This window comes from Nocardioides salarius, assembly GCF_016907435.1.
In the GTDB taxonomy this organism is placed as follows: Bacteria; Actinomycetota; Actinomycetes; order Propionibacteriales; family Nocardioidaceae; genus Nocardioides; species Nocardioides salarius.
The window spans coordinates 3,215,715-3,271,706 of sequence record NZ_JAFBBZ010000001.1 but is presented as its reverse complement, the minus strand read 5'-3'; the positions used below and the strand labels follow the sequence as shown (position 1 = coordinate 3,271,706).

The 55,992-nt window shown below is 73.4% G+C and carries 55 protein-coding genes (2 of these 55 running past the window's edge); 22 read left to right on the top strand and 33 right to left on the bottom strand.

Annotation, left to right across the window (positions count from 1 at the left end; translation table 11 throughout):
- A protein-coding gene (locus JOE61_RS15745) for a hypothetical protein (protein WP_193667100.1) crosses the window boundary here: on the bottom strand, window positions 1-408 show its 5' portion. The gene continues 183 nt to the left of window position 1, outside the view; the window shows 408 of its 591 coding nt (coding positions 1-408); it begins with the start codon at window positions 406-408; the stop codon falls past the left edge of the window.
- Between the two features lie 56 nt (window positions 409-464).
- A complete protein-coding gene (locus JOE61_RS15740; protein ID WP_204797260.1) occupies window positions 465-1,847 on the bottom strand; it encodes a hypothetical protein in 1,383 nt (460 codons plus the stop codon).
- Between the two features lie 200 nt (window positions 1,848-2,047).
- Between JOE61_RS15740 and JOE61_RS15735 the strand changes: the two genes are divergently transcribed.
- From JOE61_RS15735 to JOE61_RS15725, 3 genes are all read left to right on the top strand, one after another.
- The gene (locus tag JOE61_RS15735; RefSeq protein WP_307823050.1) at window positions 2,048-3,655 is read left to right on the top strand and encodes a DEAD/DEAH box helicase; all 1,608 of its coding nucleotides are present in this window, start codon (window positions 2,048-2,050) and stop codon (window positions 3,653-3,655) included.
- Window positions 3,656-3,737: 82 nt separating this feature from the next.
- On the top strand, window positions 3,738-4,382 hold the full coding sequence (locus JOE61_RS15730) for a dihydrofolate reductase family protein (protein ID WP_193667098.1): 645 nt from the start codon (window positions 3,738-3,740) through the stop codon (window positions 4,380-4,382).
- A gap of 11 nt (window positions 4,383-4,393) precedes the next feature.
- The gene (locus JOE61_RS15725; protein ID WP_193667097.1) at window positions 4,394-4,975 is read left to right on the top strand and encodes a GNAT family N-acetyltransferase; all 582 of its coding nucleotides are present in this window, start codon (window positions 4,394-4,396) and stop codon (window positions 4,973-4,975) included.
- Here JOE61_RS15725 and JOE61_RS15720 read toward each other — a convergent pair.
- Window positions 4,972-5,769: an alpha/beta fold hydrolase gene (locus JOE61_RS15720; RefSeq protein WP_193667096.1), complete on the bottom strand. Its 798-nt coding sequence runs from the start codon at window positions 5,767-5,769 to the stop codon at window positions 4,972-4,974. The genes JOE61_RS15725 and JOE61_RS15720 overlap by 4 nt on opposite strands.
- 125 nt (window positions 5,770-5,894) lie before the next feature.
- Between JOE61_RS15720 and JOE61_RS22590 the strand changes: the two genes are divergently transcribed.
- The 3 genes from JOE61_RS22590 to JOE61_RS15705 are packed head-to-tail and all read left to right on the top strand — an operon-like array spanning window position 5,895 to window position 9,052.
- Entirely contained in the window at window positions 5,895-6,827 is a 933-nt protein-coding gene (locus tag JOE61_RS22590) for a helix-turn-helix domain-containing protein (protein WP_193667095.1), read from the top strand.
- A gap of 49 nt (window positions 6,828-6,876) precedes the next feature.
- Window positions 6,877-8,337, top strand: coding sequence for an NADP-dependent phosphogluconate dehydrogenase (gene gnd, locus JOE61_RS15710; protein WP_193667094.1), 1,461 nt, complete (start codon window positions 6,877-6,879; stop codon window positions 8,335-8,337).
- Between the two features lie 40 nt (window positions 8,338-8,377).
- Entirely contained in the window at window positions 8,378-9,052 is a 675-nt protein-coding gene (locus JOE61_RS15705; protein ID WP_227491141.1) for a Type 1 glutamine amidotransferase-like domain-containing protein, read from the top strand.
- Here JOE61_RS15705 and JOE61_RS15700 read toward each other — a convergent pair.
- Together JOE61_RS15700 and JOE61_RS15695 are read right to left on the bottom strand one after the other, a co-directional pair.
- Complete coding sequence (locus tag JOE61_RS15700; RefSeq protein WP_193667092.1) at window positions 9,049-10,422, bottom strand: pyridoxal phosphate-dependent decarboxylase family protein; 1,374 nt, start codon at window positions 10,420-10,422, stop codon at window positions 9,049-9,051. The genes JOE61_RS15705 and JOE61_RS15700 overlap by 4 nt on opposite strands.
- Window positions 10,423-10,431: 9 nt before the next feature.
- The gene (locus JOE61_RS15695) at window positions 10,432-11,079 is read right to left on the bottom strand and encodes a TetR/AcrR family transcriptional regulator C-terminal domain-containing protein (protein ID WP_193667091.1); all 648 of its coding nucleotides are present in this window, start codon (window positions 11,077-11,079) and stop codon (window positions 10,432-10,434) included.
- A gap of 96 nt (window positions 11,080-11,175) precedes the next feature.
- Here JOE61_RS15695 and JOE61_RS15690 point away from each other — a divergent pair, with 96 nt between their 5' ends.
- On the top strand, window positions 11,176-12,141 hold the full coding sequence (locus JOE61_RS15690) for an NAD(P)-dependent alcohol dehydrogenase (RefSeq protein ID WP_193667090.1): 966 nt from the start codon (window positions 11,176-11,178) through the stop codon (window positions 12,139-12,141).
- Window positions 12,138-12,881: a DUF4386 domain-containing protein gene (locus JOE61_RS15685; protein ID WP_193667089.1), complete on the top strand. Its 744-nt coding sequence runs from the start codon at window positions 12,138-12,140 to the stop codon at window positions 12,879-12,881. Before JOE61_RS15690 ends, JOE61_RS15685 begins: the two co-directional genes overlap by 4 nt.
- A gap of 39 nt (window positions 12,882-12,920) precedes the next feature.
- Here JOE61_RS15685 and JOE61_RS15680 read toward each other — a convergent pair whose 3' ends face one another.
- From JOE61_RS15680 to lpdA, 3 genes are read right to left on the bottom strand one after another with little or no spacing between them, the layout of a single operon-like run.
- On the bottom strand, window positions 12,921-13,319 hold the full coding sequence (locus JOE61_RS15680) for a hypothetical protein (RefSeq protein ID WP_193667088.1): 399 nt from the start codon (window positions 13,317-13,319) through the stop codon (window positions 12,921-12,923).
- An 8-nt stretch (window positions 13,320-13,327) separates the two neighbouring features.
- Window positions 13,328-14,722 (bottom strand): NAD(P)H-quinone dehydrogenase, encoded by a 1,395-nt coding sequence (locus JOE61_RS15675; protein ID WP_193667087.1) that lies wholly within the window; start codon window positions 14,720-14,722, stop codon window positions 13,328-13,330.
- Window positions 14,723-14,750: 28 nt separating this feature from the next.
- Window positions 14,751-16,154 (bottom strand): dihydrolipoyl dehydrogenase, encoded by a 1,404-nt coding sequence (gene lpdA, locus JOE61_RS15670; protein WP_193667086.1) that lies wholly within the window; start codon window positions 16,152-16,154, stop codon window positions 14,751-14,753.
- Between the two features lie 46 nt (window positions 16,155-16,200).
- Here lpdA and JOE61_RS15665 point away from each other — a divergent pair, with 46 nt between their 5' ends.
- The 4 genes from JOE61_RS15665 to JOE61_RS15650 are packed head-to-tail and all read left to right on the top strand — an operon-like array spanning window position 16,201 to window position 18,764.
- Window positions 16,201-16,653 (top strand): gamma-glutamylcyclotransferase, encoded by a 453-nt coding sequence (locus JOE61_RS15665; RefSeq protein ID WP_193667085.1) that lies wholly within the window; start codon window positions 16,201-16,203, stop codon window positions 16,651-16,653.
- 44 nt (window positions 16,654-16,697) lie between these two features.
- Window positions 16,698-17,537, top strand: coding sequence for a purine-nucleoside phosphorylase (locus JOE61_RS15660; protein ID WP_193667084.1), 840 nt, complete (start codon window positions 16,698-16,700; stop codon window positions 17,535-17,537).
- 1 nt (window position 17,538) lies between these two features.
- Window positions 17,539-18,174, top strand: coding sequence for a TetR family transcriptional regulator (locus JOE61_RS15655; RefSeq protein WP_193667083.1), 636 nt, complete (start codon window positions 17,539-17,541; stop codon window positions 18,172-18,174).
- A 26-nt stretch (window positions 18,175-18,200) separates the two neighbouring features.
- A complete protein-coding gene (locus tag JOE61_RS15650; RefSeq protein ID WP_193667082.1) occupies window positions 18,201-18,764 on the top strand; it encodes a TetR/AcrR family transcriptional regulator in 564 nt (187 codons plus the stop codon).
- Here the strand turns inward: JOE61_RS15650 and JOE61_RS15645 are convergent.
- Genes JOE61_RS15645 through JOE61_RS15620 form a run of 6 tightly spaced genes read right to left on the bottom strand, consistent with a single transcriptional unit; the run spans window position 18,751 to window position 25,554 of the window.
- Window positions 18,751-20,142, bottom strand: coding sequence for an HtaA domain-containing protein (locus JOE61_RS15645; RefSeq protein ID WP_193667081.1), 1,392 nt, complete (start codon window positions 20,140-20,142; stop codon window positions 18,751-18,753). The genes JOE61_RS15650 and JOE61_RS15645 overlap by 14 nt on opposite strands.
- Window positions 20,142-21,395: a hypothetical protein gene (locus tag JOE61_RS15640; protein WP_193667080.1), complete on the bottom strand. Its 1,254-nt coding sequence runs from the start codon at window positions 21,393-21,395 to the stop codon at window positions 20,142-20,144. Before JOE61_RS15640 ends, JOE61_RS15645 begins: the two co-directional genes overlap by 1 nt.
- Window positions 21,379-22,551 (bottom strand): hypothetical protein, encoded by a 1,173-nt coding sequence (locus JOE61_RS15635; RefSeq protein ID WP_193667079.1) that lies wholly within the window; start codon window positions 22,549-22,551, stop codon window positions 21,379-21,381. The genes JOE61_RS15640 and JOE61_RS15635 overlap by 17 nt, the downstream gene beginning before the upstream one ends.
- Window positions 22,524-23,360 (bottom strand): heme ABC transporter ATP-binding protein, encoded by an 837-nt coding sequence (locus JOE61_RS15630; protein WP_372440082.1) that lies wholly within the window; start codon window positions 23,358-23,360, stop codon window positions 22,524-22,526. Before JOE61_RS15630 ends, JOE61_RS15635 begins: the two co-directional genes overlap by 28 nt.
- Window positions 23,357-24,427 (bottom strand): FecCD family ABC transporter permease, encoded by a 1,071-nt coding sequence (locus JOE61_RS15625; RefSeq protein ID WP_193667078.1) that lies wholly within the window; start codon window positions 24,425-24,427, stop codon window positions 23,357-23,359. Before JOE61_RS15625 ends, JOE61_RS15630 begins: the two co-directional genes overlap by 4 nt.
- Complete coding sequence (locus JOE61_RS15620; protein ID WP_193667077.1) at window positions 24,424-25,554, bottom strand: heme/hemin ABC transporter substrate-binding protein; 1,131 nt, start codon at window positions 25,552-25,554, stop codon at window positions 24,424-24,426. The genes JOE61_RS15625 and JOE61_RS15620 overlap by 4 nt, the downstream gene beginning before the upstream one ends.
- 185 nt (window positions 25,555-25,739) lie before the next feature.
- Here JOE61_RS15620 and JOE61_RS15615 point away from each other — a divergent pair, with 185 nt between their 5' ends.
- The 3 genes from JOE61_RS15615 (at window position 25,740) to JOE61_RS15605 (ending at window position 27,914) form a co-directional block, all read left to right on the top strand.
- Window positions 25,740-26,402 (top strand): biliverdin-producing heme oxygenase, encoded by a 663-nt coding sequence (locus tag JOE61_RS15615; protein ID WP_193667076.1) that lies wholly within the window; start codon window positions 25,740-25,742, stop codon window positions 26,400-26,402.
- Between the two features lie 76 nt (window positions 26,403-26,478).
- Window positions 26,479-26,880, top strand: a complete 402-nt coding sequence (locus tag JOE61_RS15610) for a MerR family transcriptional regulator (RefSeq protein ID WP_193667075.1) — start codon at window positions 26,479-26,481, stop codon at window positions 26,878-26,880.
- A gap of 8 nt (window positions 26,881-26,888) precedes the next feature.
- Window positions 26,889-27,914, top strand: a complete 1,026-nt coding sequence (locus tag JOE61_RS15605; protein ID WP_193667074.1) for an aldo/keto reductase — start codon at window positions 26,889-26,891, stop codon at window positions 27,912-27,914.
- Window positions 27,915-27,944: 30 nt separating this feature from the next.
- On the opposite strand, the gene JOE61_RS15600 is transcribed toward JOE61_RS15605, so the two are convergent.
- Complete coding sequence (locus JOE61_RS15600) at window positions 27,945-28,217, bottom strand: hypothetical protein (RefSeq protein WP_193667073.1); 273 nt, start codon at window positions 28,215-28,217, stop codon at window positions 27,945-27,947.
- 82 nt (window positions 28,218-28,299) lie between these two features.
- On the opposite strand from JOE61_RS15600, the gene JOE61_RS15595 reads away from it, so the two are divergent.
- Window positions 28,300-29,970: a phospho-sugar mutase gene (locus tag JOE61_RS15595; RefSeq protein WP_193667072.1), complete on the top strand. Its 1,671-nt coding sequence runs from the start codon at window positions 28,300-28,302 to the stop codon at window positions 29,968-29,970.
- Between the two features lie 111 nt (window positions 29,971-30,081).
- Here JOE61_RS15595 and JOE61_RS15590 read toward each other — a convergent pair whose 3' ends face one another.
- On the bottom strand, window positions 30,082-30,708 hold the full coding sequence (locus tag JOE61_RS15590) for a hypothetical protein (RefSeq protein WP_193667071.1): 627 nt from the start codon (window positions 30,706-30,708) through the stop codon (window positions 30,082-30,084).
- A gap of 81 nt (window positions 30,709-30,789) precedes the next feature.
- On the opposite strand from JOE61_RS15590, the gene deoC reads away from it, so the two are divergent.
- The 5 genes from deoC to JOE61_RS15565 are packed head-to-tail and all read left to right on the top strand — an operon-like array spanning window position 30,790 to window position 35,262.
- Window positions 30,790-31,785: a deoxyribose-phosphate aldolase gene (deoC, locus tag JOE61_RS15585; RefSeq protein ID WP_193667070.1), complete on the top strand. Its 996-nt coding sequence runs from the start codon at window positions 30,790-30,792 to the stop codon at window positions 31,783-31,785.
- 4 nt (window positions 31,786-31,789) lie between these two features.
- A complete protein-coding gene (locus tag JOE61_RS15580) occupies window positions 31,790-33,226 on the top strand; it encodes an aldehyde dehydrogenase family protein (RefSeq protein ID WP_204797259.1) in 1,437 nt (478 codons plus the stop codon).
- A complete protein-coding gene (locus tag JOE61_RS15575) occupies window positions 33,223-34,095 on the top strand; it encodes an aldehyde dehydrogenase family protein (RefSeq protein ID WP_193667069.1) in 873 nt (290 codons plus the stop codon). The genes JOE61_RS15580 and JOE61_RS15575 overlap by 4 nt, the downstream gene beginning before the upstream one ends.
- Complete coding sequence (locus JOE61_RS15570; RefSeq protein WP_307823049.1) at window positions 34,092-34,706, top strand: ATP-binding protein; 615 nt, start codon at window positions 34,092-34,094, stop codon at window positions 34,704-34,706. The genes JOE61_RS15575 and JOE61_RS15570 overlap by 4 nt, the downstream gene beginning before the upstream one ends.
- Window positions 34,699-35,262, top strand: a complete 564-nt coding sequence (locus JOE61_RS15565) for a cysteine peptidase family C39 domain-containing protein (RefSeq protein WP_193667068.1) — start codon at window positions 34,699-34,701, stop codon at window positions 35,260-35,262. The genes JOE61_RS15570 and JOE61_RS15565 overlap by 8 nt, the downstream gene beginning before the upstream one ends.
- An 11-nt stretch (window positions 35,263-35,273) precedes the next feature.
- On the opposite strand, the gene JOE61_RS15560 is transcribed toward JOE61_RS15565, so the two are convergent.
- From JOE61_RS15560 to JOE61_RS15550, 3 genes are all read right to left on the bottom strand, one after another.
- Window positions 35,274-36,545, bottom strand: a complete 1,272-nt coding sequence (locus JOE61_RS15560) for an HNH endonuclease signature motif containing protein (RefSeq protein ID WP_193667067.1) — start codon at window positions 36,543-36,545, stop codon at window positions 35,274-35,276.
- A gap of 188 nt (window positions 36,546-36,733) precedes the next feature.
- Window positions 36,734-37,195: a DUF3592 domain-containing protein gene (locus JOE61_RS15555; protein ID WP_193667066.1), complete on the bottom strand. Its 462-nt coding sequence runs from the start codon at window positions 37,193-37,195 to the stop codon at window positions 36,734-36,736.
- Entirely contained in the window at window positions 37,192-38,295 is a 1,104-nt protein-coding gene (locus JOE61_RS15550; RefSeq protein WP_193667065.1) for an adenosine deaminase, read from the bottom strand. The genes JOE61_RS15555 and JOE61_RS15550 overlap by 4 nt, the downstream gene beginning before the upstream one ends.
- A 51-nt stretch (window positions 38,296-38,346) precedes the next feature.
- Between JOE61_RS15550 and JOE61_RS15545 the strand changes: the two genes are divergently transcribed.
- On the top strand, window positions 38,347-38,802 hold the full coding sequence (locus tag JOE61_RS15545; protein WP_193667064.1) for a MaoC family dehydratase: 456 nt from the start codon (window positions 38,347-38,349) through the stop codon (window positions 38,800-38,802).
- Here the strand turns inward: JOE61_RS15545 and JOE61_RS15540 are convergent.
- The 14 genes from JOE61_RS15540 to JOE61_RS15475 form a co-directional block, all read right to left on the bottom strand.
- Window positions 38,792-39,649: an ATP-grasp domain-containing protein gene (locus JOE61_RS15540; protein ID WP_193667063.1), complete on the bottom strand. Its 858-nt coding sequence runs from the start codon at window positions 39,647-39,649 to the stop codon at window positions 38,792-38,794. The two genes, JOE61_RS15545 and JOE61_RS15540, sit on opposite strands and share 11 nt — an antisense overlap.
- Before the next feature lie 28 nt (window positions 39,650-39,677).
- Window positions 39,678-41,132 carry a fused MFS/spermidine synthase gene (locus JOE61_RS15535; RefSeq protein WP_204797258.1) on the bottom strand — a complete coding sequence of 485 codons (1,455 nt, stop codon included), beginning with the start codon at window positions 41,130-41,132 and terminating at the stop codon, window positions 39,678-39,680.
- A 24-nt stretch (window positions 41,133-41,156) separates the two neighbouring features.
- The gene (locus JOE61_RS15530) at window positions 41,157-42,452 is read right to left on the bottom strand and encodes a thymidine phosphorylase (protein WP_193667062.1); all 1,296 of its coding nucleotides are present in this window, start codon (window positions 42,450-42,452) and stop codon (window positions 41,157-41,159) included.
- A gap of 14 nt (window positions 42,453-42,466) precedes the next feature.
- Window positions 42,467-43,636 (bottom strand): cytochrome P450, encoded by a 1,170-nt coding sequence (locus JOE61_RS15525; protein WP_193667061.1) that lies wholly within the window; start codon window positions 43,634-43,636, stop codon window positions 42,467-42,469.
- Complete coding sequence (locus JOE61_RS15520) at window positions 43,608-44,006, bottom strand: cytidine deaminase (protein WP_307823048.1); 399 nt, start codon at window positions 44,004-44,006, stop codon at window positions 43,608-43,610. Before JOE61_RS15520 ends, JOE61_RS15525 begins: the two co-directional genes overlap by 29 nt.
- Window positions 44,006-45,265 carry an ABC transporter permease gene (locus JOE61_RS15515; RefSeq protein WP_193667060.1) on the bottom strand — a complete coding sequence of 420 codons (1,260 nt, stop codon included), beginning with the start codon at window positions 45,263-45,265 and terminating at the stop codon, window positions 44,006-44,008. The genes JOE61_RS15520 and JOE61_RS15515 overlap by 1 nt, the downstream gene beginning before the upstream one ends.
- Window positions 45,262-46,383: an ABC transporter permease gene (locus JOE61_RS15510; protein WP_193667059.1), complete on the bottom strand. Its 1,122-nt coding sequence runs from the start codon at window positions 46,381-46,383 to the stop codon at window positions 45,262-45,264. Before JOE61_RS15510 ends, JOE61_RS15515 begins: the two co-directional genes overlap by 4 nt.
- Window positions 46,380-47,912, bottom strand: a complete 1,533-nt coding sequence (locus JOE61_RS15505) for an ABC transporter ATP-binding protein (RefSeq protein ID WP_193667058.1) — start codon at window positions 47,910-47,912, stop codon at window positions 46,380-46,382. The genes JOE61_RS15510 and JOE61_RS15505 overlap by 4 nt, the downstream gene beginning before the upstream one ends.
- A 121-nt stretch (window positions 47,913-48,033) precedes the next feature.
- On the bottom strand, window positions 48,034-49,080 hold the full coding sequence (locus JOE61_RS15500) for a BMP family lipoprotein (protein ID WP_193667057.1): 1,047 nt from the start codon (window positions 49,078-49,080) through the stop codon (window positions 48,034-48,036).
- Window positions 49,081-49,253: 173 nt separating this feature from the next.
- A complete protein-coding gene (locus tag JOE61_RS15495; RefSeq protein ID WP_193667056.1) occupies window positions 49,254-50,483 on the bottom strand; it encodes an amidohydrolase in 1,230 nt (409 codons plus the stop codon).
- 61 nt (window positions 50,484-50,544) lie between these two features.
- Window positions 50,545-51,645 (bottom strand): ScyD/ScyE family protein, encoded by a 1,101-nt coding sequence (locus JOE61_RS15490; RefSeq protein WP_193667055.1) that lies wholly within the window; start codon window positions 51,643-51,645, stop codon window positions 50,545-50,547.
- Window positions 51,646-51,755: 110 nt separating this feature from the next.
- Window positions 51,756-52,745: a methylmalonyl Co-A mutase-associated GTPase MeaB gene (gene meaB / locus JOE61_RS15485; protein WP_193667054.1), complete on the bottom strand. Its 990-nt coding sequence runs from the start codon at window positions 52,743-52,745 to the stop codon at window positions 51,756-51,758.
- A gap of 8 nt (window positions 52,746-52,753) precedes the next feature.
- A complete protein-coding gene (gene scpA, locus JOE61_RS15480; protein WP_193667053.1) occupies window positions 52,754-54,928 on the bottom strand; it encodes a methylmalonyl-CoA mutase in 2,175 nt (724 codons plus the stop codon).
- Window positions 54,925-55,992 carry the 3' portion of a methylmalonyl-CoA mutase family protein gene (locus tag JOE61_RS15475; RefSeq protein ID WP_193667052.1) on the bottom strand. It continues 687 nt past the right edge of the window, so the window shows 1,068 of its 1,755 coding nt (coding positions 688-1,755); its start codon lies off the right edge, out of view; its stop codon occupies window positions 54,925-54,927. Before JOE61_RS15475 ends, scpA begins: the two co-directional genes overlap by 4 nt.

Sequence of the window (55,992 nt, the reverse complement as noted above, 5' to 3'; positions counted from 1 at the left end):
ATCGTACTCATCGTGAGTCTTCGCCGTGTGGAGGCAGAACACGTAGGCGTCTGCGTTGAATCCCTGTTCCTCGGACCAGGCGCCCGTCCCTGCATCCCATCCGTAGGCCGCCGAGACCTGGAACCTCGGAGTGCTCAACCTCCTCTGTGCCCACGACTGGAGGAATCCAGACGACTTCACCTCGATCCTGGTCCCGTCTGGCGCAGTCACGTCCCATGGGGCCCATTCCACCCGTGGGCTCGTCGAGCCCACGGCGCGCGCGACGAGGAACTCGGCCAGGTAGCCCCGGACGTTGTTGGTGCGGAGGTCGCTCATCGCGAACCTCCAGAAGTCAACGACGGATGCGTCAAGGCCATCGAAGGGTTCTGCGCCGGAAAGGTCGCGTGCAGCGGGCGGGTCGAAAGCCATGGCTCATGGAAACAGAGCCGCTGGGCACCCACCAGCTCTCACCCGCCCGTCCGCCCCTACGCCTCGTCCTGTCCGTCCTGCGAAGAGAGCGACGTCGAGACCAGCTGAGGGCTGACGTCGGGCTCCTCGGCCGGTGTCTCACGCATCTTGGGCGGCGAAGCGGTCCACGCCTTGAGGTGCTGGACGACGTCTGTATAGAAGTCGTCGACGAGGTCGATGACGGAGTCGATGAAGGCCCCACGGCCGCGGCCACGCTTGGTGCCCAGCGGGGCGCTGATCTCGACCCGGAAACCACGTAGGTCCCGCTTGGGATCCGCGACCAGGCAGGAGGGGTCCTCACGCACCTTGGCCAAGAGCTCCGTCGCACCGGGCCCTCGCGCGCCCACCGCGAAGGCTTCGATGCGGACCCCCTCCGGGGCGTGCTTGAGCTGCCGGACCAGCCAGTTCACTCGGGTGGCGGGCCTCCCGGTCTTGGGGGCGTCGATGTCCAGGAAGGCGGTGATGCGTCCGGCGCGCAGATCCGCCCGGATCTCCAGGGGTGCCACCGTGTGCGGGATACGGATGGTGCCCGCGAGGCAGCCGTTCTCGACCAGGCTCGCCGTCAGCGCCTGCGCCCGCAGCGAGGGATCGGCCTGCTCCTTGCGGCTGAGCACGTGGAGGACGTCGGTGCCGAGCTGCCTGCCGAGGCGCAGCGCGGTGTACCGGAGGAGCGCGTCGAAGCGTGCGACCACCTCAGGGACCTGCTGGTCGTTGGCGCGCAGCGTGCCGGCTGTCACGGCCTGGCGGACGGGCACCCAGGCGGAACCCATGTCCTCGAGCTCCATGGCCCCCGAACGCGGGTGCTCCAGATACCTGATCAGCTCGCCCAGGATCCACGCCTGCTCCGGGTCGGTGACGCCGCGATGCTCCTTCTGCATCACCGCCGTCGAGAGGATGTAGGTCCAGGACCAGTGGTGGAGCGCGACCTTCTTGAGCTTCCGCTTGTCGACCTTCGTGGGGTGTTGACCTGCCACCGCCGGGATCTCGTTGCTGATCGTGATGAGCGCATCGAAGCCCTGTTCCTTGGCGACGTCGAGGTAGTTCTCGAGCTGCGCGGTGTCGAGCTCGTTCTTGCCGGTCTTGACCTCGACCAGCGCGGTCCAGGAACGCTGGCCGCGGGTGACCCTGATCAGGCCGTCCGGAATCACCTTCTTCCCGTCCCCCACAGCGAACGGGACCTCGATGAACGTCTCGACGTTGCCCGCGATGGCGCCGACCGGACCGAGCAGGGCCCGGCCGAACTCCTTGACGACGCTCATGACCGCCAGCAGGGCCGAGGTCGCTCGTCGCTCCTGCTCCTCAACCCCGGAGATCCCCGAGGTCGGGATCAGACGAGCTTCATGCCAGGACTCCTCAGCCACGCGATTCCCCTTGCGAAAGTAAAGACCGGTGCTCGGCACCCTAGCCCCGCGATGGAGCCATCATCGGAGAACTCGACTTGGCGTGCCGGCCCGGTTCCCGGTCGCGGCCCCGATAGCGTCAGCGGATGGCCAGCTCTCGTCGATCCAGTGGCCGCCGACGTAGCGGCAGCTCGCGCAAGAGCAGCGCACCCCGGCCCTTGCCGGTCGCCGGCCCGGGCGAGCGGGTGTGGGTGCTCGACGTGCCCTACGGGACGCAGGTCGACGGCGCGAGCTGGCACCCCGCGGTCAAGACCCACCTCTACGTCGGGCGCACGCTGCCGGCGCACCTGGCGCCGTACGCGCCCGGGCCGCACACGCTGGGGCGGTTCATCGAGAACACCCTCAACCCCGACGACCCGACGCCCTCCCCCGAGCCGACCGACACGCTCGAGCCGCGCCGGCTCCAGTTCGAGGCGGCCGACGCGATCGCGGAGCGCGCCGCGGCGGGCGGGCGGCAGTTCCTGCTCGCCGACGAGCCCGGTGTCGGCAAGACGATCTCCGCCGTCCTTGGCGCGACGGCGGTCGGTGACCTCCGGGGCGCGCAGCGGGTGCTCGTGGTTGCCGACCGGCCCGCCGCGATCACGATCGGCCACTGGTGCCGCACCATCACCGCGCTCGGCGACGGCGGGCTCGAGTGGGTGGTGATCACCTGGGACCGGCTCGAGAAGGTCAAGGACCACACCTGGGACGTGATCATCGCCGACGAGGCCCACGCGCTGCGGCGTACGACGACCAAGCGGTGGAAGCTCTGGGCGCGGATCTCCAGCCACGCCAAGCCCCACGACAAGGCGCCGTTCGTCATCGCCACCACCGCCACCCCCGGCCACACTCCTCTCGAGCTGCCCTACCTCGCCCCGGCCTACGCGCAGGTGCTCGGCGAGCCCATGAAGGACTGGACCTCGGCCACGCAGCCCGGAGTCGCGTTCGCCACCGCGCTCGAGCGCCACGGCGTCGAGGTCGAGCACGGTCGCTACGGCGCCACCTGGACCACCGACCCAGCCCGCCGCGCCGCCGACCTCAAGCTGGTGCGCGGATGGCTCGACGAGGAGCAGCCCCCGGCGATGCTGCACCGCGCCGCCCCCTGGGGGCCGGTGCCGATCTCGGGCATGCCGGTGACGCTCACACCGGCCGAGCGGGCGGCGTACGAGGCCGAGTGGGGCGAGTTCTGCCGCGAGATGGACATCGCCCGCCGCGGCCGCAACACCGCCAAGGGCCGGGCCGCGCTGCTGCGCTTCCGGCAGAAGGCCGGGCTGATCCGCGTCGACTCCACTGTCGACTGGATCGCCCAGCAGGTGCAGGCCGAGCGGCAGGTGGCCTGCTCGGTCGAGTTCGTCGCGACCGCCGCCGACCCCATCGCCGACCGGCTGCGCGACTCCGGCATCGAGGTCGCCACGATCTACGGCCGCGACCGCTTCGACCCCGAGGCCGAGCGGCTGCGGTTCCAGACCGGGCAGGCCAAGGTCTGCGTCTTCACCACCGTCGCCTCCATCAGCCTGCACGCCGGCGAGAGCCTCGCCGACGGCCGCCAGGCCAGCACCGAGCCCCGCGTCGGCGTCTTCCACCAAGCCCGCTTCTCCGGCATCGCCGGGCGCCAGGTCACCGGCCGCACCCACCGCGACCACCAGGTCTCGCCGTGGCACATCGCCTACGCCGAAGGCACCGTCGAGGAGCAGGTCGGCAAGGTGATGGTCGAGCGCATCGCCGCCGCCTCCGACACCGTCGGCAGCGACACCACCGGCCTCACCGACCTCGCCGAGCTGCTCGGCGCCGACTGGCTGCCGCCCACGACCCTGACCGAGGCCTCCTGACCGACGACGCCTCAGCGATGAGGGCGGCACGTCCGCCCGGTCTGCCATCGTGTCAACCACGCATCTGCGGTGAGGAGCAGCGATGACGCAGCTGGTCAGGGTCCACAACTTCGGGGTGTCGCAGGACGGGTACGCCGCCGGCGAGGGCCAGAGCCTCGAGCGCCCCTTCGGCCACGCCGACCCGCAGACCCTCCTCGGCTGGGCCCTGGGCACCGCGAGCTGGCCCGGCCGGGCGGACGGCGGTGGCAGCCGCGGCCTGGAGGACTACCTGGTGCGCGAGTTCCACCGCGACATCGGCGCCGAGATCATGGGGCGCAACAAGTTCGGCCCCCAGCGCGGCCCGTGGACCGACCACGAGTGGCAGGGCTGGTGGGGCGACGAGCCGCCGTTCCACACCCCGGTCTTCGTGATGACCCACCACGAGCGGCCGTCGTTCACGCTCTCCGACACGACCTTCCACTTCGTGGGCGGCGACCCCGCGACCGTGCTGGCGCGCGCCTTCGAGGCGGCCGACGGCAAGGACGTCCGTCTCGGTGGTGGCGCCACCACCGTGCGGCAGTTCCTGGACGCCGGGCTCGTCGACACGCTCCACGTCTCGGTGGCACCGCTCGAGCTGGGCGGCGGGACGCGGCTCTGGGACTCCCCCGACGAGCTGCTCGACCGCTACCACCGCGACGTCGTACCCGGGCGGGACGGCGTGGTCCACCATCTGTTCTGGCGCGACTGAGACGATCCGGCATGCCCGAGTTCACCTGGCGACCGGCCAACGAGGCCACGACCGAGGACGTCGAGGCGGTCTTCGCCGCCGGCGGCGCCCGCAAGTGCCGCTGCCAGGGGCTGAAGGTGGCGGGCTGGATCTGGCGCGACACCACCCAGGAGCAGCGTGACGCCGCCCTGCTCGAGCAGACCGCCTGCGGCACGCCGGGCCCCACCTCGGGCCTCATCGGGTACGTCGACGGCGAGCCGGCCGGCTGGGTGGCGGTCGAGCCGCGGGAGAACTACCCGCGGATCTGGAACCGGCAGAAGGCGTGGATGCGCGCCGACCCCGACCTCGAGGGCGTCTGGTCGGTCACCTGCTTCGTGGTGCGCAAGGGCTTCCGCCGCGAGGGGCTGATGTACGAGCTGGCCGCCGCCACCGTCGAGCACGGGCGCCACGTGGGCGCCCGGGTGCTCGAGGGCTACCCCACCGAGCCCGAGCCCGGGAAGACCGTGATCTGGGACGAGGCGTCGGTGGGGCTGCTGCAGGTCTTCCTCGACGCCGGCTACGAGGTGGTCTCCTCCCCCACGCTGCGCCGGCGCGTCGTACGCAGGAAGCCCTAGGCCGACTTGAAGAAGGGCAGCAGGAGGTCGGCCGCCTCCTGCGGCTTCTCCAGGGCCAGCGAGTGACCGGCGTCGGCCACGATCTCGTCCCGTCCACCGGCGGCCCGGGCGATGTTCTCCCCGGAGATGGGCTGGGGGTAGGCGTGGTCCTGCTCGCCCGCGATCGCCAGGACCGGCACCCGGCAGCCGTCCAGCTCCTCGACGATGCGGGTGCGGTGGATGACCTGGTGGGCGGCATCCCCGATGGAGGGCCCGAGCGCGGTCATCTTCTCGCGCCAGTGCTCGACCACCGGCCCGCCCGCCGCGAGGCTCGCGTCGCCGAACATGATGTGCAGCAGCACGTCGATGACGGGGGCTCCTCCACCCTGGCCGAGGATCTCCACCAGGGGCGCGAACTCCTCCAGCTTGTGCTCCTCCTCGCTCGAGGCGCCGAGCGCGGCGACCGTGCGCACCAGCTCGGGGTGGCGCGCCGCCAGGCGCAGCGTGATGAACCCGCCCATCGAGTTGCCGACGGCGTGCACCGGCCCGATGCCCAGCGCCTCGATCAGCGCGGCCGCATCGGCCGTGAGGTTGTCCATCGACAGCTCCTCACGCGCGGACGCCGCAGCGCTCTCGCCCTGGCCCCGGTGGTCGTAGGCGACGGTGCGGTAGCCGGCCTCGTTGAGCAGCGCGCTCAACGGCTCGAACATCGAGTGGTCGAAGAACAGCGAGTGGCTCAGCAGCACCACCTCGCCGTCGCGCGGCCCCGCATCCACGTAGGCGAGGCGGGTCCCGTTGACTTCCACGTGCTCCATGACAGTTCCTCCGGTACGTCGGGTGGGTGCTCCTACGATGTGACGGTAGTCATGCCGCTCGGGTCGGTCTCACCGTTTCGCGCCCAAGGAGGACGGATGCACGCACGGCCCCGCAGGTGCTCGTCGTGAGCGTGGACTACCTCGTGGGCGGCACCGACACCGCCGCCTTCTCGCCGGCTGCTCGCGCCGGCGCCTGGCGCGACCACGTCACCGACAACCACGGCCGCCTGAGCCTCGACTTCGGCTCTCCGGCGGGGTTCAGCGGCGGCACGAAGGTGCAGCGGTGCGGGGCGGTCCAGCTGGTGGAGTTCTGGTCGGACGCCGTGCGCTACCGCCGGCAGGCTCGAGACGTCGACCACGACGGGGACGACAGCCTCCGCGTGGTCCTGCCGACCGCGGGCACGGTGCGCATCGTCGCGGCCGGCGACCGGCACGACCTCTCCCCCGGGCTGGCCGGCGCGGTGTCGATGGAGCGCGACTTCGAGCTCGTGCAGGACGCCCACGCGCACGCGCTCGTGCTGAGCCTGCCGCGGGCCTGGTGGCGCTCGGAGCCCGCCGACCGGCCCGTGGTCTGGGACCTGGGCCGGGGCCCCGGTGCCGTCTTCGCGGCCATGCTCCGCCAGGTCGCGGCACAGAGCGCCGACCTCGACGCCGACTCCTTCCTCCGCGCCTGCGAGGCGGCAGCACTGGTGCTGCCCCGACGTGAGCCGACCGACCTCCCGGCCCAGGCCCTCGCCCTGGTCCGCGAGCGCTCGGACTCACCCGGATTCGGTCCCGACGACCTCGCCGCCCTGCTGGGGACGTCGTTGCGCTCGCTGCAGAAGGCGACCCGCCGGGCCGGGACCAGCCCTGCCGAGATGATCCGCGAGCAGCGGCTCGAGCGTGCCGTGTCGCGCCTTCTCGACCCGGCCTGGCGCACGAGCACCGTCAGCCACGTGGCGCACAGCTCGGGCTTCCGGTCGTTGACCGCCTTCAACACCGCCTTCCGCTCCCACACGGGCACCAGCCCCCAGCAGTTCCGCGCCCACCACCGGCAGGGCGAGGCGGCGACTGGGTAGCACCTCCTACCGTCGAGAGGAGCACGCCACCGACCACTCGAGGAGCACCGTGAGCGACACCGAGCAGACCACCCAGACCAGCGGCGAGGCCACCATCGGCGTCATCGGGCTGGCGGTGATGGGCTCCAACCTCGCCCGCAACCTGGCCTCCCGCGAGGGCAACACGGTCGCGGTCTACAACCGCACCACCGCCAAGACCGACGCGCTGGTCGAGGAGCACCCCGAGGCCGGCTTCGTCGCCGCGGAGACCATCGACGACTTCGTCGCCTCCCTGGCCACGCCGCGCACGGCGATCATCATGGTGCAGGCCGGCGCCGGCACCGACGCGGTCATCGAGCAGCTCGCCGAGCGGTTCGAGGAGGGCGACATCATCGTCGACGGCGGCAACGCCGACTTCCACGACACCATCCGCCGCGAGGAGGAGCTGCGCGGGCGCGGTCTGCACTTCGTCGGCTGCGGCATCTCCGGCGGCGAGGAGGGCGCGCTCAACGGCCCCTCGCTGATGCCCGGCGGCTCGAAGGAGGCCTGGGAGGCCATCGGCCCCGCCCTGCGCTCCATCGCCGCGGTCGCCCAGGACGAGCCCTGCGTCACCCACGTCGGCAGCGACGGCGCCGGCCACTTCGTCAAGATGGTCCACAACGGCATCGAGTACGCCGACATGCAGCTGATCGCCGAGTCCTACGACCTGCTGCGGCGCATCGGCGGCCACGACCCCGCCTCGCTCGCCGACGTCTACGCCGAGTGGAACGAGGGCGACCTGGAGTCCTACCTCATCGAGATCACCGCCGAGGTGCTGCGCCAGGACGACGCCGAGACCAGCGGGCCGCTGGTCGACGTGATCCTCGACCACGCCGGCTCCAAGGGCACCGGCGTGTGGACGGTGCAGAACGCCCTCGGCCTCGGCGTCCCGGCCACCGCGATCGGCGAGGCCGTCTTCGCCCGGGCGCTCTCCTCCTCCGGCGAGCACCGCGACGCCGTGCGCCGCACCTTCACCGACCGCCCCGAGGTGCCCGCGGCACCCGACGGCTTCGAGGACGACGTGCGCGCCGCCCTCTACGCCTCCAAGGTGGTCGCCTACGCCCAGGGCTTCGACCTGATCCGCGCCGGCGCCGAGGAGCACGGCTGGGACATCGACCTCGGCGCGATGGCCCGCATCTGGCGCGGCGGCTGCATCATCCGCGCCAGGTTCCTCGACCGCATCGCCGAGGCCTACGACGACGACCCGTCGCTGGTCACCCTGCTCGCGCACCCCTACTTCGCCGAGGCCGTCCGCGACGGCGAGGCCGCCTGGCGCCGCGTCGTCGCGCTCGCCGTCACCGCGGGCGTCCCCGCCCCCGCCTTCGGCTCCGCGCTGGCGTCGTACGACGCGCTGGCCTCGGAGCGCCTGCCCGCCGCGCTGATCCAGGCCCAGCGCGACTTCTTCGGCGCCCACACCTACCGGCGCACCGACCGCGACGGCGTCTTCCACACCCTCTGGTCGGGCGACCGCTCCGAGGTCGAGGCCGGATGAGCCCGGCCGCCGCCCACGACCCACGGACCCGCCGGGAGGCATGGTGAAGCTCCTCCTCACCTCCGGGGGCGTCACCAACACGAGCATCCGTCAGGCGCTCGTCGACCTCGTGGGCAAGCCGATCGCCGAGTCCACCGCCCTCTGCATCCCCACGGCCCAGTACGGGCACCCGTCGGTCGGTCCCGGCGTGAAGGCCTGGGAGTTCATCAGCGGGAGGTCGAGCAACCCGATGGTCGACCTGGGCTGGCGGTCCGTCGGCGTGCTGGAGCTCACCGCGCTGCCCAGCATCGACGAGGAGCACTGGGTGCCCCTGGTCAGGGAGGCGGACGTCCTGCTGGCCGCGGGAGGGGACGTCCTGTACCTGTGCCACTGGATGCGGGAGTCCGGCCTGGCCGACCTGCTGCCCTCGCTGGAGGAGACGACGTGGGTGGGTCTGAGCGCCGGCAGCATGGTGATGACCCCCGAGGTCGGGGAGGACTTCATCCAGTGGCGGCCACCGGGCGGCGACGACAGCACGTTGGGCCTCGTCGACTTCTCGATCTGCCCGCACCTCGCCAGGGACGGCATGCCGGGCAACTCCATGGCCGAGGCGGAGCAGTGGGCGGCCGGCATCGCGGGACCCGCCTACGCGATCGACGACCAGACGGCCATCGCGGTGGTCGACGGCACCGTCGAGGTGGTCTCCGAGGGGCACTGGAGGCTGCTCCCCTCCTAGCCCCCGCACCCGGCCACGGCCGCGCGCACCGCCGCCACCGTGCGGCGTACGTCGTCGTCGGTGGTCGCGGCGTTGGAGACCGAGACCCGCACGACGTCGCGGTCCTGCCAGCGCGACGGTGACATCCACACCTCGCCCGAGCCGGTCAGCCGGGCGCAGACCTCCTGGGTGCGGCCGTCGCCGACGGCGAGGCAGACCTGGGTGTAGACGACGTCGTTGAGCACCTCGACGCCCGCCATCCCGGCCAGCCCGTCGGCGATGCCGCGCGCCCGCTCGGCCAGCCGGTCGACCTGGGCGGCGACGCCGGTGCGGCCCAGCGAGCGCAGCGCCGCCCACACCGGCACGCCGCGGGCGCGCCGCGAGAGCTCGGGCACCTTCTCGTAGGGGTTGCCGGGGCCGACGGCATCGGGCAGGTAGCTCGCGTGCACGCCCATCGCGCTGCGCACCGCCACCGGGTCGCGCACGACCGCGACGCCGCAGTCGTAGGTGACGTTGAGGGTCTTGTGGGCGTCGGTGGCCCACGAGTCGGCAGCCTCGACCCCGCGCGCGAGGTGGGCCAGTCGTGGCGTCGCGCGCGCCCACAGCCCGAAGGCGCCGTCGACGTGCACCCAGGCGCCCCGGTCGTGGGCCGCCGCGACGAGCTCGGGGAAGCAGTCGAAGGCACCCGAGTGCAGGTTGCCCGCCTGCAGGCACACCATCAGCGGCTCCCCGTCAGGTACGTCGGCCAGCGCGGCCGCCAGGGCTGCCGGGTCCATCCGGCCCTGGGCGTCGGCCGCCACCACCACCGGGGCGCCCAGCCCCAGGTAGCGCAGCGCCAGGTCGACCGTGTCGTGCCGCTCGGCACCGACCAGCACGTGCACCCGCGGCGCACCGGTCAGCCCGTCGCGGTGAACGTCCCACCCGACGCGGTCGAGCACCGCGAACCGGCCCGCGGCGAGCCCGGTGAAGTTGGCCATCGTCGCGCCGGTCACGAAGCCGACGTCGGCTTCGCGCGGCAGGTCTAGCAGCTCGAGGATCCACGCCCCGGCCACCTGCTCGAGCGCCGCGACCGCCGGCATCGCGTCGCGCAGGCCGGCGTTCTGGTCCCAGGCGCTCACCAGCCAGTCGGCGCCCAGCGCGGCCGGGAGGGTGCCGCCCATCACCCAGCCGAAGAACCGGCCCGACTGGATGTTCAGCAGCCCCGGGACCGCGCCCACGCCCAGCTCGTCGACCACCGCGGCGGGGTCGCTGCCCTGCTCGGGCAGCGGGCCCCCGAAGGTCGCGAGCATCTCCTCGACGCCGGCGCTCGGCCCCACGGGGTGCTCGGGGGCGCCGGCCCGCCATGCCCGGGCGTGCGCCAGCGCGCGGTGCAGGACCTCGTCGTCGGGCATCTCGACAGACTAGGACCCCTCGAGCCGGGCCGCGAGCCCGTCGAGCAGCAGCTCCAGACCGACCTCGAACTCGTCGCCGAAGGCGTAGCCCGGCTGCAGCGCGTGCTCGAGGGTGAACTCGCGGAAGTAGGGCAGCTGGCCCTCGGGCAGCGCGGTGAGGATCTGCTCCCCCAGCTCGGCGAGGTCCTGCTCGCCGTCGAACGCCAGGCTGAGCTCCTGGACCAGGAAGCCGTAGAGGTGCGCGTCGAGGACGGCGAAGGCGTGCCCGGTCAGCGCCAGGGAGAAGCCGGCCTCGCGCAGGCAGCCGAGCACCGCGTCGTGGTGGCGCAGGGTCTCGTAGCCGGCGTTGCGGCGCGCGTCCATCAGGCCCACCGCCCACGGGTGCTTCTTCAGCACCGCGCGCGCCGAGTGGTGGCGCGCGCGCATCTCCTCGCGCCACGCTCCCCCGACCTCGGGGGCGTGGAACTCCGCGAAGACCGCGTCGACCATGCCGTCGAGCAGGTCCTCCTTGTTGGCCACGTGGTGGTAGAGCGACATCGCCTCCACCCCCAGCCGCTTGCCCACCGAGCGCATCGACAGGGCCGCCACCCCCTCTGCGTCGGCGACCCCCACCGCCGCCGCCACGATGCCCGCCCGAGTCAGGCCGCTCCTGCCCATCCGTGCCTCCTGTACCCGATCTGGTCCTTGACTGAACTTACACCGTAAGCCTACAGTGGGCACCGCAACCTTACGACGTAAGAAACGGAGATCACGATGCGTGCGATCACGCAGCACCGCTACGGCGGCACCGAGACCCTGCAGCTCACCGAGATCGAGGCCCCCACCCCCGGGCCCGACGAGGTGCTCGTGCGGGTACGCGCCGCGGGAGTCGACCGCGGCACCTGGCACCTGATGGCCGGACAGCCCTACGCCGTGCGCCTGGCCTTCGGGCTGCGCCGCCCCAAGTTCCCCGTCGTGGGCCGCGACGTCGCCGGCGTCGTCGACCGGGTCGGCGCCGACGTGACGTCGTTCGCGATCGGCGACGAGGTGATCGGCACCGCCAACGGCTCGTACGCCGACTTCGCGGTCGTCCCCGTCACCCGCCTGGCACGCAAGCCCGCCAGCCTCTCCTTCGAGGAGGCAGCGACCCTGCCGGTCTCCGGCGCCACCGCCCTCCAGGTCGTCCGCCGCGCCGGCGTCGAGGCCGGCGACCGGGTGCTGGTCATCGGCGCCTCCGGCGGCGTCGGGTCGTACGCCGTGCAGGTCGCGGCCGCGCGCGGTGCCGAGGTCACCGGCGTGGCCAGCGGCGCCAAGGCCGACCTGGTGCGCTCGCTGGGCGCGACCCGCGTCATCGACCACACGCGCGACGAGATCGACGCCACCGGTGAGCAGTGGGACGTCATCATCGACCTCGCCGGACTGCGTCGCCTCTCGCTGCTGCGCCGCTGCCTGACGCCCGGCGGCACGCTCGTGATCGCCGGCGGCGAGGGCGGCGACCGCTGGCTCGGCGGCACCCACCGCCAGCTCGGCGCGATGGCGCTCTCCCCCTTCGTCCGCCAGCGCCTGACCTCGCTGCTCAGCAAGGAGACGGCCGCCGACTTCGCCACGCTGGCCGACATGGCCGACCGGGGCGAGCTGCGACCGGTGCTGGAGCGCACCTACGCCCTGGAGGAGGCCGCCAAGGCGATCGACCACCTCGTCGACGGCCACGTGCGCGGCAAGATCGTGGTGGCCCCGTGAGCGCCGCGACCACGGCGCCGCGCACGTCGGCGCGCACCGCCGCCGGCTGGGCCGCGGTCTCCTACGCCCTGCTGTTCGTGCTGGCGATCTTCGCCAACTTCATCGCGCTGGACCAGGTGCTCGACCCGGGCGACGCCCCCGCCACGGCCGCGGCGCTCGTCGAGCACGAGACGTCCATGCGGCTGGGGGCGGCCGCCTTCCTGGCGATCTTCCTGCTCGACGTGGTCATCGCCTGGGCGCTGCTCGTGCTGCTGCGCGCGGTCCAGCCCGACCTGGCGCTGCTCGCGGCGTGGTTCCGGCTGACCTACACGGTGCTGCTCGGCGCGTCGATGGTGGCGCTCTTCGTGGCCCTCGAGCTGGTCGAGACTCCCGGGGCCGCGGACAGCTCGGTGCTGCTGGCCCTGCAGTCCTTCGACTTCCTGTGGGTCGTGGGCCTCTCGGCCTTCGGCGTGCACCTGGTGCTCGTCGGGCTCCTGCTGCTGCGGGCCACCGGCGCCCCGCGCCCGCTGGCGTGGCTGCTGGTGCTCGCGGGAGCGGCGTACACCACCGACACCGTCGTGCACCTGGTGCTCAGCGACTACGAGGCGTACGCCGACCTGATGCTGGCGATCGTCGCGGTGCCCTCGGTGGTCGCCGAGCTGTGGTTCACGGTGTGGCTGGCACTCGTCGCGACCGGCCGTCGCGCCGCGCCGACCGCGCGCCGGCACGCCCACGAGGAGCGGGTGCTGCAGCCGTCCTGACGATCCGTACGCCGCCGTCGGCGCGTCGCGTGAGGCTCGTCAGGACCGTGGGGCGCCGGTCGACTTCGACGGGTCCTCGTCGTCGGCCCAGCAGCGCCACTCGGTCACGTCACCGTGGCTGTTGCTGGCCCGCACGCAGTAGCCGTCCTCCGAGGTCTCCACGACGACGCTCACCCCGGGCGCGGTGGTGTACGCCGACCCGGCGAGCTCGACCGTCTCTTCCGGCCCGAGCACCAGCGCCTCGGGCTCGCCGTGGACGTCCGCCTGCTTGTACTGCAGCAGCGCCATCTCGTAGCGGTCCTGGTACATCGCTCGCTGCCGGTCGGCCCGGTCGTCGACCGCGAGCACCAGCGGGACCAACGCCACGAGGACGACCAGGACGGCCCCGATGAGGGCGACGCCCGGCCAGCTGGTGGTTGCTGCTCCGCGCGAGGACACGTGCGGCGTCAGACCCGGTGCAGCCGGCGGGCGGCCTCGGCGATGGAGCCGCTCATCGAGGGGTAGACGGTGAAGGTCTGGGCCAGCTGGTCGGCGGTGATCGACTCGGCGACCGCGAGGGCCACCGGGTGGATCAGCTCGCTGGCGCGGGGGCCCACCACGACGCCGCCGACGACGATGCCGGTGCCGGGGCGGCAGAAGAGCTTGACGAAGCCGTCGCGCACGCCCTGCATCTTGGCGCGGGGGTTGCCGCCCAGCGGGAGCATCACGACCTCGGCCTGGATCTCGCCGGCGTCGACGGCCTGCTGCGACCAGCCGACGGTGGCGATCTCGGGGGCGGTGAAGACGTTGGAGGAGACCTTCTTGAGGTCGAGGGGGTGCACGGTGTCGCCGAGGAAGTGCCACATCGCGATCCGGCCCTGCATCGCGGCCACCGAGGCGAGCATCAGCACGCCGGTGCAGTCGCCGGCGGCGTACACGCCGCGCGCCGAGGTGCGCGAGACCCGGTCGACGTTGACGAAGCCGCCGTCCTTGAGCACCACCCCGGACTCCTCGAGACCGAGGTCGGCGGTGTTGGGCACCGAGCCGAGCGCCAGGATGCAGTGCGAGCCCTGCACGGTGCGCCCGTCAGTGAGGGTGACGGTGACGACGTCGCCGTCGCGGGTCACCGACTCCATGCGCGACTTCGAGAGCACCTTCATGCCGCGGCGCTCGGAGACCTCCTGCAGCACCAGCGAGGCGTCGGCGTCCTCGCCGGGCAGCACCCGGTCGCGGGAGGAGACCAGGGTGACCGGCACGCCGAGGGCCAGGTAGGCGCTGGCGAACTCGGCGCCGGTGACGCCGGAGCCGACCACGATCAGCTCGGTGGGCAGCTCGTCGAGGTCGTAGACCTGCTCCCAGGTCAGGATCCGCTCCCCGTCGGGCTGCGCCGTGGGCAGCACCCGCGGCGCGGCGCCGGTGGCGATCAGCACCGCGTCGGCCTCGAGGACGGACTCGGCGCCCTCGTCGTCGGTGACCACGACCCGTCCCGGGCCGTCGAGGCGACCGCGGCCCACGACCAGCTCGACCCCGTCGCGCTCGAGGCGGCGGCGGATGTCGCTGGACTGGTCGGTGGCCAGCTGCTTGACCCGACGGTTCACCCGGCCCAGGTCGACCTTGATCGCCGTCGCGGCGTCACCCTGCGGGTCGTTGAAGGTGATGCCGAGCTCGGCGGCCTCGGCCACCTCGCTCATCACCTCGCTGGTCGCGATCAGGGTCTTGCTCGGCACGCAGTCGGTGAGCACGGCCGAGCCGCCCAGACCGTCGCGGTCGACGATGGTCACCTCGGCCCCGAGCTGGGCGGCCACGTGCGCCGCCTCGTACCCGCCGGGGCCTCCCCCGACGATGACGACCTTGTCGCTCATCTGTTCCTTCCGCGCGTCGCTGGATGTCTCAGAGGTTGATCATGTGGCCGGCGATCCCCTCGACGGCCTCCTTCATCGCCTCCGACAGGGTCGGGTGCGCGAAGACGTTGCGGGCGACCTCGTCGGCGGTGAGGTCCCACTTCTGCGCCAGCGTCAGCGCCGGCAGCAGCTCGGTGACCTCGGGGCCGATCATGTGGGCGCCGATGATCTCGTTGTGCTCGGCGTCGGCGACGATCTTGACGAAGCCGACGCTCTCGGCCATGCCGCGGGCCTTGCCGTTGGCCGAGAAGGGGAACTGCGCGGTCTTCACGTCGTAGCCCTTCTCCTTGGCCTGCTCCTCGGAGTAGCCGAAGGAGGCGATCTGGGGCTGGCAGAAGGTCGCCCGCGGGATCATGTCGAAGTCGATCTCGACGGTCTCGGCACCGGCGATCGTCTCGGCGGCGATGACGCCCATCGACTCCGCGGTGTGGGCCAGCATCAGCTTGCCGGTGACGTCACCGATCGCCCACACGCCGTCGACGTTGGTGCGCCCGCGCGCGTCGACCGCGATCGCGCCGCGCTCGGTCAGCTCGACACCCGTGGCGTCGAGGCCGAAGCCCTCGACCCGCGGCGCGAAGCCGATGGCCTGCATCACCTTGTCGGCCTCGAGCACCTGCTCCTGGCCGTCCTTGGTGACGGTGACCTTGACCTTCTCGCCGGAGTCGTCGATCTTCTCGACCTTGGTCGAGAGCATCACGTCGACGCCGAGCTTCTTGTACTGCTTGAGCAGCTCCTTGGACACGTCGACGTCCTCGGTGGGCACCATCCGGTCGAGGAACTCGACGATGGTGACCTTCACGCCGAAGTTGACCATCACGTAGGCGAACTCGACGCCGATGGCGCCCGAGCCGGCGATGATGATCGAGCCGGGCAGCTGGTCGGTGAGGATCTGCTCCTCGTAGGTGACCACCCGCTCGCTGAGCTCGGTGCCGGGGATCAGGCGGGTCTTGGCACCCGTGGCGATGACGAGGTCGTCGCAGGTGTGGGAGGTGACCTCGCCGTCGGCGCCCTTGACGTCGATGCCGTGCTTGCCGTCCTTGGTGCCGGTCAGGGTGCCCCAGCCGTCGACCTCGGTGATCTTGTTCTTCTTCATCAGGTAGTGCACGCCCTTGGCGCTGGCCTCGGCCACCTTGCGGCTGCGCGCATGGGTCGGGCCGAAGGACATCGTGGCGTCGCCCTCGATGCCGAAGGTCTTCTTCTCATGGGTGATCAGGTGGGAGATCTCGGCGTTGCGCAGCAGGGCCTTGGAGGGGATGCAGCCGACGTTGAGGCACACACCGCCCCAGTACTTCTCCTCCACGACCGCCACCGACTTGCCGAGCTGAGCCGCTCGGATCGCCGCGACGTAGCCACCAGGGCCGGCACCAAGAACGAGAACATCGAAGTGGGTCACGCCCACCACCCTAATGCCGACGCCCGACGGTCTAGCCTTCGGTGTCGTGAGCCTCTACGCCGCCTACGGCACCAACCTCGACCCGGCCCGCATGGGCGAGCGCTGCCCGCACTCGCCGCTGCGCACCACCGGCTGGCTCGGAGGGTGGCGCCTGACCTTCGGCGGGGAGGAGCACGGCTGGGACGGCGCGCTGCCCACGCTGGTCCAGGATCCCTTCGAGCAGGTCTTCGTGGCCCTCTACGACGTGACGCCCGAGGACGCCAGGCTGTTGGACTCCCTGGAGTCCGCCGACTCCGGGCTCTACCGCAAGACCAAGGTGCGGGTCTCGACGATGAACGGCGAGGAGGTCGCCTGGACCTACGTCCTCGACGCCTACGAGGGCGGGCTGCCCTCGGCGCTGCACCTGGGCGTGCTGGCCGACGCCGCGGAGGCGGCCGCCGCCCCCGACGACTACGTCGCGGCGCTGCGCCGGCGGCCCTGCCGCTCGACGGGCCTCTGACGACGGGTCTGACGATGGGGACCGCCAGCGTCTAGGCTCACGGCGTGAACCCCAGCGACACGCCCACCGACACGCCCGGCGAGACCCCCAGCGACACGCCGTACGACCTCGCCCAGGCGGCCGCGCGGCGCCTCGCCGAGCTGACCGGCGTCGAGCGCCACGACGTCGCGCTCGTGCTCGGCTCGGGCTGGCTGCCCGCCGTCGACGCGCTGGGCGAGGCGACCGCCGAGATCGAGACCACCGACCTGCCCGGCTTCAGCGCCGCGGCGGTGGCCGGCCACGCGGGCAAGATCCGCTCGGTGCGCTCCGGCGAGCGCAACCTGCTGGTCTTCCTCTCGCGCACCCACTACTACGAGGGCCGCGGCGTCGCCGCGGTCGTGCACCCGGTGCGCACCGCGGCCGCAGCCGGCTGCTCGACCATCGTGCTGACCAACGGCTGCGGCGGCCTCAACGAGGCGTGGACACCCGGGACCCCGGTGCTCATCAAGGACCACCTCAACCTCACCGGCCGCTCCCCCATCGTCGGGGCCACCTTCGTGGACCTGACCGACCTCTACTCGGCCCGTCTGCGCGCGCTGTGCAAGGAGGTCGACGAGACCCTCGACGAGGGCGTCTACGCACAGTTCCCCGGCCCGCACTACGAGACGCCCGCCGAGGTGCGGATGGCCGGCGTGCTCGGCGCCGACCTGGTCGGGATGTCGACCACCCTTGAGGCGATCGCGGCGCGCGAGGCGGGGATGGAGGTCCTCGGCATCAGCCTGGTGACCAACCTGGCCGCCGGCATCAGCGACCAGCCCCTCGACCACCAGGAGGTCATCGAGGCCGGGCGGGCCGCGGCGGAGCGGATGGGCAGCCTGCTGGGCCGACTCGTCCCGCGGGTCTGACATGGCGTCCGAGGCGGGGGTCGAGACCCGGCAGCTGCTGATCGCGGCCGCCAGCAGGGCCTTCGCCGAGCACGGCACGACCAACGCGTCCCTGCTCGACATCACCCGGCAGGCCGGCCAGCGCAACCGTGGCGCGGTGCACTACCACTTCGGCTCCCGCGAGGGCCTGGTCGCGGCGGTGCTCGACCAGCACGCGTCGTTCCTGGCCGAGCGCGAGCTCGCCCTGCTGGCGCTCGCCCAGGAGCGGCCCGGCGACCTGGGCGCGGCCGTCGAGGCCGCAGCCCGGCCCACCACCGAGCTGGCCGAGGCCAGCAGCAGCGGTCGGCACTACGTGCAGATCGTCGCCGAGCTGGTGGCCGAGGAGCGCATCGACATCCACCCCGACGTGCGGGGTGCGCTCGAGCGCACCGGCGGGTGGGCCGTCTTCGACGAGATCCGCGCGCGGATGCCGGCCATGCCCCAGCACCTGACCGACGAGCGCATCGCGCTGATGACCAGCTTCCTGCTGCGCGCCATCAGCGACCGGGCCCGCGCGATGGACCGCGAGCAGCCCGGGCGCCCGCAGCTGGCGACCGACGAGTTCGTCGACAACCTGGTGCGGATGAGCGTGGCGATGCTGCGCGCCGACCTGCCCTGAGCCGGCCACCGCACTAGCATCCGGGCGTGCCCCGCATCGACGCCGGCTCCCTGCAGGAGCACCGCGACCAGCTGCGGCAGCGGGTCTTCGCGGCGTTCGCCGAGCTGATGGCCGAGCGCAGCTTCGACGCCATCACGATGGCGCTCCTGGCCGAGCGCGCCGGGCTGGGCCGCACCGCGATCTACCGCCACTTCCCCGACACCGAGGCGGTGGTCGTGGCCTTCGCGGGCCACGAGACCGACCGCTACGTCGACGAGCTGCGCTCGCGGCTCGCGGGCTGCCAGGACGCTGTCGAGCAGCTGCGCACCTACGTGCGTCACCACCTCGAGCACGGCGAGCGCTTCCACATGGGCCTGGGCCCGGCGTTGTACGGCGTCCTGCCGCAGCGCTCGCGCGGCGCCATCCGCGAGCACGTGGTCGCCGTCGAGTCGGTGCTGCGCGAGGTCCTCGCCGGGGGCGCGAGCAGCGGGCAGCTGGTGGTCGAGGACCTCGACGCCGCCGTGGTGATCGTGCACTCGTGCCTCGGCCCGCGCCACCTGCCGGTGGCGCGGGTCGAGGACTTCGTGGTCCGCGCGCTCAGCGCACGGTGACGCGGGAGCGGTCCACGGCCCGCTGGTAGGTGCTCGAGCCGGTGTAGCGCACGACCACCTTCCAGCGTCCCTTCGCGACCTTCGGCAGCCGCACCGAGGTGCGGCCCCGGCCGTTGAGCGTGTCGCTGACGCGGCGGGTCCGCTCGCCCTTCGTGAGCTTGGTGACCACGGTGCCGGTGGCCCGCCCGTGGTCCCCGGCGACGCGCACCTTCAGCACCCCCGCCCGCGCGGCGCTCGGCTGCCGCTTCGTGGCGACCTGGAGGGTCGAGCGCCCCTTGCGCAGGCCGACGGCGACCCAGTCGATCTCGACCGGCTGCTCGGTGTCCTGGCTGGTCGTCGAGTGCGTGTGGGCCCGCCAGGTGTAGACCGACCAGTCCTGGGAGTCGTCCAGGTCGGCGGGGTCGGCGTCGAGGTCGACCCCGAACGTGCCGTCGGTCATCTGCGCCGCCGGCACCCAGGTGACCGCGGCGAAGGCCTCGGTGCCGCTCTCGCGGTCGTCGACGTCGGGCAGGCCGCCGGCCGGCGCGAGCCCCACGTAGACGCCGTCGTCGCCGGGGTTGGTGACGCCGGTGAAGCCGCTGCCCTCGACCCGCAGCACCAGGGCGTCGCGGTCGGCGGAGGTGGTCGAGACCGACGTGCTGGGCGGCGCCGCGGCCCGGCTCGCCTCGGCCACGAACGACGCCGGCGCCTTCTTGGCGTCCGAGCCCGACCCGGAGGCGTAGAAGTGGGCGCGCACCCCGCTGGTGACCTGGCCCAGGAAGGCGGGGCTCCAGGCCTGTCCGTCGACCGGCTCGTCACCCTCGAGGCCCAGGTCGCCGGCCTCCTGGCTGCCGGGGGCCAGCACGCCGACCCAGTCCGGGGTCGCGGCCAGCGAGGCCAGGTCACCGGGCTCGCCGCTCCAGTCCTCGGTCCCGGCGCTGAAGGTGGTCAGCACGACCCGGGCCGGCTGGGTCTCCTCGGCCGAGCTGCCCATCGCGGCCGCGTTGCCGGCCGAGACCACTGCGGTCAGCTCGCCGCGGCCGGCCTCGTCGACGCTGAGCGCCGGGTCCTCGATGCGCACGTGGTAGTACTCCGTGCCCGCGAAGGCGAACGAGCCGCGCACCACGCCCTGGTAGGCGACGCTGCTCACGCCGGTCACCGGGTCGTGCGAGCCGACGCCGTCGGGGAAGGTGATGACGCCCTCGACGTCCTCGCTCGCACCGTCCGCCAGGACGTGGGTGGACAGGTGGTCGTCGAACTGCTGGGAGACCTCCCAGCGCAGCACGGGGGCGGGGGTGTCGACGTCCGACGTGGCGGCGCTCGGCGCGGCGTGCGCCGGCACCGACAGACCGGCACCGAGCAGCGCGCCGACGAGCGGCACGACCAGGAGCTGTCGCATCAGGGTTTCCTTCCGGGGTGGGGTGTGGGGACGAGCAGGAGGAGCGCGGCCACGAGGAGCAGCGCACCGCCGGCCCACCACGCAGGGGCGGTGGGGCCGGCTGCCGACGACGGCGTGGCCGCGGTCGGACGAGCGGCGGTCGCGGACCACGCCGGCGGGGCGGCGTACGTCGTGGGACCGGTGGAGGGGGTGGGCGCCGCGGGCGCCGCGACCGGGGTCGGGGTTGCCGCAGGGCTCGTCGCCGACGCTCGCGCAGCGGTCGTCGCGACCGACGGTGCGCTGGTCGGGGGCGACGACGCCGTGGGCACCGCCGGCCCCGGGGCCGGGGTCTGGGGGGTGTCGACCGGCGTCTCGGGCTCGGCGCCACCGACGCCGACGGAGACCGGCAGCGGGACCTTGAAGGCGTCGGTCGTGCCGCCGCTGGAGTACCAGAAGGCGGCCGCACCGAGCCGGTCGGCGTAGTCGACCCACGACTGCGGGAACGAGCCCCACTGCGAGCCCTCGGTCTGCTGGGGCACGCCGCTGACGCGCACGCCCTCGTACGCCGGCTGGGCGCTGAGGCCCTCGCCCACCAGGTCGGCGACGTCGACGCCCGGCAGGTCGGCGACCACCACCTCCGCGGGCGCCACCTCCTCCCACACGTCGGGTTCGGCCTGCGAGGAGGCGAAGCCGCTCATCGTCGCGGCCAGCGTGGCGGCGCCCTCCTCGACGACGAGCTCGGGGTCGGCGAGGTGGAAGAAGGACATCCCGGAGTAGTAGAGGACGCTCACCTCGCCCTCCCACGACAACGTGGCGGTGCCGGCGGCGACGTCCACGACGCCCTCGCCGCCCTCGATGACGAAGGTGTGGTTGCTGAACGTGCCGGCGGCCGGGGAGCCCAGCGCCCGGCCGTCGCTGTCGGTGGACAGCCCGGCCCAGGTGGCGCGCTGCCAGGACCTCCCGTCCCACTTCTCGATGCGCACCGCTCCCGCCCGGCGCTGCCAGTCGGCGCGGTCGAGCCGCTGGCCGCCGCGGCCCGGGTCGGGGGTCCGCCCCGCCGAGAGGAAGTTGTAGGTGTCCGGTGCGTGGGCGCGGTTGTGCGTCTCGTTGTTGATGCCCCACCGCAGCACCGCGTCGTCGACGCCCACCGGCCCGTCGACGGGCTCCGGCTCCTCGGTGGCGGGAGTGGCGGCGGTGGCGGTGGGCAGTGCCGTGAGCAGCACCGCTCCCGCGACCGCGAGGCCGGCCAGGGCGCGCTCAGGCCGCCGCCGCACGACGCCTCCTCGGTCCGGAGGGGCGGGGCAGCCACGAGAGCCGGGGCAGCAGCAGGCGCAGCACGGCCAGCGCCAGCACCACCAGCGCCAGGGCGAGGAAGACGGCGGCCGCGCGCTCCTGGCCGAGCATCCCCGGGGCCTGCTCGACGTCGGGTGCCACGGGCACCGGGGCCGCCGTCACCGCGAAGCGCACCGTGGGCGCCGCGTCCGCGCCCGTGTGCAGCCGCAGCTCGTGGGTGCCCGCGGGCAGGTCGGCGGGCAGCGTGATGACTCCCGCCAGCCGGCCGTCGGCACCGGCCTGGAGCGGGCCGACGGCCGACAGCCCGTCGTCGAGCACGGCGCTGACCTGGGCTCCCGGGGCCAGCCCGGCGCCCGAGAAGGCCAGCACCCGTCCGGCGACGGCCGAGGCGCGGTCGACCTCGAGCCCGGGCTCGGGCTCGGGCTCGTCGTCCCCGGCGCGGCCCGGGCCGGGGCTCGACGTACCGGTCGAGGGGGCCGGCTCCGTGTCGTCGTCGGCGGTGTCCGTCGCGGGGCTGGTGGGGGCGGCGCCCTGCTGCTCGCCGCCGCCCTGCAGGTCGCGGACGGCGACGGGCGTGAAGGTCTCGTTGCGCGCGTTGACGACGCCGTGGGCGCCCACCGTCAGGATGCCGCAGGTGAGCCTGCGGCAGTCGATCGTGCGGGCCCCGCCGTCGCGGTCGAAGGCCTCGAAGACCGCGCCCGGCACCGTGATCGTGGCCGACCAGGCGCCACCGGCGGTCATCGAGCCGCCGTTGGCCGAGGACGCGGTGTCGGACCCGGGGAACGCCACGAAGCGCTGGAAGCCCTGGTTGTCGCGGCCCTCGCCGTCGGGCACGTAGAAGTAGTCACGCCCGGTGGCACCGCCCTGGCTGGGGCGCCAGCCGTCGGTGACGTGGCCGAAGAAGACGTAGACGCCGCCGTGGCCGCCGGCCAGCGACTGGAAGCCGCTGCCCCGCACGGTCAGGCGGGTGGCGTACGTCGGGTCGACCGCCGCGGTGCCGTCGGGGCCGGCGACGCTGACCCGGGAGTCGGCGCGGGCGGGTGCGGCGGGCAGCACGACCAGCGGCGCGAGCGCCGCGAGCACGGCCAGGGCGCCGAGCAGGACGAACCTCAGCAGGTGGCGGGGTGCGTGGGGCACGGGTCCTCCTCGTGGTCGGCGGGGACGGGAGCGGGGCGGACGGGGACCACGAGGAGCACGCCGCCGTGGTCGACGACCTCGAGGGGGTGCTCGTAGACCTCGCTGAGCAGGGCGGAGGTGAGCACCTCGCGCGGGGGGCCGTCGGCACGCACGCGTCCGGCGGCCAGCACGCAGACCCGGTCGGCCCAGGCGGCGGCGAGCGCGAGGTCGTGGAGCACCACGACCACCGCGCAGCCGCGCAGCACGAGCCGGCGGGCCGCGCCCAGCAGCGCCTCCTGGTGCCGTACGTCGAGCGCGGCCGTGGGCTCGTCGAGCAGCACCACCTGCGCCTGCTGGGCCAGCACCCGCCCGAAGCTGGTGCGCGCCTGCTCCCCGCCCGACAGGGTCGGGAAGAGCCGCTCGGCCAGGTGGTCGACCTCGGTCCGCGCCATCGCGGCGAGCACCACGTCGTCGTCGTGCCGCGCCCGCTCGGTGCGGTGCCACGGGGAGCGGCCCATCCGGACCACCTCGTGCACCCGGAACCCGAAGGCCAGGCCCTGCTGCTGCAGCAGCACCGCCCGGCGGCGGGCCAGCGCACGCGGGCGGTACGAGCCCAGCGGCTCGCCGTCGACCTCGACGACGCCGTGCGTGGGCTCCACGTCGCCCGCGAGCGCCGCCAGCAGGGTGGACTTGCCGGCCCCGTTGGGACCGACCAGCGCGACCATCTCGCCGCGCCCCACCGTCAGGTCGACGCCGTCGAGGATGCGGGCGCCGCCGAGGGCGACCCCGACGCCGGTGGCCCGCAGGGCCGGCGCGGCCGCGGCGCTCACGCCCAGCCGCCCGCGCTGCGCCGGGCCCGGCGCAGCAGCCAGAAGAAGAACGGGCCGCCGACCAACGAGGTCAGCATCCCGATGGGCAGGTCGGCGTAGGCCACCGCGGTGCGGGCGGCCAGGTCGGCCAGCACCAGCAGGACCGCCCCTCCCAGCGCACTGGCCGGCACCAGCAACCGGTGGCCGGGCCCGGCGACGAGCCGGACCAGGTGGGGCACCACGAGACCGACGAAGGCGATGACGCCGCAGAAGGAGACCGCGGCCGCGGTGAGCACGGCGACGACCACGCTGACCCCCAGGCGCAGCCGCTCGACGTCCACGCCGACGTGACGGGCCGCGCGGTCGCCGAGGGCGAGCAGGTCGAGCTGGCGGGTCAGCAGCACCGCGGCCACCAGGCCGGCGCCGGCCAGCGGCGCGACCACGGCGACGTACTCCCACCGCGAGCCGTTGAGGCTGCCCAGCGTCCAGAACACGATCTCCTCGCGGGCCTGCTGGTCGCCCAGGAAGAGAAGGAAGGCCAGGCCGGCGCTGGTCATCGCGTTGATGGCGATGCCGGTCAGCACGAGGGTGACCACCTCGGTGCGCCCGCCGTCGCGGGAGAGCACGTAGACCAGGAGCGTGGTGACCAGGCCGCCCACGAAGGCGCAGACCGCGATGGTCCAGGTGCCGGCGAAGGACAGGTCGAGCACGATGACCGAGGCGGCGGCGACGGCCGCGCCCGAGGAGACCCCGACGACGCCGGGCTCGGCCAGCGGGTTGCCGAAGACGCCCTGCATCAGCGCACCGGCCGTGGCCAGCGCGGCGCCCACCAGCGCCGCCATGACCACGCGGGGGAAGCGGACCTGCCACAGCGTGTCCTCGCCGCGGGGATGGGCGGGCAGCGGGCCCACGTCGAGACCGAGGCGGTGCAGCACCGAGCCGACGACCTCGGCCGGTGGCACGTCGAGCAGGCCGTGGCCGGCGCTGACGACCAGGGAGGCGGCCAGCGCCACGACCAGACCTCCGAGCAGCGCCGCCCCGGCGAGCGCGCCGTGGGCGGCGGCGGGGCGCTGGACGAGCAGGCTCACCGCAGGGCTCCCGGCGCGTAGACCGCGACGGCGAGGGCGTCGAGCACGGCCGCCGTGCCGGGGCCGTAGCCGAGGACCTGGGCGTCGTCCATGTCCACGAAGCGGCGCCGCTCCCCGGCCGGGGTGCTGGCCAGGGCCGGGAAGCGCTCGAGCAGGCCCTCGACCCCACCGGCCGACTCGAGGCCACCGCTCATCATCAGCACCAGGTCGGGCTGCGCGGCCACGATGCCCTCGTCGGTCACCGGCTTCATGCCCGCCCAGCCGATCTCGCCCGCGACGTCGTAGGCACCGACGGCCTCGATGAGCGCGTCCGCGCCGGATCCCTCGCCGAACATGTAGTAGACGCCCGCCTGGCCCCGGGCGTAGAGGAAGACGGTGCGCAGCTGCTCGTCGAGGGCGTCGGGGGCGACTTCCTCGATGCGTGCGCGCACCGCGTCGACCTGTCGCTCGGTGCGGCGGGCGAGGCGCTGCCCGGCGCGGGGCACGCCCAGTGCTGCCGCCACCTGCTCGGTGAGCGCGGTGAGGTTGTCGAGGCCGCGGTGGGCGTCGGTGACGACGACGGGGATGCCGGCGTCGCGCAGCTGCAGCACCACGTCCCAGGGGCCCAGCGAGGTGTCGGTCAGCACCACCGTGGGGTCCAGGGCCAGGATCGCCTCGGCGTTGAGGTCGTGGCCGTTCTGCGTCACCAGCGGCAGGTCGTCGAGCTCGTCGAGCTGGGTGGACACGTCGCGCCCCACCAGCCGGTCGGCCAGGCCCAGCTCGACGACGGTGCGCGAGAGGGTGCCGTAGACGTCCAGGGCCAGCACCCGGCTGACGTCGGTGACCGTCACCTCGGTGCCCTGCACGTCGGTGAGGGTCACGGGCAGCTCGGGCCGCGGCTCGTCGGCGACCGGGTCGGCGCCGGTGTCGCTGACGACGGCCGTGCCCGGGCCCTGCCACTCGCGGGGGTCGGTGAGCAGGTCCGCCGCGTCGACCTCGGCGAGCGTGGGGACTCCCCCGGCGCTGCTCGCCCGGGCGCCCCGGTCGTCGGGGCCGGGCAACGACGCCCCGCAGCCCGTCCCGAGCAGCAGCACCGCCAGGACGGCGCCCGGGGCCCGAGAGGCGGCTCGGCGGGGGTGCTGCGTCATCTCGGGCGTGCTCCTGTCGACGGCGGAGCGGCGCTCCAGGGAGTAAAGTAAGGTGAGGCTAACATTAGTGAGGCAAGCCTTACCTGACCTGTCCAGACCGGTCGTGACAGATCGTCACGAACGTGCTGACAATCCGTCACGACGCCGCCGTTCGGCGGGCGAGCCACCACCACACGGGGAGACCGATGACCATCACCGAGCCGACCGAGGTCGACCAGCCGCTCTCCACCGCCATGCGGCTGGGCTCCCGGGCCGAGCACGAGGCCGCCGAGGGGTCGCTGTTCATGAGCGAGCTGCTGGCGGGGCGCATCGGCGCGACCGGCTACACGGCGTACCTGCTGCGGCTGCGGCTGGTCTACGACGCACTCGAGTCGACCGTGCGCGAGCACCTCGACGACCCCCACGTGGCGGCGGTCCACGACCCCGCGCTCGAGCGGCTGGGCGCCATCGACGCCGACCTCGAGCACTGGGCACCGGGCTCCTCGCGCGAGGTGGACTCCCCCGCCGCGTCGGCGTACGCCGAGCGGGTGCGGGCCGCCGGCGAGTGGGGCGGCCTCCTCGGCGCGCACCACTACACCCGCTACCTCGGCGACCTCTCGGGCGGCCAGGCGATCGGCCGCATCCTCGACCGCGAGCACGACCTCGACGGTCGCGGCGTCGCGTTCTACGCCTTCCCCGGCATCCCCAAGCCCAAGCCCTACAAGGACGCCTACCGGGCCCGCCTCGACGCGCTCGGCACCAGCCCCGACGACACCCGCCGGGTGGTCGACGAGGTCAAGGTCGCCTTCGGCCTCAACCAGGCCCTCTTCGTCGAGCTCGGCCGGCAGATCGAGGACTTCCGACGCTGAGCCTTCCCCGCGCCACCCCAGCACCACCCTCACGCCACCTTGACCTGGAGCGCACTCCAGGCGCGAGACTGGGCCGGTGCCCACCTACTCGATCGCGCAGGCAGCCGAGCGCAGCGGGCTCAGCGCCGACACCCTGCGCTACTACGAGCGCGACGGGCTGATGCTGCGCCCGGTGCCGCGCGCGAGCAGCGGGCACCGCCGCTACGACGAGCAGGACCTGCGGTGGGTGCTGCTGCTGACCCGGCTGCGCGCCACCGGCATGCCGATCCGCGACGTGCGCCGCTACGCCGACCTGGTGCGCGCCGGCGCCGGCAACGAGGCCGAGCGGCTCACCCTGCTGCAGGCGCACCGCCAGGTGGTGCTGGCCCAGCTGGCCGAGGTCACCGACCACCTCGGGGCCATCGACCAGAAGATCGGCATCTACGAGGACGTCGTCCTCGGAGCGGGGCTTGACCTGGAGCGCGCTCCAGGGTCTTGAGTGGGGTCATGACCACTCCCACAGGTTCCACCGGTCCCACCGGCATCCACCCCCGCACCCTCGGCACCACCTCCCCGCTCACCGTCTCGGCCCTGGGCCTGGGCTGCATGGGCATGTCGGAGTTCTACGGCACCTCCGACGAGCAGACCGCGACCGCGACCATCCACCGCGCCCTCGACCTGGGCGTCACCCTCCTCGACACCGCCGACATGTACGGCCCCTTCACCAACGAGCAGCTCGTCGGGGCCGCCATCGCCGACCGGCGAGACGACGTCCAGCTGGCCACCAAGTTCGGCAACGAGCGCCGCGCCGACGGCACCCGGGTCGGCATCAACGGCCGCCCCGACTACGTCCGCGCCGCCTGCGACGCCTCCCTGCAGCGCCTGGGCGTCGACCACATCGACCTCTACTACCAGCACCGCGTCGACCCCGACGTGCCGATCGAGGAGACCGTGGGCGCGATGGCCGGGCTCGTCGAGGCCGGCAAGGTCCGCCACCTCGGCCTCTCGGAGGCCTCGGCCACGACCATCCGCCGCGCCCACGCGACGTACCCGATCACGGCGCTGCAGAGCGAGTACTCGCTCTTCAGCCGCGACCTCGAGGACGAGGTGCTGCCGACGCTGCGCGAGCTCGGCATCGGCCTGGTCCCCTACTCCCCGCTCGGGCGCGGCCTGCTCACCGGCGCCATCACCTCCGAGGACTCGCTCGAGGAGGGCGACTCGCGGCGCTCCGGCTACTTCCCCCGCATGAACGGCGAGGGGCTGCGCGCCAACCTGGTGCTGGTCGAGCGGGTGCGCGAGCTCGCCGCGGCCAAGGGCTGCACGCCCGGCCAGCTGGCGCTGGCCTGGGTGCTGGCCCAGGGGCCGGACGTCGCACCGATCCCCGGCACCAAGCGGATCCCCTACCTCGAGGAGAACGTGGGCGCTCTCGAGGTGGTGCTCACCGGCGACGACCTGGGCGCCCTCGCCGCCGCCGTGCCGCGCGAGGCGGTCGTCGGCGAGCGCTACGGCGACATGAGCTCGATCGACCGCTGAGGCCGCCCGCGCCCGGGCCCCTGGGGTCGCTCAGGAGTAGCGGTGGCTCTTGGCCGCGTGGCCGTGCTCGCGGGTGCAGGTGCGCCCGCTCATGTTGCGGTGCCCGCACAGGGCGTCAGGCTGCGCGGCGTCCGTCTTCTCGGGCTGCGCCTCGGCCGCCGGCCTCGCGGCGGGCGGGGCCACCGGGGGCCGGGTGCGCGCCGGGGGCGGCTTCTGCCCCGTCTTCTGGGTCTTCTGGGTGGCCTTCTGCGCAGCCTCGTACTTGGCCTCGCGCATCGCCCGCAGGGCGTCCATCTTGCTCATCGTCGCTTCACCCCTCGATCCTAGGCGCGGGCGCCGACACCTCCCCCGGGCAGGACCCCCCACCAGGGGCTAGCGTGCGGGCATGACCTCGCCGACCTCCTCGACCGAGCTGCTCGACCGCGCCCGCGCCTGGGCCGACGCCGACCCCGACCCGACGACGCGTGAGGAGCTCGAGCGGCTCGTCGCGGCCGCGGGGTCGGGCGACGAGGCCGCCTCGGCCGAGCTCGCCGACCGCTTCGACGGCACCCTGGAGTTCGGCACGGCCGGCCTGCGCGGAGCCATGGGGGCCGGCCCCAACCGGATGAACCGGGTCGTGGTCTCGCGGGCCGCGGCCGGGCTGGCGGCGTACCTGGTAGCCGAGGCCGAGGGCGGGCACGCCGGTCGCGGCGCGGTGGTGATCGGCTACGACGCCCGCCACCTCTCCGAGCAGTTCGCGCGTGACAGCGCCGAGATCATCAACGGCGCCGGGCTCGACGTGTGGCTGCTGCCGCGCCCGCTGCCCACCCCCGTGCTGGCCTACGCCATCCGCGAGCTCGGCTGCGTCGCCGGCGTGATGGTCACCGCCAGCCACAACCCGCCGCAGGACAACGGCTACAAGGTCTACCTCGGCGACGGCAGCCAGATCGTGCCGCCCGCCGACGCCGAGATCGCCGAGCGGATCGCCGCGGTCGGCGACCTGACGTCGGTGCCGCGCGCCGACGGCGCCCGGGTGCTCGACGAGAACATCCTCGACTCCTACCTCGACACCGTCGCCGGGCTGGCCGGCGACGGCCCCCGCGACCTCGACGTCGTCTACACGCCGCTGCACGGAGTCGGCGGCAGCACCGTGACGCAGGTGCTCGAGACCGCCGGCTTCGCGGCCCCGCGGGTCGTGGAGCAGCAGGAGCAGCCCGACGCCGACTTCCCCACCGTGCCCTTCCCCAACCCCGAGGAGGAGGGGGCGATGGACCTGGCGCTCGACCTGGCCGCGCGCTGCGGCGCCGACCTCGTGGTGGCCAACGACCCCGACGCCGACCGCTGCGCCGCCGCCGTGCCCACCCCGGCCGGCTGGCGGATGCTGCGCGGCGACGAGGTCGGCGCGCTGCTGGCCTCGCACCTGGTGCGCCGCGGGGTCACCGGCACCCTGGCCACGAGCATCGTGTCGTCGAGCCTGCTCGGCAAGATCGCCGCCGCGGCCGGGCTGCCGTACGCCGAGACGCTCACCGGCTTCAAGTGGATCGGCCGCGTCGAGGGCCTCTCCTTCGGCTACGAGGAGGCGCTGGGCTACTGCTGCGACCCCGAGCACGTGCGCGACAAGGACGGCGTCTCGGCGCTGCTGCTGCTCTGCGAGATGGCCGCCGACGCCAAGGCGCAGGGACGCACCCTGCTCGACCTGCTCGACGACCTGGCCACCGAGCACGGCCTGCACGCCACCGACCAGGTCAGCGTGCGCGTCGACGACCTCGCGCTGATCACCGACGCCATGGCGCGGCTGCGCGAGCAGCCGCCCACCGAGCTCGGCGGGCTGGCCGTCGAGGCCGTCGACGACCTCGCCGAGGGCTCCGGCGACCTGCCCCCGACCGAGGGGCTGCGCTACCGCCTCGCCGACGGCGCCCGGGTGGTGGTGCGCCCCAGCGGCACCGAGCCCAAGCTCAAGGCCTACCTCGAGGTCGTGGTGCCGGTGCGCGACGAGCCGGTCGAGGCCGCGCGGATCTCCGCGGCCACCCGCCTCGACGCGCTCGGCGGCGACGTACGGGCCGCGCTCGGGCTGTAGCCGGCCCGCCGGCGGCGGACTTGTCAGGGAAGTCCTGCGCTTGATGGGTGTTGCAACCCCTGACAAGCGCATGAGTCCCCGGCCGGCCGGGGACTCATGCAGGGCCGGTGACTACCCCAGCACCAGGCTGAGCAGCGCGACCAGCCCGGCGGCGACCACGAGGCCGATCTGCACCAGCGCCGGGCGGCGTACGACGTCGGCGGCCAGGGCGGCCTGCTCGGGGCTGGCGATCTTGACGCGGCGCCGGCTGCGGGCGCCCGCGGCCATCTCGCGCAGCCGGTCCTCGACGTAGTCGGCGTAGCTCATGCCCTCCTCGGCGACCAGACCCTCGCCGGGCACCGGGGTCATCGCCAGCTCGCGGGTCGATCGGGGCTTGCGCAGCGCCTGGCGGAAGGTGCGCCCCACCGCCGGGGAGACGTAGCGCTTGTCACCGACCCGGACGGCCAGCACCTGGCGCACCACGACCGACTCGACCGCCGCCAGCGGCAGCCGCACGGTCTCGAAGAGGTTGACCAGCTCGAGCTCGTCGTCGGTGGCGCGCACGAGCGGCTTGAGCATCGAGCCGTGCACCAGCACCCCGACGAGCACCGCCACCGCGATGCCCGTCACCCCGATGCCGGAACCGGGGTCGACCAGGGCGATCGCGACCACCCCGGCGCAGACCAGCACGCCGACCACGCCGAGGATGCGACCGCTGGTCGGCTTGAAGACCTCGACGTACTCCTGCGGGGCGCTCATCCGGGGGTGCTCCTGTCGTGGGGCGTGCACGTGCGATCCGACGGTTGTGGCGCCGTCGGCCGCCAACCCTATGCTGGTCCAATGCCCACCACGCCCACCACGGACGCCCCGGCCGCCACCGCCGCCACCGGCTCCGCACCCGGCGGGGACTTCTCGGACGTCACCCGCTCCGACGCCTCCCTGCGCCGGTTCCTGCACGGTCTGCCCGGAGTCGACCAGGTCGGCGCCGACGCCCGCGCCGCCTCGCTCGGCACGCGGTCGATCAAGACGACCGCGAAGGCGCAGGCGCTCGACCTGGCCATCCGGATGGTCGACCTGACCACCCTCGAGGGGGCCGACACCGACGGCAAGGTCCGCGCGCTGGCCTCCAAGGCCGTGCGCCCCGACCCCGCCGACCCGACCTGCCCGTCGGTCGCGGCCGTGTGCGTGTACGGCGACCTGGCGGCGACCGCCCGCCGGACCCTCGGCGACAGCGGCGTCCACGTCGCCGCCGTGGCCACCGCGTTCCCCAGCGGCCGCGCCTCGCGCGAGATCAAGCTCGCCGACACCCGCGACGCCGTCGCGGCCGGCGCCGACGAGATCGACATGGTCATCGACCGTGGCGCGTTCCTCTCGGGTCGCTACCTCGAGGTCTTCGAGGAGATCGTGGCGGTCAAGGAGGCCTGCGGGCCCGCGCACCTCAAGGTCATCTTCGAGACCGGCGAGCTGCAGACCTACGACAACGTCCGTCGTGCCTCGTGGCTGGCGATGATGGCCGGCGGCCACTTCATCAAGACCTCCACCGGCAAGACCCAGCCGGCAGCGACCCTGCCGGTGACCATGATCATGCTCGAGGCGGTGCGCGACTGGCGCGCGGCGACCGGGCAGATGGTGGGCGTCAAGCCCGCCGGCGGCATCCGCACCGCCAAGGACGCGATCAAGTACCTGGTGACCGTCAACGAGGTCGCCGGCCCCGACTGGCTCGACCCCGACTGGTTCCGCTTCGGGGCCTCCACGCTGCTCAACGACCTGCTGATGCAGCGCACCAAGATGCGCACCGGCCGCTACTCCGGCCCCGACTACTTCACCCTGGACTGATCGCATGAGCATCTTCGAGTACGCCCCCGCCCCCGAGTCCCGCTCGATCGTCGACATCAAGGGCTCCTACGGGCTCTTCGTCAACGGCGAGTTCACCGACGGCCACGGCACCCCCTTCAAGACGGTCAACCCGGCCACCGAGGAGGTGCTCGCCGAGGTCGCCGAGGCCGACGCCTCCGACGTCGACGCCGCGGTCAAGGCCGCCCGCAAGGCCTACGACAAGGTCTGGGGCCCGATGCCCGGGCGCGAGCGCGCCAAGTACCTCTACCGGATCGCGCGCATCCTGCAGGAGCGCGCCCGCGAGATCTCGGTCCTGGAGACGATCGACAACGGCAAGCCGATCAAGGAGTCGCGCGACGTCGACGTGCCGACCGCGGCCGCGTTCTTCTTCTACTACGCCGGCTGGGCCGACAAGCTCGAGCACTCCGGCTACGGCAGCACCCCGCTCGGCGTCGCCGGCCAGGTCATCCCGTGGAACTTCCCGCTGCTGATGCTGGCCTGGAAGATCGCCCCGGCCCTGGCCTGCGGCAACACCGTGGTGCTCAAGCCGGCCGAGACGACGCCGCTGACGGCGCTGCTCTTCGCCGAGATCTGCCAGCAGGCCGACCTGCCCCTGGGCGTGGTCAACATCATCACCGGCGCCGGCGCCACCGGCGAGACGCTCGTGGGCCACCCGGGCATCGACAAGGTCGCCTTCACCGGCTCCACCGGCGTCGGCAAGGCCATCGCCCGCACCGTGGCCGGCAGCAACAAGAAGGTGACCCTCGAGCTGGGCGGCAAGGCCGCCAACATCGTCTTCGACGACGCACCGATGGACCAGGCGGTCGAGGGCATCGTCAACGGCATCTTCTTCAACCAGGGCCACGTGTGCTGCGCCGGCTCGCGGCTGCTGGTGCAGGAGTCGGTGGCCGACGAGGTGCTCGAGCGCCTCAAGCGCCGGATGTCGACGCTGCGCCTGGGCGACCCGCTCGACAAGAACACCGACGTGGGCGCCATCAACTCCGCCGCCCAGCTCGCCCGCATCCACGAGCTCTCCGACATCGGCGAGGCCGAGGGCGCCGGGCGCTGGTCGCCCGAGTGCGAGCTGCCCGCCAACGGCTTCTGGTTCCCGCCCACGGTCTTCACCGGGGTCAGCCAGGCGCACCGGATCGCGCGCGAGGAGATCTTCGGCCCCGTGCTGTCGGTGCTCACCTTCCGCACCCCCAGCGAGGCGGTCGAGAAGGCCAACAACACGCCGTACGGGCTGTCGGCCGGGATCTGGACCGACAAGGGCTCGCGCATCCTCGACATCGCCGGGCGCCTGCGCGCCGGCGTGGTCTGGGCCAACACGTTCAACAAGTTCGACCCCACCAGCCCCTTCGGCGGCTACAAGGAGTCGGGCTACGGCCGCGAGGGCGGGCGCCACGGCCTCGCCGCCTACCTGAAGGGAGCCGACGCGTGAGCAGCCGCATCGACGTCCGCAAGACCTACAAGCTCTTCATCGGCGGGGCCTTCCCCCGCTCGGAGTCGGGCTACTCCTACGTCGTCAACGACCACAAGGGGGCCTTCGTGGCCAACGCCGCCCTCGCCTCGCGCAAGGACGCCCGCGACGCCCTGGGCGCCGCCCGCAAGGCCCAGGCCGGCTGGGCCGGGCGCGCCGCCTACAACCGGGCGCAGATCCTCTACCGCGTCGCCGAGGTGATGGAGGACCGCCGCCCGCAGTTCGTGCAGGCCGTCCAGCAGTCCGAGGGCCTCTCGGGCAGCAAGGCCGAGCGGGTCGTCGACGAGGCCGTCGACCGCTGGGTCTGGTACGCCGGGTGGGCCGACAAGCTCGCCCAGGTGGTCGGCAACGCCAACCCCGTCGCCGGGCCTTTCTTCAACCTCTCCACCCCCGAGCCGACCGGTGTCGTGGCGGTGCTCGCCCCCGAGCGCTCCTCGCTGCTGGGCCTGGTCTCGGTGCTGGCGCCGGTGATCGTCAGCGGCAACACCGCCGTGCTGGTCTCCTCCTACTCGCGCCCGCTGCCCGCGGTGAACCTCGCCGAGGTGCTCGCCACCAGCGACGTGCCCGGCGGCGTGGTCAACGTCCTGACCGGCAAGGCGGCCACCGTGGCGCCGTGGCTGGCCGCCCACATGGACGTCAACGCCATCGACCTGACCGGGGTCGCGGGTGACGCCGCCCTGGCCACCGACCTCGAGGTCGCGGCCGCCGACAACCTCAAGCGGGTGCGCCGCGCGCCCGCCGCCGAGCCCGACTGGAGCGCCGAGCCCGGCCTCGAGCCGATGACGGCGTTCCTGGAGACCAAGACGGTCTGGCACCCCATGGGGGTGTGAGCGCCCTGCTCGCCCAGGTCATCGTCCTGGCCGGCCCCTCGGGGTCGGGCAAGTCCCGGCTCGCCGAACGCCTCGGCCTGCCGGTGCTGCGCCTCGACGACTTCTACAAGGACGGCGACGACCCGACGCTGCCCCGCATCACCGAGGGCCCCAACGCCGGGATCGTCGACTGGGACCACCCCGACTCGTGGCTCCCGGCCGACGCCCTGGCGACCATGCGCGAGCTGTGCGAGACCGGCCGCGCCGAGGTGCCGATCTACGAGATCGCGCGCAACGGCCGCACCGGGTGGCGCCCGGTCGACCTGGGCGGGGCCCCGCTCTTCGTGGCCGAGGGCATCTTCGCGCCCGACGTGGTGGAGCCGGCGCGCGTCGCCGGCCTGCTGGGAGCGGCGTACTGCATCAGGCGCAGCACGGCGCGCACGTTCTGGCTGCGGCTGACCCGCGACCTGCGCGAGCGGCGCAAGCCGCCGCTGGTGCTGGTGCGCCGCGGGCTGGCCCTGGCCCGCGCCCAGCGCGGTGTGGTCGCCGACGCGGTGGCGAAGGGCTGCGAGCCGGTCTCGCCGACCGAGGCGCTCGCGCAGGTCGCGGCGCTGCGCCCCGACCGTGTCTGACTCCGTGGCTGGCGGGCGCTGGCCGCACCGCCAGCCCGACCAGCGCTCCTGCGGCGCCGCCTGCCTGGTCGTGGCGACGATGCTCACCGACGCGTCGTACGACGCCCGGCTGCGCGCCGACCCCGGCCTCTGGCCCGCCGAGGTGCAACGCACGCACCGCGAGGTGACCGGGCTGCGGGACGCCGGCCGGGTGGGGGTGCCGTGGCCGCGACTGCTGGGCACTCCCCCGTGGGCGGTCGGGCGGCGGCTGGGGCGCCGGCCCGGTGGGCGGTGGCGCACCCGGCTGGTCCGCCACGGCGGTGGACCCGGGACGTTCGACTCGCTGCTGGTGCTGGCGGGCCTGGGCGTGCCGCTGCCGCTGTACGTCGGCTCCCGGCTGCTGCCGCGCCACGTGGTGCTGGTGGTCGGTGCCGATGGTGAGCACCTGCTGGTGTGGGACCCCGCGCGCGGCGCGACGATGCGCGTGACCCGGGAGGCGTTCGAGACCGGCCGGCTGCCGTTCGGGCGCTGGCGCACGCCGTGGTTCGTTGTCACCCCACGCCGGCTCGCCGGCTGAGGCGTCCTCTCCTAGGCTCGTCGGTGGAAGGTGACCTGGTTGTCGGCGCCGACGTCGCTCTCGTACTCGGGATTGTGGATCCGGCGGTGGTGGTAGGGACACAACAGCCGCCCGCGGTCGAGGTCGGTGTGGCCGTGGCACGACCACGGGTCGTCGTGGTGGGCGTGACACATCGCCGGTGGGGCGTCACAGCCCCGTGCGGTGCAGCCACCGTCACGGATACCCATCGCGACCCGCTGCGCGGGACTGAAGTACCGCTTCGCACGGCCCACGTCGAGTGGCTGGCTCTTGCCGCCCAGCACGACGGGGACGACGCCGGCCTCGCAGGCCAGGCGGCGTGCGGTGGCGGCGCTGAGCCGGTCACCGGTGTCGAGAGTGGCGGCCGCCAGGCCGTCCTTGAGCGAGTCGAGGGTCATCGTCACCACGACGGTCGCGTTCACCCCGCCCGCCTTCGGCAGGTCGTGGGGGTCGAGCCGCTCGACGAGCTCCACGAACGCCGCGCCCAACCGCTGGGCGGTGGGCCGGCGTACCGGCACCGGCGCCTGCTCTTCGTGCTCGCCTTCATCGGCGGCGGCGCGGGTGGCGATCTGGTGCTTCGGGGCAGCGAACGCCAGCAGCGCCCGCTCCAGCATCTGCCCGGCCAGCATCGGCACCGTGAACGAGCCCTTGATCCGGCCGTGGCCGTCCTCGCGCATCCGGAACACCGCCGACTTCTCCGCCTCGCGTTCTTCCTTCGCGAGCTGTTCGGCCTCCCAGGCCTCGGCCACCTCGGGTGCGACGACCTCGAGGATCCGACGGCCCAGCACCCGCAGCGCCTTCGCGTCGTGTACCTCCGCGAACGCGACCAGCGCCTTGGTCGCCTGCTCCAAGATCGACGGCTCGAGGTCGTCGGGCAGCTCGTCAAGAGCCGTGCAGATCACCGACGCCTGCTCCGCGATGACATCGCCACGCCCCAGTGCCTCCCGCACCAGGTCGTACCGATCCAGACCCGCTGCCAGACGCACCTGGCGGAACGACTCGCGCTTCGTCGACCGCGTCGCGTTGGAGTGCCACACCGCCACCGACGGCGACGCATTCGTCTCCGCCACCGCCACGGCCTCCGCGTGCGCCAGGGTCCGGGATCGCAGCTCGACCAACCGAGCCTCGGCCCGAGCGATCTCGACCAGCGCTTCTGCTGTTGCGGCCTGGCTCATCGACCACGCCGGCGTACCGGCCACCTCGTCGAGCGCGGCGTGCACCCGCGCGACAGCACCTCCGATGGGGTGCGCCGCGGTGGTGGACATGAGTAAAGTATCTCAGGGCCCACCGACAAAGCACCAGGTCAGAAGCCATTTTCCACAGGCAGATCGAAACTTTCTTCGAGACCTTCTCGAGGGTGCGAAAGCGACTGGTCGATGGTGCAGAACTGACCTGTCGGTGGTGCAAAAGTGACTGCTCGGCCGTCAGCACGCCGCCCCCGACGCGGCGGCCGCTACAGCGTGCGGGCGATGCCGAGGATGACGACCCAGGCGACGGGCAGCGACATGCCCAGGCCGAGCATGATGCGGGCCAGGGCGAGGGAGGTGGCGCCGGCGCCGGCAGTGGGGTCGGCGCTGGCGAGCACGACGCGCGAGGGGTGGCGGGGGTCGTAGCGGACCTCGACCTGCTCCCCCACGTGCGGCACGGGCGGCTCGACGCCGGTCATGGTCTGCGCCTCGACGTCGCGCTCACCGGCGCGGTAGCGCAGCTGCTGGTAGTAGATGGTGACCGGCTCGCCGGCCATCGCCACGTCCTTGGGCAGCGACTCGAGCACCTCGGCCGTGGTCGGCTCGGAGCGCTCGCCGAAGCCAGCAGCCTCGCGACGCTGGTGCAGGCCGCGGGCGGCCAGGACCACGCCGGCGAGCAGCGCCAGCACCGCGGCGCCCAGCATCACCACGCTCAGCGCGAGGCTCATGCGCCCTCCGCGGCCAGGGCGGCGTACCCGGGCTTGATGACCTCGTCGATGATCGCCAGCCGCTCGTCGAAGGGCAGGAAGGCCGACTTCATCGCGTTGATCGTGAACCAGCGCAGGTCGTCGAGGGTGTAGCCGAACGCGTCGACGAGCGCGGTCATCTCCTTGGTCATCGACGTGTCCGACATCAGCCGGTTGTCGGTGTTGACCGTGACCCGGAAGCGCAGCCGCGTCAGCAGCCCGATCGGGTGCTCGGCGATCGAGGTCGCCGCCCCGGTCTGCACGTTGCTGGCCGGGCACAGCTCGAGCGGCACCCGCCGGTCGCGCACGTACGCCGCCAGCCGGCCCAGCTTGACGCTGCCGTCGCCCGCGACCTCGATGTCGTCGACGATGCGCACACCGTGCCCGAGCCGGTCGGCCCCGCACCACTGCAGCGCCTGCCAGATCGAGGGCAGCCCGAAGGCCTCGCCGGCGTGGATGGTGAAGTGCCCGTTCTCGCGCTGGAGGTACTCGAAGGCGTCGAGGTGGCGGGTCGGGGGGTAGCCGGCTTCGGCGCCGGCGATGTCGAAGCCGGCCACGCCGCGGTCGCGCCAGGCCACCGCGAGCTCGGCGATCTCCATCGACCGGGCCTGGTGGCGCATCGCCGTCAGCAGCTGGCGCACCACGATCGCGCCGTCTGCGGCGACGACCGCCTCGTCCATGCCCTGCTGCACCGCGGCGACCACCTCGTCGAGGCTCAGCCCCTCCTCGACGTGCTGCTCGGGGGCGTAGCGCACCTCGGCGTAGACGACCCCGTCGGCGACCAGGTCCTCGACGAACTCGCGGGCCACCCGGGTCAGCGCCGGCGCCGTCTGCATCACCGCGACCGTGTGGGCGAAGGTCTCGAGGTAGCGCTCCAGCGACCCCGAGTCGGCCGACTCCGCGAACCAGCGCGCGAGCGACTCGACGGTGCCCGCCGGCAGCTCGTGGCCCACCTCGTGGGCCAGCTCGAGGATCGTCGCCGGGCGCAGCCCGCCGTCGAGGTGGTCGTGCAGGACGACCTTGGGCGCGCGGGCGACCTGGTCGGGGGTGGGGACGATAGGTTCGGTGGCAGTGCCGCTCATGGCGGCATCCTCGCACCCCACCACCGGGCACCCCCCAGACAGGAGCAGTCCATGCGCGTGTTCACCTCCCTCGACGAGGTCTCCGAGGCCGCCGGCCAGGAGCTCGGCACCAGCGAGTGGGTCGAGATCGACCAGCAGCGGGTCGACACCTTCGCCGACGCCACCGGTGACCACCAGTGGATCCACGTCGACGTGGACCGCGCGAAGGAGGGCCCCTTCGGCGGCACCATCGCCCACGGCTACCTGACGCTGTCGCTGGTGCCGTGGCTGGGCAGCAAGGTCTTCAGCTTCGACACCCCCGGCGCCAAGCTCAACTACGGCGTCAACAAGGTGCGCTTCCCCAACCCGGTGCTCGTCGGCAGCCGGATCCGCGCCACGGTCACCCTCGGCGAGGTCACCGACATCCCGGCCGGCAAGCAGGCCACCGTGCGCTACACCGTCGAGATCGAGGGCGCCGACAAGCCGGCCTGCGTCGCCGAGTCGGTCGTGCTGCTGCTCACCGACTGACCCGGTCGACCACCAGGTCGGCGAAGGGGCCGGCCGATCCGGGCGCCAGGTCGAGGTAGAGACCGGGCTCGATGAGCTCGAGCTCGCTGACCGCGAGCCGGCCGTCGAGCTCCATCATGTCGACGCGTGCGTAGTCGAGGCGCTGCTCGAGCAGCGCCTCGGCCGCGCGCACGGCGTCGAGCGCCAGCCGCTCCGCCTCGGGGTCGACCTCGACCAGGGTGCTGCGCCCGCCGTGCTCGGTGTGCACCCGCACCTCCCCCGCGCCGGGGACCTTGTCGACCTGCGTGTGCGCCACCCCGTCGAGCAGCACCACGGAGGTCTCGCCGCGGGTGCGCACCGACTCCACGAGCGGCTGCGCCAGCCACGGCCCCGGGGTCAGCCCGACCAGCCGGTCGTCCTCGACCGAGTCGACGACCACGACGCCCACGCCGCCGGCGCCGATGCGCGGCTTGACCACCACGCTCCCCCAGCGGCCCAGGGCACGCCCCAGTCCCCCGACCAGGTCCTCGTCGTCGACGAGCTCGGAGGGCACCACCGGCACGTGCTCGCCGAGGGTCTCGAGGTAGGCCTTGTCGGTGTTCCAGTCGAACACCTCACCCCCGTTGAGCAGGCCCGTCGAGGCCTCCACCCGGCGTACCCAGTCGCGCCACGCCGGCAGCCGGCGCTGGTAGTCCCACGTCGACCGGACCGCGACCAGGTCGGCGCCGGCCCAGTCGACCGCCGGGTCGTCCCAGGTCGCCCAGGCGGCCTCGACGCCGCGCTCGGCGAGGGCGTCGACGAGCAGCGAGCCGCCGGGCTCCCCCTCGGGCATCAGGCAGAACGTCGCGAGCAGCACACGGGAGGTCATGGGCCCCATGCTGTCAGGCCTGGCGATCTCAGCCGTACGGCGTCAGCAGCTGGTCGACCGGCGCGTGGTCGTCGGTGAGCACCTCGGCCCCGTCGACCCACTCCCGCAGGTCCGCGCCGGTGAGCAGGCCCCAGCCGGTGCCGCGCTCGTCGAGGCCGGCCTGCACCTGCTCGAGGTCGAGCGGTGCGGGCGAGGCCAGGGCGACCAGGTTGCCGCCGTCCTCGCGGGCGAGGGTGGCGGGGTCGGCCAGGAGGGCGACGTGCTCGAAGACCGCGTCGAGCGTGGCCAGCTCGGCGCGAGCGAAGGCCAGCGGGCCGCGGTCGATGAGGTTCTGCACGTAGGCCCCGTCGTCGACCAGCACGCGGCGCACCTCGCGCACCGCCTCCAGCGTGGTCAGGTGCCAGGGCACGCTCAGCCCGCCGAAGGCGTCGCCCACCACCACGTCGTACGCCGCGTCGTCGAGGCGCTCGATCCCCAGCCGGCCGTCCTCGACGCGCACCTCGAGGTCGGGGCCGGTCTCGAGCCCGAGCCGCTCGACGTCGAGGTCGACGACGCCCTGGTCGATCTCGGAGACCAGGCTGCGGGTGCCGGGGCGGGTCGCCTCGAGCCACCGCGGCAGGGTCAGCCCGCCGCCGCCCAGGTGGTAGGCCTCCAGCGGCTCGCCGGCCGGTCGCACCGAGTCGATCGCGGCCGCCGCCGCGCGCACGTAGGCGAACTCGAGGTGGGTCGGGTCGCCGGCGTCGACGTAGGAGTGCCGCACGCCGTCGAGGACCAGCACCAGCCCGCCGTCGCGCTCGGGGTCCTGCTGCACCACCGCGCAGTGGTAGGTCGTCTCGACGTCGCACCCCCCGGGCGCGGCGGCCGCCCCCAGGCCACCGAGCACCAGCAGGGCCACCGGCGCGGCCACGGTGCGCCAGCCGCGCACCCGCCAGTCGACCAGCACCCCGCAGAGCACGAGGGTGACGCCCAGGGCGACGAGGATGGCGCTGACCGGCACCAGCGAGACCAGGAAGAAGCCGGTGACCACGGTGCCCGCGATCGAGCCGGCGGTGGCGATGCCGGAGAGCCGGCCGACCACGGTGCCGGTCTCCTCGAGGCTGGTGAGCTGCAGCTTGGTGACCATCGGCGTGATCGCCGAGAGCAGCGCTCCGGGCACCACGATCGTGACGATCGCGGCCGGCACGACCAGGGTGCCGGCCCCGGTCTCGGCTCCCCCGCGCACCAGCAGGGGCGTCAGCGCCACGACCACCCCGGAGATGCCGAGCAGCGGCCCCAGGGTGCGCCGCGGCGGCACCCGGTCGGCGGCCCGGCCGCCGGCCCAGGAGCCGAGCGCGATCGCCGAGAGCGCCAGCCCGATGACCAGGGTGCTGGTCTCGAGCGTCAGCCCCAGGTACGGCGCCAGCAGCCGCAGCGCCACCAGCTCGACGACCAGCACGGCCGCCGAGGAGCCGAACACCAGGGCGACGGCGCCCTTCTCGTTCACGGCTGCTCGTCCACGGTCGCCCGCTCAGCCGATGCGGTCGATCACCAGCGGGTCGGGGGCGAAGTCGCTCCCCGCGTCGCTGATGTCGCTGATGTCGTAGCCGTCCTCGAGCGAGGCCAGCGCGCGCTCGAAGCGTGCGGGCTCGTCGGTGAGCAGTGTGAAGAGCGGCTGGCCGGCGGTGACCTCGTCGCCCGGGCGGGCGTGCCACACGACACCGGCCCCGGCCTGCACCGGGTCCTCCTTGCGGGCGCGGCCGGCGCCCAGGCGCCAGGCGGCCATGCCCACGGCCATCGCGTCGAGACGGGTCAGCACGCCGCTGGCGGGCGCCTCGACGACGTGCTCCTCCTCGGCGCGGGGCAGCTCGGCGTCGGGGTCGCCGCCCTGGGCGCGGATCATCGCCTTCCAGGCGTCCATCGCCGAGCCGTCGGCGAGCTTGTCGGCGGGGTCGACGTCGGTGACGCCGGCGGCGGTGAGCATCTCGCGGGCCAGGGCCACGGTCAGCTCGACCACGTCGGCGGGGCCACCGCCGGCGAGCACGTCGACCGACTCGGCGACCTCGATCGCGTTGCCGGCGGTCAGGCCCAGCGGGGTGGACATGTCGGTGAGCAGCGCGACCGTGGTGACCCCGGCGTCGTTGCCCAGCGCAACCATGGTCTCGGCCAGCTCGCGGGCGTCCTCGAGGGACTTCATGAACGCGCCGGTGCCGACCTTGACGTCGAGGACCAGCGCGCCGGTGCCCTCGGCGATCTTCTTGCTCATGATCGAGGAGGCGATCAGCGGGATCGCCTCGACGGTGCCGGTGACGTCGCGCAGCGCGTAGAGCTTCTTGTCGGCCGGGGCCAGCTCGGAGCCGGCGGCGCAGATGACGGCCCCGATCTCCTCGAGCTGCTCGAGCATCGCGGCGTTGGACAGGTCGGCCTGCCAGCCGGGGATGGCCTCGAGCTTGTCGAGGGTGCCGCCGGTGTGGCCCAGGCCGCGCCCCGAGAGCTGGGGCACCGCCACGCCGCAGGCCGCGACGAGCGGCGCCAGCGGCAGGGTGATCTTGTCGCCCACGCCGCCGGTCGAGTGCTTGTCGGCGGTGGGCCGGGAGAGGGACGAGAAGTCCATGCGCTCGCCCGAGGCGATCATCGCGCGGGTCCACCGGCTGATCTCGCCACGGTCCATGCCGCGCAGCAGGATCGCCATGGCCAGCGCCGACATCTGCTCGTCGGCGACCTCGCCGCGGGTGTAGGCGTCGACCACCCAGTCGATCTGGCTGTCGCTCAGGCCGTGGCCGTCGCGCTTGGCCTGGATGACCTCGACCGCGTCGTGCTTGCTCATGGGGTTCCTCTCCCTCACCGTGCTGCCACGGGCACCCTACGGAACCCGCGCAGCACGAAGGTGCCCCGGCTCTCGGGCTCTCCCGCCAGCGACAGGCCCGGCAGACGCTCGAAGAGCACCGCCAGCGACTCGGCGAGCTCCATGCGGGCCAGCGGCGCACCGAGGCAGAAGTGCACGCCGACCCCGAAGGCCAGGTGCGGGTTGCGCTCGCGGTCGACGCGGAACTCGTCGGGCTGCTCGAAGACCGCCGGGTCGCGGTTGGCGGCGCCCAGCAGGGCGGCGATGCGCTGGCCGGGCTCGACCACCACCGCCTGCGCGCCGCTGCCGATCTCGACCGGCTCGGTGGCGGTGCGCTCGAAGAGCTGCAGGGCCGAGTCGAAGCGCAGCATCTCCTCGACGCAGGCCGCCACGTCGGCGCCGGGACGCAGCCCGCGGCGCAGCATCGCGACCAGCCCGTTGCCGAAGACGTTCACCGAGGCCTCGTGACCGGCGTTGAGCAGGAGCACGACCGCCGCGACCACCTCGTCGTCGCTGAGGTCGGTGGCCGCGAGGTCGGTGACCAGGTCGTCGGCCGGCACGCGGCGGCGTACGGCGACCAGGTCGCGCACCAGGGAGGCGAAGTCGACCGAGGCCTGCACCGCGTCGTCGACCACCTCGGCCGACGGCGCCACCTCGTACATCCGCACGATCGCCTGCGACCAGTCGCGCAGGTCGTCGACGTGGCTGCGGGGCACGCCCAGCAGCTCGGCGATCACCAGCACCGGCAGCGGCTCGGCGTAGGCGCCGACCACGTCGAAGTCGTCGTGGCCCACCTCGGCGAGCAGGCCGGCGGCGATCTCGCGGACCCGCGGGCGCAGCCGCTCCACGTGGCCGCGGCTGAAGGCCGAGGCCACCGGGCGGCGCAGCCGGGTGTGCTCGGGCGGCTCGTTCTCCATCATCTGGTTGCGGTGCAGCAGGTTGAACGGCTCGAGGTAGGAGGCGGGCTCCTTGTCTGTCCAGAGCCGGCCCAGTCGCCGGTCGCGCTGGACCGCACCCACGCTCGCGTGCGCGAAGGTCAGCCAGCGTCCGGTGCCCTCGTGCCAGGCGACGGGGTGCTGCGCGCGCTCCTCGGCGAAGAAGGGGTAGGGGTCGGCGGCGACGGCCGGGTCGGTCAGGTCAAGCGAGGTCGTCGGGACCGAACGCATCGGGCAGGACCTCCTTCATCGATCGGAGCCCGGAGACGGTCATCAGCTCGAGGTCGGGCCCGCCGTTCTCCCACAGCAGCTGGCGGCAGCGCCCGCACGGCATGATCACCGCGCCCTCGCCGTCGACGCACACGAAGTGCGTCAGCCGGCCGCCGCCGGTCAGGTGCAGCTGGCTGACCAGGCCGCACTCGGCGCACAGCGCGACGCCGTACGCCGCGTTCTCGACGTTGCAGCCGGTGACCAGCCGCCCGTCGTCGACGCGCGCGGCCGCCCCGACGCGGTAGCGCGAGTACGGCGCGTAGGCGTGGCGCATGGCCTCGGTCGCCGCCCCCTGCAGGGCCGCCCAGTCGAAGTCGTCGCTCGTGCCCACTAGCCCGCGCTCCCCTTGCGGTAGATCTGTCCGTCGGCGGCGGGCATCCGTAGTCGTTGCGAGGCGAAGGCCAGGACCAGCAGCGTGATCACGTAGGGCGTGATGCTGGTGAAGTCGCCCGGCACGGTGTCGATGGAGGCCCAGACGACCATCACCAGCGCACCGATGCCCAGGATGACGCTGGCCTGGGTCACGTTGCGCCGGTAGAGCTGGTAGGCGGCCAGGCCCATCGCGAGCACCCCGACGCCGAGCAGCAGCGCGTGCACCGAGGTGCCGCCCTGGCGCAGCCCGACGCTCTCGGTGTAGCCGAAGAGCCCGGAGCCGGCCAGCAGGCCGGTGGGGCGCCAGTTGCCGAAGATCATCGCCGCCAGGCCGATGTAGCCACGACCACCGGTCTGCCCGTCGCGGTAGTTGGAGGAGGCGACCATCGCCAGGAAGCCACCGGCCAGGCCGGCCATCGCGCCCGAGACCAGCACGGCGCTGAACTTGTAGCGCAGCACCGCGACGCCGAGCGACTCCGCGGCCGAGGGGCTCTCGCCCACCGAGCGCAGCCGCAGGCCGAAGGTGGTGCGCCACAGCACGACGTAGGTCAGCAGGAGCAGCGCGAAGGCCAGCAGCACGAAGAGCGAGAGGTTGGTGACCATGGCGCGCAGCACCGCGGCCAGCTGGGAGAGGAAGAAGATGTCCTGGCCCTCGAGGTCGCCCAGCGCGTCGCTGAGCGGCCCGATCGTCACCGATGGCACGTTCTCGAGCTTCGGCGACTGCGTCGACCCGCCGCCCGGCAGCCCGGCGAAGGTCAGGGAGGCCAGGTACTGCACCGCACCGAGCGCGATGATGTTGATCGCCACGCCCGAGATGATGTGGTCGACGCCGAAGACGACGGTGGCGATGGCGTGCACCAGGCCGCCGAGGGCGCCCATCAGCAGGGCGCCGGCGATGCCGGCCCAGGCGCCGTAGTGGTAGCCGAAGAAGCCGGCGCCGTAGGTGCCCAGGATCATCATGCCCTCGAGGCCGATGTTGACGATGCCCGCGCGCTCCGACCACAGGCCGCCGAGACCGGCCAGCATGATCGGCACCAGGGCGATCAGGGTGGCGCGCACAGTGCCGGAGGAGGCCAGGTCGTCGGCGCCGGTGACCACCTCGAGCACCGAGACGACGAAGAGCACGCCGAGCATGGCGCCGAGCCACCACCAGCGCGGCAGGCGCCGCTTGGTGGGCTTCGCGGGAGTGCCCGGACGAGGGGACGTGGTGGTGCTCATGCGGAGGTCTCCTGCTCGGCGGCGGAACGGTGCTCCTGCTCGAGCGCGCCGGCGACGCGCTGCTGCTCGAGACGGACGCCGTAGCGGCGCACCACCTCGTAGGAGATCACCACGGTCAGCACGATGACGCCCTGGGTGATGGCCACGATGTCGGGCGAGACCCCGACCAGGATCTGCAGGGCGTTGGACTGCTCGTCGAGGAACGCGAAGAGCAGCGCACCGACGGCGATGCCGATCGGGTTGTTGCGGCCCAGCAGCGCGATCGCGATGCCCGCGAAGCCCAGGCCGCTCTGGAAGGTCGAGCCGTAGGCGTAGGCGTCGCCGAAGAGGATCGGCAGCCCGACCAGGCCGGCCAGCCCACCGGAGATGAGCATCGCGGTGATGGTCATCCGCTTGACGTTGATGCCGCTGGCCACCGCGGCGGTCGTCGACGCGCCGGTGGCGCGCAGCTCGAAGCCGAAGCGGGTGCGGTTGAGCACGAACCAGTAGGCGAAGCCGGCCAGCGCGGCGATGAAGATGAAGCCGTAGACCTCGGTGGTCGAGCCGTCGCCGATCTCGAAGCCGGGGATGCGGCTGCCCTCGGGGATCTCCTTGGTGCCGATCGTGTTGCTGCCGGCCTCGCGCACCGCGACCTTGCGCAGGAAGAAGGCGACCAGGCCGGTGGCGATGAAGTTCAGCATGATCGTGGCGATCACCTCGCTGACGCCACGGCTGGCGCGCAGCACGCCGGCGATGCCCGCCCACGCGGCGCCGGCCAGCATCGCCGCGGCGATCGCCAGCACGATGTTGGCCGCGCCCGGCAGCCAGCCCTCGCCGGCCACGACGGCCGCCACGAAGGCGGCCACGCGGTACTGGCCGTCGACACCGATGTTGAACAGGTTCATCCGGAAGCCGACCGCCACCGCGAGCCCGGAGAGGTAGAGCACCGTGGCGTTGTTGAGGATGTTGGCCAGGTTGCGCGTCTCGGGGAGGGTGAGGATCTCGCCCCAGACCCCGCCCACCGGGTCGCCGGCCACGATGAGCACCAGGCTGGTGATGGCGAACGCCGCCAGGAGGGCCAGCACCGGGGCGCTGAGCCCCAGGAGCAGCCGGGTCAGACGGGGCGACAGGCCGCTCATGCGGCACCTCCTGCGCCGGTCATCGCCGAGCCGAGCTGCTCGGGAGTGACCTGGCTGGGGTCGAAGGAGCCGACGAGGCGGCCCCGGAGGATGACCTCGATGCGGTCGGAGAGGCCGATCAGCTCGTCGAGGTCGGCGGAGATCAGCAGCACCGCGAGCCCGGCGCGGCGCGCGTCGCGGATGTGGTCCCAGATGCCGGCCTGGGCGCCGACGTCGACACCACGGGTGGGGTGGGCGGCGATGAGCAGGATCGGGTCGCCGCTCATCTCGCGGCCCACGATCAGCTTCTGCTGGTTGCCGCCGGACAGCGCTCCCGCGAGCACGTCGGTGCCGGGCGTGCGCACGTCGTACTGCTCGATGATGCGCTGGGTGTCCGCACGCGCGGCGCGCCGGTCGATGAGGCCGCGGCGCACCACGGGCTCGCGCGACTGGTGGCCCAGCACCCGGTTCTCCCACAGCGGGGAGTCGAGCAGCAGCCCGTGGCGGTGCCGGTCCTCGGGCACGTAGCCGATGCCGGCCTCGCGCCGCTGGCGGGTGGAGGTCTTGGTCAGGTCGCGGCCGGCGAGCTCGACGGCGCCGGTGGCGGCCGGGCGCATGCCCATGATGGCCTCGACCAGCTCGGCCTGGCCGTTGCCCTCGACACCGGCGATCCCCAGCACCTCGCCCGCGTGGATCTCGAAGCCCACGTCGTCGAGGAGCGGGCGGCCCTCGCCACGCAGCCGCAGCCCGCGCACGGAGAGGGTGACGGTGTCGGTGACCGTCGAGGACTCCGTCGAGGGGCTCGGCAGCTCGGAGCCGACCATCAGCTCGGCGAGCTGGCGCGAGTCGACCTCGTCGGGGGACACGGTGGCGACCGTGGTGCCACGGCGCACGACGGTGATGGTGTCGGCGACCGCCAGCACCTCGTCGAGCTTGTGGGAGATGAAGATGACGGCCAGCCCCTCGGCCTTGAGCTCGCGCAGGTTGTCGAACAGCTCGTCGACCTCCTGCGGCACCAGCACCGCCGTCGGCTCGTCGAGGATGATGATGCGCGCGCCCCGGTAGAGGACCTTGAGGATCTCCACGCGCTGGCGAGCGCCGACGCCGAGGTCCTCGACGAGGCGGTCGGGCTCGATGTCGAGGCCGTAGGCGTCGGAGATGCGCATGATCTCGGCCCTGGCCGCAGCACCGATGCCGTGCAGCTTCTCGGCGCCCAGCACGACGTTCTCGAGCACGGTGAAGTTGTCGGCCAGCATGAAGTGCTGGAAGACCATCCCGACGCCGTGCCCGATGGCGTCGGCGGGCGAGCCCAGGGACACCGGGCGGCCGTTGATCTCGATGGTCCCCGAGTCCGGCGCCTGCACGCCGTACAGGATCTTCATCAGCGTCGACTTGCCGGCGCCGTTCTCGCCGACGACGGCGTGGATGGTGCCCGGCTCAACGTCGATGTTGATGTCGTCGTTGGCGATCACGCCCGGGAAGCGCTTGCCGATGCCGCGCAGGCGGACGGCAGGCGCGGAGGACGCCGGGGCGGGTGCGGTCTCGGACACGCGGTCCCCTTTCGGGATGGTCGGGCTCGGGGTGACGCTAGCCGCCGCGCGACGACGGGGCCACAGGCCCGCGGTAGGCGGGCCCGTGACCCCGTCGTCGTCCGAACGGGTCAGGCGCAGGTCACGGGGTCGTGGAGACCGTGATCTCGCCGTCGATGATCTGCTGCTTGAACTCGTCGAGCTGGTCGGTGTACTCGTCCACGAAGCCACCGCTGGTGGAGTAGCCCACACCGTCGACCGCGAGGTCGTAGGTGGTGATGCCGGCCGGGAAGGTGCCGTCGTTGACCTCGGAGAGGTACTCGAAGACAGCGACGTTCACGTTCTTGAGCATCGAGGTCAGGATCGCGTCCTGCACCGAGGAGTCAGCGGTCTCGTACTGGTCGGAGTCGACGCCGATGGCCCAGTTGTCGGACTGCGACGCGGCCTCGAAGACACCGCCGCCGGAACCACCGGCGGCGTGGTAGACCACGTCGGCACCGTTGTCGAACATGCCCTGGGCGGCGGTCTTGCCCTTGGCCGGGTCGGCGAAGCCCGAGAAGTCGGGGGCCTGGGTCAGGTAGGTGACGTCGACCTGGATGTCGGGGTTGACGGCCTCGGCACCGGCCACGTAGCCGGCCTCGAACTTCTGGATGAGCGGGGTCTCGACGCCACCGATGAAGCCGACCTGGTCGGTCTCGCTCTCGAGGGCGGCGGCGGCACCGACGAGGAAGGAGCCCTGCTCCTCGGCGAAGACCAGGCTGGCGACGTTGTCGGCCTCGACGCTGGAGTCGTCGATGATGGCGAAGTGCACGTCGGGGTACTCCTCGGACACCTTGCCCACCGAGGGACCGTAGGCGAAGCCCACGGCGATGATCGGGTCGTAGCCGGCGTCGGCGAAGGTGCGCAGGCGCTCCTCGCGGGCCGCCTCGGCCTCGCCGTCCTCGGCCTCGGACTCCTGCGACTCCATGCCGAACTCCTCCATCGCCTGGTCGAGACCGGCGGCGGCGGAGTCGTTGAAGGACTGGTCGCCACGACCACCGACGTCGTAGGCCATGCCGACCTTGACGTCGCTGCTGGGGGCGTCGCCGCCGTCGGTGCCGGTCGACGACTCGGTGTCGTCGGAACCGCACGCGGACAGGGCAAGTGCGGCAACCATCGCCACCGCGGCAAAACGGGCCGTCTTCTTCACGGCATCCTCCTGAAGGGTTGATCACGCCGCCCCCTCACGCCAGGGGGCACATCGGGTCACCCTAGGACGCACGCACCCGCGCGGGGGTGGCGAACGGCCGTTCTTGTCCCTGTTGTTACCTGGCGGTGACCAAGGACCCCGCAGCCACGCCAACCTCCGCCAAGACCGACGCCTCAGCCTTGTCGAGAACCGCGCTTGCCCACCGTCTGCGCGCGCAGCGCCACCTCGGCGAGCAGCCGCGCGCCGATGGTGATGGCGCGCTCGTCGACGCGCAGGTCACCCTGGTGCAGGTCGTACGTCGCACCCCCGGGCGTGCGGGTGCCCAGGCGCATCATCGCGCCGGGCACCTCGTCGACGTACCAGCCGAAGTCCTCGCCCCCGAGGCTCTGCGGGGCCAGGACCCGGCCGTCGGGGCCGAGCACGGAGGCCACGGCGTCGCCGAGCAACTTGTGGGAGACCGCCTCGTTGACCACCGGCGGGACCCCGCGCACGTAGTCGACGTGGGCGGTGACGCCGTAGGGGCGCACGATCTCGTGCACCATCTCGCGCACCATCTTCTCGGCGTCGGCCCAGGCAGCGGCGTCGAGGATGCGCACCGTGCCCGACAGCAGGCCCCGCTCGGGGATCACGTTGGGGGCGCTGCCGGCCTCGATGCGGCCCCACACGACCGAGACGCCGGAGCGGGGGTCGAAGCGGCGCGAGAGGATCGCGGGCAGCTCGGTGGTGACCTTGGCCAGCGCGAAGGTCAGGTCGGCGGTCAGGTGGGGCCGCGAGGTGTGCCCGCCCGCGCCCTCGAAGCGCACGTCGACCTGGTCGGCCGCGCTGGTCATCGGGCCCAGGCGCAGGCCCACCTGGCCCACGTCGACGCCGGGGTCGCAGTGCAGCGCGAAGACGCGGTCGACCCCGTCGAGCAGGCCGAGCCCGATCAGGCGCAGGGCGCCCCCGGGCATCACCTCCTCGGCCGGCTGGAAGAACAGCCGCACCCGCCCGGTCAGCAACCCCTCCGCGTGGGCGCGCGCGATCGCGCCCGCGGCGCCGACCAGGGCCGTGGTGTGCACGTCGTGGCCGCAGGCGTGGGCCACACCGGGCACGGTGCTGCTCCACGGGTCGCCGGTGGTCTCCTGCACCGGCAGCGCGTCGATGTCGGCGCGCAGCCCCACGACCGGGCGCGCGCCCGGCTCCCCCAGGTCGGCGACCAGGCCCGAGCCGGCCAGCCGCTCGATGCGCCAGCCCAGGGCCTCGAGCCGCTCGGCGACCACCGCGGTGGTGCGGGTCTCCTGCCACGACAGCTCGGGGTGGGCGTGCAGGTCGCGGCGCAGCAGCGAGAGCGCCTCGGCACCCGACTCCACCTCGTCGCGGACGAGGTCGCGGAGCCGGGCGTCGGGGCGTGCGTCGCTGGACATCGGGCCCAGGTTAGTGCGCCGCGCCCGACCGCCCCGCTGCTGGCCCGCCGCTGGCCCGCCGCTAGGGCAGCGGGAAGCTGCGCACCGTGCCACCGGGGCGCTGCCCGGGAGCGGTGCCGACCAGCACGTCGGTGGTCGCCCACAGCCGGCCGCCGGCGATCTCGAGGTCACCGGGCATGCTCACGCGGCGCAGCGTGGTCGGTCTCGCCGTGCCGGCCGGGACCCGCACGATGCGACCGCCGAAGAGCTCGGCGACGTAGAGGTCGCCGTCGTCGGCCACGGCCAGCCCGGTCGCGCTCAGCAGGCCGCGCACGACCCGGGTGGTCGTGCCGGTGGCGGGGTCGACGCGGTGCACCGAGCCCAGGCGCCCGACGCTGCCGTCCTCGGGGCCACCGGGCAGCGAGGTCACGTAGAGCTGGCCGCCGGGGCCGACCTCCACGTCGGTGGGCACCGACTCGAAGCGGTAGCGCGAGCCGACCGTGCAGCCCGGCAGGCCCGTGGCGCGGGCGACCTTCTTGGTCACCTTCGCCACCGCCGGGGGCACGACCGCCACGGTGGAGACGTCGCCGTCACCGTCGATCGCCAGCACGGCGTTGGCGCCCGCGTCGGCGACGTACACCGTCTCGCCCACGCTGGTCGTCGCGAAGGGGTGGGTCTCGACGCGGCCGTCGTACGTCGCCGGGAGCAGGTCGTCGGGCAGCCGGGACTCGCACTTCTCGCCCAGGCCCTCGAAGCCGTAGGTCGTCGCCCCGTCGGGGTTGTGGCGGCGCTCGTGCCTGCCGAGGTCGGCGAGCCCGCGGTCGGTGCCGTCGCGCCGGACCTGGCGGACCTTGCCGACCTCGTTCTCTCCGCGCGAGACGGCGTACGTCACGACGCCGCGGCGCACCGAGACGGCCCCGACCTCGCCGCCGCGGGCGGCCGAGGCGATCACCCGCTGCTTGCCGCCCGGCGACTGACGGGTCAGCAGCCCGGCGAAGTTCTGGGAGACGTGGACGACCCCGCGGCCGCTGACGGCCAGGCTCAGGGGGGTCGTCAGGCCGTGCGCCTCCGGGCGGGCGGACGGGTCGGGGGCGGCCGCGGTCGCGGCGGGGACGAGCAGGGGGCCGGTGGCCAGCGCGCCGAGCGCCGGGACGAGCACGAGGGCCGAGACGAGACGGTGCATGGGGTTCCTCCACTGTCGGGTGGAGGGGGGCCCTCCACGCTCAAGGTCGACTCGATGGTGGACCTCGGCGGGCGCCTGGGCATGCCCAGTAGTGGTGAACCGGGGTTGCGCTACCTCGGGTCGGCGTCGTACGCCGCGAGCAGCCGGTCGGCCGCGACCGTGGCGGGCAGCTCGCCGGCGAGCACCGCGGCCCGGACCTCGTCGCGCACCCCGCGCACCCCCGGCGAGAGGCGCAGTCGCTGGTCGAGCTCGTCGCGCACCATCGCCCAGGTGAAGTCGAGCTGCTGCTCGGCGCGCTTGGCGAGCAGGCCCTCGTCGCCGAGGTGGTCGCGGTGGGCCAGCACCCGCTCCCACAGGTCGTCGACGCCGACGTCCTCCAGCGCCGAGCAGGTCACCACCGGCGGGGCCCACTCCCCCTTGCCGCGCACCATCCGCAGCGCGCCGGCCAGGTCGCGGGCCGCGGCGCGCGCCTCCTGGGCGCGGTCGCCGTCGGCCTTGTTGACCGCGATCACGTCGGCGATCTCGAGGATGCCCTTCTTGATGCCCTGCAGCTGGTCGCCGGTGCGGGCCAGGGTGAGGAACAGGAAGGTGTCGACCATGCCGGCCACGGTGACCTCGGACTGGCCGACGCCGACGGTCTCGACGAGCACGACGTCGTAGCCGGCGGCCTCGAGCACCGCCATCGCCTGCACGGTGGCACGGGCGACGCCGCCCAGGGTGCCGGCCGAGGGCGAGGGACGGATGAACGCGTCGGGGTCGGTGGCCAGGCGGCCCATCCGGGTCTTGTCGCCCAGCACCGAGCCACCGGTGCGCACGCTGGAGGGGTCGACGGCCAGCACGCCCACTCGGTGCCCGGCCGCGGTGAGCCGGGTGCCGAGCGCCTCGATGAAGGTGGACTTGCCGACCCCGGGCACGCCCGAGATCCCCACCCGCACCACGTCGCCGCCCCCCGACTCCTCGGCCAGGGCGGTGAGCAGCTCGCGCGCCTGCAGCCGGTGCTGCGGGCGCGAGGACTCCACCAGGGTGATGGCCTGCGACACCGCCGCCCGGCGCCCCTCGCGGATGCCGGCGACGAGCGCCGCGACGCGGTCCTCTGCCACGCCGCTCCTCAGTGGCCGAGCGCGTCGCGGAGCTTGGCCAGCAGCGACAGCGCCGACTCGGCGATGACGGTGCCGGGCAGGAACACCTCGGCGGCCCCCATCTCGCGCAGCGTCGGGACGTCGTCGGGCGGGATCACCCCGCCGATGACGACCATGATGTCGGGGCGGCCCTGCTCGGCCAGCGCCTCGCGCAGCGCCGGCAGCAGCGCGAGGTGGCCGGCGGCCAGCGAGCTGACGCCGACGATGTGCACGTCGGCGTCGACGGCCTGCTGGGCGACCTCCTCGGGCGTGGAGAACAGCGGCCCCACGTCGACGTCGAAGCCCATGTCGGCGAAGGCGGAGACGATCACCTTCTGGCCGCGGTCGTGGCCGTCCTGGCCCATCTTGGCGACCAGGATGCGCGGGCGCCGACCCTCGGCCTCCTCGAACTCCTCGGTGGCCTGGAGCACCTGAGTGACCAGGCTACCGCCCTCGCCGGCGTTGGCGGACTCGTCGCGGAACACGCCGCTGATCGTACGGATCACGGCCTGGTGGCGGCCGTAGACCTTCTCGAGGGCGTCGGAGATCTCGCCGACGGTCGCCTTGGCGCGGGCGGCGTCGACGGCCAGCGCGAGCAGGTTGCCCTCGAGCGAGCCCTGGCGCGGGCCCTGCTCGGCCGAGCGGGTCAGCGCCTCGAGGGCCGAGCGGACGTCGTCGTCGTTGCGCTCCGCGCGCAGCCGCTCGAGCTTGGCGACCTGCTGGCGGTAGACGTCGTCGTTGTCGACGCGCAGCACGTCGAGCTTGTCCTCGGCGGCCAGGCGGTAGGTGTTGACGCCGATGAGCTTCTGCGCGCCCGAGTCGAGGCGCGCCTGGGTGCGGGCGGCCGCCTCCTCGATGCGCATCTTGGGGATGCCCTGCTCGATGGCCTTGGCCATGCCGCCGGCCTTCTCCGCCTCCTGGATGTGCGCCCAGGCCCGCTCGGCCAGGTCGTGGGTCAGCCGCTCGACGTAGTACGAGCCGGCCCACGGGTCGATCGTGCCGGTGGTGCCGCTCTCCTGCTGCAGCAGCAGCTGGGTGTTGCGGGCGATGCGGGCCGAGAAGTCGGTCGGCAGCGCGATCGCCTCGTCGAGGGCGTTGGTGTGCAGCGACTGGGTGTGGCCCTGGGTGGAGGCCATCGCCTCGATGCAGGTGCGCTGGACGTTGTTGAAGACGTCCTGCGCGGTCAGGCTCCAGCCGGAGGTCTGCGAGTGGGTGCGCAGCGAGAGCGACTTGGGGTTCTGCGGGTCGAACTGGCGCACCAGCCGCGCCCACAGCGCCCGGGCCGCGCGCATCTTGGCGACCTCCATGTAGAAGTTCATCCCGATCGCCCAGAAGAACGACAGGCGCGGGGCGAACTGGTCGATGCTCATCCCGGTCTCCAGGCCGGCGCGGATGTACTCCACGCCGTCGGCCAGCGTGTAGGCCAGCTCGAGGTCGTTGGTCGCCCCGGCCTCCTGGATGTGGTAGCCGGAGATCGAGATCGAGTTGAAGCGCGGCATCTTCGCCGAGGTGTAGCTGAAGATGTCGGAGATGATCCGCATCGACGGCGCCGGCGGGTAGATGTAGGTGTTGCGGACCATGAACTCCTTGAGGATGTCGTTCTGGATGGTCCCCGCGAGCTGCTCCGGCGCCACCCCCTGCTCCTCGGCGGCGGCGATGTAGAGCGCCAGCACCGGCAGCACCGCGCCGTTCATGGTCATCGACACCGACATCTTGTCCAGCGGGATGCCGTCGAAGAGGGTGCGCGCGTCGTAGATCGAGTCGATCGCCACGCCGGCCATGCCGACGTCGCCGCGCACCCGCGGGTGGTCGGAGTCGTAGCCGCGGTGCGTGGCCAGGTCGAAGGCGACCGAGAGGCCCTTCTGGCCCGCGGCCAGGTTGCGCCGGTAGAACGCGTTGGACTCCTCGGCGGTGGAGAAGCCGGCGTACTGCCGGACGGTCCACGGCTGGGTGGTGTACATCGTCGGGTAGGGCCCACGCAGGAACGGGCTCAGGCCCGGCAGCGTGTCGAGCGCGTCGAGGCCGTCGAGGTCCTCGGGGCCGTAGGACGTCTTGATCTGGATGCCCTCGGGCGCGGTCCACAGGTCGTGGGCCGGGGTGCCGGTCGACGGCGCCGGGCCGTCGCCGACCAGGGGCAGGCCGCTGAAGGACTTCGGGATGCTCATGCCAGCGCCTCTCGGGTGCGGGTCAGGAAGGCAAGGGCGTCGACGCCCGTCGCGCAGGAGTCGTCGGCCCACTCGCGGGGCTTGCCGGCGACGACGACGCGGGTGGCGCCCGCGGCGCGCAGCGCCTCGGCCGCGGCCCGGCCCCACTCGTCGTACGCCGCGTCGGCACCGGCCAGGCAGACCACCGTGTGGCCGTCGTGGGCGGCCACGAGGTCGTCGGGCCCCTCGGTGGGGCCGGCCACGTCGACGGCCACGCCGCCGGCGGCCAGCAGGTTGGTGGCGAAGGTGGCGCGCGCGGTGTGCGCGGCGACCGGGCCCAGGGTGGCCAGCAGCACGCGGGCGGCCGGCGGCTCGTCGCGCATCGCCTCGAACGCCGCGCCGTAGGAGCGGACCCCGGCCCAGCCGTCGTACGGCTCGCGCTCGGGCAGCTCCTCGGCCAGGTTCGGGAACTCGGTGAGGCCGGTCAGCGGGCGCTCGCGGGTGGCGACCTGCTGGTCGCGCCGCTCGACGGTGCGCGCGACCATCTCGTCGAGCGCCTGCTCGTCGGGGCCGTCGGGGGTGTCGAGCCGCCCGAGCACCTCCCACGCCGCGACGGCCAGGTCGTCGGTGAGCTTCTCGACGGCGTACGAGCCGCCGGCGGGGTCGGCCACGTGGGCGACGTGCGCCTCGTCGACGAGCAGGTGCGAGGTGTTGCGCGCGATCCGGCGCCCGAACGCGTCGGGGCGCCCGAGGGGCGCGTCGAAGGGCAGCACGGTGACGGCGTCGGCGCCGCCCACGCCCGCGGCGAAGGCGGCCACGGTGGTGCGCAGCATGTTGACCCAGGGGTCGTAGCGGCTCATCATCGGCCGGCTGGTGACCGCGTGCACCCGCTGGGCGGCGCCGCTCGTGGCGCCGCTGAGCTCGAGCACCCGGGCCCAGAGCCGGCGGGCGGCGCGCAGCTTGGCGATCGAGGCGAACTGCTCGTCGGTGACGGCGTAGCGCAGCTCGACGAGGCCGGCGGCGTCGTCGACGTTCATGCCGGCCTCGGTGAGCACCCGCAGCACCCGGGCCGCGGCGGCCATCGA

Coding starts and splice junctions, on each gene's coding strand:
- JOE61_RS15545 (WP_193667064.1), top strand. CDS start 38,347: ATGCGCGTGTTCACCTCCCTCGACGAGGTCTCCGAGGCCGCCGGCCAG.
- JOE61_RS15675 (WP_193667087.1), bottom strand. CDS start 14,722: ATGAGCGACAAGGTCGTCATCGTCGGGGGAGGCCCCGGCGGGTACGAG.
- JOE61_RS15525 (WP_193667061.1), bottom strand. CDS start 43,636: ATGCGTTCGGTCCCGACGACCTCGCTTGACCTGACCGACCCGGCCGTC.
- JOE61_RS15620 (WP_193667077.1), bottom strand. CDS start 25,554: ATGACGCAGCACCCCCGCCGAGCCGCCTCTCGGGCCCCGGGCGCCGTC.
- JOE61_RS15595 (WP_193667072.1), top strand. CDS start 28,300: ATGACCTCGCCGACCTCCTCGACCGAGCTGCTCGACCGCGCCCGCGCC.
- JOE61_RS15690 (WP_193667090.1), top strand. CDS start 11,176: ATGCGTGCGATCACGCAGCACCGCTACGGCGGCACCGAGACCCTGCAG.
- JOE61_RS15515 (WP_193667060.1), bottom strand. CDS start 45,265: ATGAGCACCACCACGTCCCCTCGTCCGGGCACTCCCGCGAAGCCCACC.
- JOE61_RS15555 (WP_193667066.1), bottom strand. CDS start 37,195: ATGAGCCTCGCGCTGAGCGTGGTGATGCTGGGCGCCGCGGTGCTGGCG.
- JOE61_RS15495 (WP_193667056.1), bottom strand. CDS start 50,483: ATGTCCAGCGACGCACGCCCCGACGCCCGGCTCCGCGACCTCGTCCGC.
- JOE61_RS15550 (WP_193667065.1), bottom strand. CDS start 38,295: ATGAGCGGCACTGCCACCGAACCTATCGTCCCCACCCCCGACCAGGTC.
- JOE61_RS15560 (WP_193667067.1), bottom strand. CDS start 36,545: ATGTCCACCACCGCGGCGCACCCCATCGGAGGTGCTGTCGCGCGGGTG.
- JOE61_RS15590 (WP_193667071.1), bottom strand. CDS start 30,708: ATGAGCGCCCCGCAGGAGTACGTCGAGGTCTTCAAGCCGACCAGCGGT.
- JOE61_RS15605 (WP_193667074.1), top strand. CDS start 26,889: ATGACCACTCCCACAGGTTCCACCGGTCCCACCGGCATCCACCCCCGC.
- scpA (WP_193667053.1), bottom strand. CDS start 54,928: ATGAGCATCCCGAAGTCCTTCAGCGGCCTGCCCCTGGTCGGCGACGGC.
- JOE61_RS15705 (WP_227491141.1), top strand. CDS start 8,378: ATGGTGAAGCTCCTCCTCACCTCCGGGGGCGTCACCAACACGAGCATC.
- JOE61_RS15695 (WP_193667091.1), bottom strand. CDS start 11,079: ATGGGCAGGAGCGGCCTGACTCGGGCGGGCATCGTGGCGGCGGCGGTG.
- JOE61_RS15530 (WP_193667062.1), bottom strand. CDS start 42,452: ATGAGCAAGCACGACGCGGTCGAGGTCATCCAGGCCAAGCGCGACGGC.
- JOE61_RS15615 (WP_193667076.1), top strand. CDS start 25,740: ATGACCATCACCGAGCCGACCGAGGTCGACCAGCCGCTCTCCACCGCC.
- JOE61_RS15600 (WP_193667073.1), bottom strand. CDS start 28,217: ATGAGCAAGATGGACGCCCTGCGGGCGATGCGCGAGGCCAAGTACGAG.
- JOE61_RS15580 (WP_204797259.1), top strand. CDS start 31,790: ATGAGCATCTTCGAGTACGCCCCCGCCCCCGAGTCCCGCTCGATCGTC.
- JOE61_RS15510 (WP_193667059.1), bottom strand. CDS start 46,383: ATGAGCGGCCTGTCGCCCCGTCTGACCCGGCTGCTCCTGGGGCTCAGC.
- JOE61_RS15655 (WP_193667083.1), top strand. CDS start 17,539: ATGGCGTCCGAGGCGGGGGTCGAGACCCGGCAGCTGCTGATCGCGGCC.
- JOE61_RS15720 (WP_193667096.1), bottom strand. CDS start 5,769: ATGGAGCACGTGGAAGTCAACGGGACCCGCCTCGCCTACGTGGATGCG.
- deoC (WP_193667070.1), top strand. CDS start 30,790: ATGCCCACCACGCCCACCACGGACGCCCCGGCCGCCACCGCCGCCACC.
- JOE61_RS15700 (WP_193667092.1), bottom strand. CDS start 10,422: ATGCCCGACGACGAGGTCCTGCACCGCGCGCTGGCGCACGCCCGGGCA.
- JOE61_RS15725 (WP_193667097.1), top strand. CDS start 4,394: ATGCCCGAGTTCACCTGGCGACCGGCCAACGAGGCCACGACCGAGGAC.
- JOE61_RS15490 (WP_193667055.1), bottom strand. CDS start 51,645: ATGCACCGTCTCGTCTCGGCCCTCGTGCTCGTCCCGGCGCTCGGCGCG.
- JOE61_RS15540 (WP_193667063.1), bottom strand. CDS start 39,649: ATGACCTCCCGTGTGCTGCTCGCGACGTTCTGCCTGATGCCCGAGGGG.
- JOE61_RS15645 (WP_193667081.1), bottom strand. CDS start 20,142: ATGCGACAGCTCCTGGTCGTGCCGCTCGTCGGCGCGCTGCTCGGTGCC.
- JOE61_RS15730 (WP_193667098.1), top strand. CDS start 3,738: ATGACGCAGCTGGTCAGGGTCCACAACTTCGGGGTGTCGCAGGACGGG.